Origin of the sequence: Nonomuraea sp. NPDC003804 (assembly GCF_040610675.1) — a bacterium.
Lineage (GTDB): Bacteria > Actinomycetota > Actinomycetes > Streptosporangiales > Streptosporangiaceae > Nonomuraea.
The window spans coordinates 1-57671 of record NZ_JBEXMT010000026.1 but is presented as its reverse complement, the minus strand read 5'-3'; the positions used below and the strand labels follow the sequence as shown (position 1 = coordinate 57671).

Here is a 57671-nt window from a genome sequence, read left to right as displayed (position 1 = left end):
CGTTCTTCTGGGAGCTCAGCGGTGACACCACCAACGGCGAGCTGATCACCGCGATGAAGAACGGCCTGGGGTGACCTCGGGCTGACCTGTGAGGGCCGGTCCCCGCTCAGGGGACCGGCCCTCCCTCCGTCTCTCCGGACACCACGGGCCTCTCCGGATGCCCGAGGCGCGGGTGTGAGGGGCGGGGCATCAGGGGCGGGCCGCGACGGCGTCGATCTCGAAGAGCATGCCGGGCAGCGCGAGCGCCGCCACCCCGATCAGCGTCTGGGCGGGCGGCCGGTCGCCCCAGATCTCGCCGATCGCCCCGGCGATCACGGCCAGCTTGTCGAGGTCGTGGTCCACGACGAACGTGCGGATCTGCGCCACGTCCTGGACCGACAGTCCGGCCGCCGCCAGCGCCGCGCGCAGGTTGTCGAGCGACTGCGCGACCTGCTCGGCGAAGTCGGGAGAGGTGACGTGTCCTTCGTGGTCGGAGGCGTACTGCCCGGCGATGATGACCAGCTCGCCGGTGACCTGGGCGACATGGCTGTAGCCGAAGGAGACCGGGTCGTGCAGGGTGGCCGGATTGACGATGGTGACGGACATGCGGGGTTCCTTTACTTGTCGCGGGTGGTGACGGCGAAGGCGGACAGCAGGACGGCGGCGGCGAGCCACAGGGCGGCGACCGTGCCGAGCCGGTCGACGGCCAGCCCGCCGAGCAGCGCGCCGAGGGCGATGGACAGGTTGAAGGTGGCGACGAGGAGCGACGAGGCCGCCTCGGTCGCCTGGGGCGCGGCCTTCAGCATCCAGCTCTGCAGGCTCACCGACACGCCTCCGTAGGCCAGGCCCCAGACGACCAGCAGGGCGATGCCGGCGGCGGGCGTCCCGCCGTACGCGGCAAGCAGGGCCGTGGTGGCGGTCAACGCGAGCGTGATCACCAGGAGCGTGCCCCGGGGACGGCGGGCGGCCCTGGCGCCGGCGAGGAAGTTGCCGGCGATGCCCGCCACGCCGTAGCCGAGAAGCAGCAGGCTGATGAGGTCGGGGTCGATCCCGGAGATCTCCTGCAGGACCGGGCGGACGAAGGTGTAGGCGGCGAAGTGGCCGGTGATCAGCAGGAGTGTCAGGGCCACGCCGACCCGTACGGCACGCACGCGCAGCAGCCGGGGCAGCTCGCCGAAGGTGATCGTCCGGGTGGCGGGCAGCGCGGGCACCAGCAGGACCAGGCACGCCAGCGCGACCAGCCCCAGGATCCCCACCGCGCCGAAGGCGAGGCGCCAGCCGCCGAGCTCCCCGGCGAGCGTTCCCGCGGGGACGCCGGCGACGGAGGCGGTGGACACCCCACCGAAGATCACCGCGGTGGCGCGGGCGACGTGCCGCTCGGGTACCAGCCGGAGGGCGAGCCCGCCCGCGATGGCCCAGAACCCGCCGACGCTCACGCCGACGGCCAGCCGGGCGGCGAGCACGACGGCGAAGTCCGGTGCCACGGCGCCGGCGAGGTTGGCCAGGCCCATGAGTCCGATGAGCGTGACCAGCATGGCGCGTCGGTCGATCCGCCCGGCCGCGACGGTGAGCAGCGGCGCGGCGATCGCGGCCACCAGGCCGGGGACGGTCACCATCAGGCCCGCAGCGCCGTCGGAGACGCGCAGGTCGGCACTGATGGGGGTGAGCAGGCCGACCGGCAGCAGCTCGGAGGTCATCAGGGAGAAGATCCCCAACGCCACGGCGGCGACGGCGAGCCATCCTCTGGTCGCCGATCGGCTCGGCGCTTCATTCAAGACATCAGACATCCAGAATAACCTTCCACGACAACCCAGGAGAAGGGGTGCCGATATTTCTGGATATTAGATGTCTAGAATGCTCGTCGCAACTCTGAGCGGGTAGGGCGGAGGACATGGTTCGCCACGGATCGCTGGACGAGGACACACCCGCCACACCGCACGCCGCCGGTAGGAACCCGGTCACGGCCTGGCTGCTGGACGGCCTGAGACCGGAGGACCGCCACTCGACCGGGATGCACGAGGAACATCCCGACAAGCAGTACCCGTGGTGGCAGACGATGTGCCTGACCGGCGTGGACTACTTCTCCACGCTGGGCTACCAGCCGGGCATCGCGGCCCTGGCGGCCGGAGCCCTCTCCCCCGTCGCGACCTCGTTCCTGGTGCTCCTGACGCTGTTCGGCGCGCTGCCCACCTACCGGGCGGTGGCCGCGGAGAGCCCCAGAGGCCTCGGCTCGATCGCGATGCTGGAGAACCTGCTGCCCAGCTGGTGGGGCAAGCTCCTGGTGCTGGTCCTGCTGGGCTTCGTGGCGACGGCGTTCATCTTCACGATCACGCTGTCCGCCTCCGACGCGACCGCGCACGTCGTGGAGAACCCGTTCTTCCCCGCCGCCCTGCACGGCCAGGAGGTCCTCGTCACGATCCTGCTGATCCTCGCGCTGGGCGCGATCTTCCTGCGCGGCTTCAGCGAGGCGATCGGCCTCGCGGTGGTCCTCGTGGCCGTCTACCTGTCGCTCAACCTCGTGGTCGTGGGCATGGGCCTGCTCCAGGTGATCGAGCACCCGGCCCTGGTGGACGGCTGGCAGGAGGCGCTGACGACGGGCTACTCGGGCCCGCTCGCGATGATAGGCGTCTCCCTCCTCGTCCTGCCCAGGCTCGCCCTGGGCCTGTCGGGCTTCGAGACGGGCGTCGCCGTGATGCCGCAGATCCGGGGCGACCTGGAGGAACGCATCAGAGGCGCCCGCCGGCTGCTCACCACCGCCGCGCTGATCATGAGCGGATTCCTGATCGCCAGCAGCTTCGCCACGGCCATCCTCATCCCGCACGAGGAGTTCGAGGAGGGCGGCAAGGCGAGCGGGCGGGCGCTGGCCTTCCTCGCCCACGAGTACCTCGGCGACTGGTTCGGCACGGTCTACGACCTCAGCACCATCGCCATCCTGTGGTTCGCGGGCGCCTCCGCCATGACCGGCCTGCTCAACATCGTCCCCCGCTACCTGCCCAGGTACGGCATGGCACCGGACTGGGCCCGCGCCATCAGGCCGCTGGTGCTGGTGTTCACCGCGATCGCCGTCGTGATCACCATCGCGTTCGACGCCGAGGTCGAGTCCCAGGGCGGCGCGTACGCCACGGGCGTCCTGGCGCTGATCCTGTCGGCGGCCGTGGCCGTCACGATCTCCCGCTACCGCCAGGGCAGGCGCGCGGCCGCCTACAGGTTCGGGGTGATCGCCCTCGTCCTCGGCTACGCGACCGTGGTCAACATCGTCGAACGCCCCGACGGCCTGAAGATCGCGCTGCTGTTCGTCCTGGCCATCGTCGTCACCTCGATCGTCTCCCGCGCCACCCGCTCGACCGAGCTGCGGGTCGGCCACATCGAGTTCGACCCCGCCGCGCTGCGCCTGGTCCGGGAGATCGACGGCCCGCTGCGCGTGATCGCCAACGAACCCGACGAGCGCGACCCTCTGGAGTACGCCGAGAAGGAGCGGGAGGCCAGGGAGCACCACCACCTCCCGCCGGATGAGCCGGTGCTCTTCCTCGAGGTGACCGTCGGTGACGCGTCCGAGTTCTCGTCGGACCTGAAGGTGGTCGGCGAGGAGCGTCACGGCTACCGCGTTCTGCGGGTGTGCGGTTCCAACGTGCCCAACACGATCGCGGCGATCCTGCTCCACCTGCGGGACGTCACGGGCAAGAAGCCGCACGTCTACTTCCACTGGATGGAGGGCGATCCGGTCAAGGCGATGCTGCGCTACCTGCTGTTCGGCGGCGGTGACGTGCCGCCGCTGACGCGTGAGGTGCTCCGCCAGGCCGAGCCCGACCCGGCCAAGCGACCGCAGGTGCACGTCGGCTGATCACCTCGAGCCGCAGATGCACGTCGGCTGATCAGGCCGAACCGCCGGTGCCCGCCCGGCCGACCAGCCGCAACCGGTCACGTCGAGCCGCAGATGCCCGGCCGATCAGCCGATCGGTCAGGTTCGCGGAACCGCGCGGTAGTCGCGGACGCGGATGGCGAGCCCGTGCCCCAGCGACGCCCGGACGTCGCCGCGTGCCAGCCCGGCCACGGCGGCCACGCCGTACCCGGCCAACGCCACGCCGTACCCGGCGAGCGCCACGCCGCCGAACATCCCGAGCCTGAGCAGGTCCGGCGCGGCGAGGCTCAGCTCGCCCAGGCCGTTCACCAGGAAGCCGGTCGTGAAGAGCCACCCCATGAGCGCCGTGGCCGACGCCGCGAGCAGGCTCCGCGACCATGCCGCGTACGCTCCCACCGCGAGCGCCATGGCGGCGACACGTGGCGTGCCCGGAGGGAGCAGTGCCGCGACGGCGGCGCACGCGGCGACGCTGACCACGAATCCTCCGCTGATCATGAACTCCAGCGGCGACCTTTCCCGACTGAATGTCATGAATTCATCACATCGCATTTCCAGCCGCGCGGGGAGTGTCCATACGCCATTCCTTCGCGTTCATGACGCGTTATTGATGCCGGTCGAGCCGCCAGGGAGGCCGACGTCAAGCGGGCGTCAGGGTTTCGGCGGCCGCCGTTCGGATCCCCTCTGGAATACGCCCGGACCGAATATCCGGCCATAGCATCATTTTCTATAAATTTCTGCGGTGCGTACCGAGGAGGAATGTGATGCACTCAGGTGGCCCGCCCTTCCTGCCCACCCGTATCGGAAGGAGCACGATGAAAGCCCCGAAAATACGGCCGGAAGCCTTCGGGCTGCTCGTGCTCATCGCCGTCGTGGCCGTGGTCACGCTGGCGATCGAGCTGCTCCCCTGACCGGCGTCCGGCACGGGGCCGGGCCGGCGTGACGGATCACGCCGGCCCGGCTTCGTCGTGAGCGGCGAGGCGGGTGAGCGAGGAGCGTTCGCCGAGCGGGCTCATGAGCGGGTGAAGTGGTGGCGGGCAGGAGCTCAGGGGGTGAAGCGGTAGCCCATGCCCGGCTCGGTGATCAGGTGGACGGGTCGTGCGGGGTCGCGTTCCAGCTTGCGGCGCAGCTGGGCCATGTACTGCCGCAGGTAGTGCGACTCCTTCAGGTACTTCTCCCCCCACACCTCGCTCAGCAGGTACCGCTGGCTGACCAGCTTGCCCGGGTTGCGCAGCAGGATCTCGAGGATGTGCCACTCGGTGGGCGTCAGCCGTACACCGTCGGAGACCGTCTTGTCGGTCAGGTCGATCACCCGGTCCCCGATCTGGACGCGGGCCAGCTCCGCCTCCTGCAGGCCGGTCCTGCGGGTGACGGCCCGCATGCGTGCCAGCAGCTCCTCGATGTTGAACGGCTTGGTGACGTAGTCGTCCGCGCCCGCGTCCAGCGCCTCGATCTTGTCCTGGTTGCCGGTCCTGCCGGACAGCACGAGGATCGGCACCGACGTCCACCCGCGCAGACCGTGGATGACGTCGACCCCGTCGAGGTCGGGCAGCCCGAGATCGAGCAGGACGAGGTCGGGCTGCCGTTCGGCGGCCTCCCTGAGCGCCGACCCCCCGTCGGCGGCCACCGTGACCTCGTAGTGTCGCGCGACCAGGTTGATGCGCAGCGCCCGCAGGAGCTGCGGTTCGTCGTCGACGACGAGGACGCGGGTCATGCGACCACCGCCCGCGAGGAGATGGGAAACGTGAGGATCATCGTGAGACCTCCCCCTGGTGTCTCGTCAGGGACCAGCGTGCCGCCCATCGCCTCGGTCAGCCCGCGCGAGAGCGCGAGGCCGAGGCCGACGCCTGTGTCGTTGTCACGGTCGCCGAGGCGCTGGAACGGCAGGAAGATGCGGTCGTGGGCGTCGGCGGGGACGCCCGGCCCCCTGTCGATCACCCGGATCTCGACGTGGGCGCCGTGCCCGCTCGCGGTGATGAGCACCTTGGCGTCCTGCGGGCTGTAGCGCACCGCGTTGGTCATCAGGTTGACCAGCACCCGTTCGAGCAGCGTCGGGTCGGCGACGATCTCGGGCAGCTCGACGGAGATGTCGCCCTCCACCCTGTCCCGCACCGGGCCCAGGTCGTCGATCGCGCGGGGCACGACCTCCTCCAGAGCCACCGGCTGGTGGTCGACCCCCAGGACGCCCGCCTGGAGGCGGCTCATGTCGAGCAGGTTCGCGACCAGGCGGTCCAGTTTGGCCAGCGACTCGTCGGCCGTGGCCAGCAGCTCCTGGCGGTCCTCCTCGGTCCAGGCGATCGCGGTGTTGCTCAGGCTCTCCACGGCGGCCTTGGCGGAGGCGAGCGGGGTGCGCAGGTCGTGGCTGACGGCGGCCAGCAGCGCGGTGCGCATCCTGTCGGCCTCGGCCAGCGGCTTGGCCTGGTCCGCCGCCTCCTCGAGGCGCTGCTGGCGCAGCGCCACGGCCGACTCGGCGGCGAACGCCTCGAGCACCCTGCGGTCGGCGGCGTCGAGGAGCCGTCCGCGGGCGGTGAGGACCAGGTTCTCGTCGATGACCACGTCGGTGTCGGCGGCCGACGGGGACGTGCACGGCGTGCCGCCGGTGGTGGCGATGATCCGCCAGGCGTCCGGATCCGTCTGGTCGTCCGGCATGCTGCCGGTGTCGGGCCGCCGCTCCAGCAGCGTGACCGAGGTCAGCCCGAACGTCTCCCGCAGCCGCGCGAGCAGCGAGGGCACCGCCGCCTCGCCGCGCAGCACGTGCCCCGCCAGGGTGGCGAGGATCTCGGCGTCCGCGCCGGCTCTGGCGGCCTCCCTGGTACGGCGGGCCGCGACGTCGACGATCGTGCTCACCATGGCGGCGACCACGACGAACACGATGAGCGCGAACAGGTTCTCGGGATCGGCGATCGTGAACTCGCCGACCGGCGGGGTGAAGAAGTAGTTCAGCAGCAGTGAGCCCACGACGGCCGCGGTGATGGCCGGCCACATGCCGCCGATCAGCGCGACGCCCACCACCGTCACCAGGTAGAAGAGGATCTCGGTCGGCAGCGACAGGTCGTCCCTGAACGGGATCAGCGCCGCCGTCAGCGCGAGCATGCCCGCGAGGGCGACCGCCCATCCGGCCAGCCGCCGCTTCCTGGTCAGCGCCGCGCGGCTGTGTTCGGGGCGCCGGCGGCCCTTCTTCGCCTCGTCGTGCGTGATCATGTGCACGTCGATGCTGCCGGACAGCGCGGTGGTCTCCACGCCGACGCCGCGGGAGAGGATCTGCGCGAACCGGCCGCGCCGGGAGGCGCCGAGCACCAGCTGGGTGGCGTTGACGCCGCGGGCGAAGTCGAGCAGGGCGCGGGGGATGTCGTCGCCGACCACCTGGTGGTAGGTGCCGCCGAGGCTCTCCACCAGCGTGCGCTGCCTGGCCAGGTTGGCGGGGTCGCCGCCGGCCAGGCCGTCGGCGCTGGTGACGTGGACGGCCAGCAGGTCGGCGCCCTTGGTCCTGGCCGCGACGCGGGCGGCCCGCCGTATCAGGGTGTCGCCTTCGGGTCCGCCGGTGAGGGCCACGACGACGCGCTCGCGCGTCTCCCAGGTGCCTTCGATGCCGTGGTCGGCGCGGTAGCGGTCGAGCTGCTCGTCGACCTTGCCCGCGACCCACAGCAGGGCCAGCTCGCGCAGTGCGGTCAGGTTGCCGACCCTGAAGTAGTTGGACAAGGCGGCGTCCACCTTCTCCGGAGCGTAGACGTTGCCGTGCGCCATCCGCCGTCTGAGGGCCTCGGGCGACATGTCGACCAGCTCGATCTGGTCGGCCCTGCGCACCACCTCGTCCGGCACGGTCTCCCGCTGGGGGATGCCGGTGATCTGCTGGACGACGTCGTTGAGCGACTCCAGGTGCTGGATGTTCACCGTCGAGACGACGTCGATGCCGGCGTCGAGGATCTCCTCGATGTCCTGCCAGCGCTTGACGTTCCTCGACCCGGGCACGTTCGTGTGGGCCAGCTCGTCGATCAGCGCGATCTTCGGCGCGCGCTCGATGACGGCGTCCACGTCGAGCTCGGTGAAGGTCGACCCGCGGTAGCGGAGCTGCCTGCGCGGGATGATCTCCATGCCCTCGAGGAGGGCGGCGGTGCGGGGACGCCCGTGGGTCTCGACGAAACCCACGACGACGTCCCTGCCCCGCTCCATCCCCCTGCGGCCCTCGCCGAGCATCGCGAAGGTCTTGCCCACCCCGGGCGCCGCGCCCAGGTAGACCCTCAGCCGACCGCGTGGCATCGCCCTATCCCTTGTCGAGTGCCAGGTTGAGCTCGAGCACGTTGACCGCGGGCTCACCCATGAACCCGAGCGCCCTGCCGGTGGTGTGCTCCTTGACGAGCGCGGTCACCCTCTCCAGGGGCAGGCCGCGCTCCTTGGCGACGCGGGGCGCCTGCAGCTCGGCGTAGGCGACCGAGATGTGCGGGTCCAGGCCCGAGCCGCTGGCGGTGACCGCGTCCGCGGGGACCTTCACGTCGGTGACGGTCCCGCGCACCGGCACGGTACGGCCGGCCGCGTAGTCCTCGCCGGGCTTGCCGCACTCGACCTTGACGCCCTCGTAGGTGGCGGCGAACGGCTGGGCGGGGCAGGCCTGGTTGACGCTGACCGCCCTGGTCGGGGTGCCGACGGCGGGGAACACCTTCAGCACCGCGCCCACGCCGTCCGGCGTGCAGTACGGCCGGGCGCCGCTGACGCCCTCCAGCTCGCCGACCGCCTTGGAGCGGGCGCAGACCTGGGTGAGCAGCGACTGCCTGCCCTCGTCGGGGTTGCCCTCGTCGTCCTTGGCGCCCGGCACGGGCAGGGTGTCGACGACGTCCTCGGGGCCGAGATTGCTCGCTGCGGTGGACAGCATGTCGTACCCGTCCCCGGCGGCCGACGGCCGGCTCTGGAAGTACTTCCTGATGGGGTTGCCGTCCTTGTCGGTGAAGAGCTGGCCCACGACCGCGCTGCCGACGGTCTTGCCGTCGCGCTCGACCGGGGAGCCGTTGGCCTTGTTGCGGAAGGCGGCCTGGGCGATGCCGGTGACCGCCAGCGGGTAGATCCCGCCGAGGATCAGGGTCAGGACGATGACCGCGCGGACGGCGGCGAGGTGCTGGCGGATCCAGCTGGGCAGGCGTTCCATTACGACATCCCCGGAAGGAACTGGATGAGAAGATCGATCAGCTTGATGCCGACGAAGGGCGCGACGATGCCGCCCAGACCGTAGACGGACAGGTTCCGGTTGAGCAGCTTGGAGGCGCTGGACGGCCGGTAGCGCACGCCGCGGAGGGCGAGCGGGATGAGCGCGACGATGATGATCGCGTTGAAGACGACCGCGGACAGGATCGCCGACTGCGGGCTGGCCAGGCGCATGATGTTGAGCGCGTCCAGGCCCGGGTAGACCGCCGCGAACATCGCCGGGATGATCGCGAAGTACTTGGCGATGTCGTTGGCGATCGAGAACGTGGTCAGGGCGCCGCGCGTGATCAGCAGCTGCTTGCCGATCTCCACGATCTCGATGAGCTTGGTCGGGTTGGAGTCGAGGTCCACCATGTTGCCCGCCTCTTTGGCGGCGCTGGTGCCGGTGTTCATCGCCACGCCGACGTCCGACTGCGCGAGCGCGGGGGCGTCGTTGGTGCCGTCACCGGTCATGGCGACCAGTCGGCCGCCCTCCTGCTCCTTCTTGATGAGGGCGAGCTTGTCCTCGGGGGTGGCCTCGGCGAGGAAGTCGTCCACGCCGGCCTCGTCGGCGATGGCCCTGGCGGTCAGCGGGTTGTCACCGGTGATCATGACGGTGCGGATGCCCATGCGGCGCATCTCGTCGAACCGCTCGCGCATGCCCTGCTTGACGACGTCCTTCAGGTGGATGACGCCGAGCACGCGGCCCTTCTCGGCCACGACCAGCGGGGTGCCGCCCGTGCCGGAGATCCCGTCCACGATGTGGCCGACCTCGTCGGTCGGGTGACCGCCGTGGTCCCTGACCCACTTCATGACGGCCGTCGCCGCGCCCTTGCGGACCTCCTTGCCGTCGAGGTTCACGCCCGACATGCGGGTCTGCGCGGTGAACTGCACCCACTCGGCGTGGGCCAGCTCGCCGGGCTCCCGCTCGCGCAGGCCGTACGCGGTCTTGGCGTACACCACGATCGAGCGGCCCTCTGGCGTCTCGTCGGCGAGGCTGGACAGCTGCGCCGCCCGCGCCAGCTCCATCTCGGGCACGCCGGCCACCGGCACGAACTCGGACGCCTGGCGGTTGCCCAGCGTGATGGTGCCGGTCTTGTCCAGCAGCAGCGTGCTGACGTCGCCGGCGGCCTCGACCGCGCGGCCCGACATGGCCAGGACGTTGCGCTGCACGAGCCGGTCCATGCCGGCGATGCCGATGGCCGACAGCAGCGCGCCGATCGTCGTCGGGATGAGGCAGACCAGCAGCGAGACGAGCACGATGCCCGTGACGCCGTTGCCTGTCAGGGCGAGCGAGTCGGGGATGCCGGGGTTGGTGTCCTTGGCGTAGATGGCCAGCGGCTGCATGGTCACGGTGGCGACCAGGAAGATGACGGTCAGCGCGGCCAGCAGGATGTTGAGGGCGATCTCGTTGGGGGTCTTCTGCCGGTCGGCGCCCTCGACCAGGGAGATCATCCGGTCGATGAAGCTCTCGCCCGGCTTCTGGGTGATCTGCACGATGATCTTGTCGGACAGCACCTTGGTGCCGCCCGTCACCGCGGACCTGTCACCGCCGGACTCCCGGATGACCGGCGCGGACTCGCCGGTGATCGCGGACTCGTCGACGCTCGCGATGCCCTCGATCACGTCGCCGTCACCGGGGATGATCTCTCCGGCCTCGACGACCACGAAGTCGCCCTGCCTGAGCTCGGCAGCGCCCACGGTGTCCCACTCCGTGGAGGTGCGGCTCCTGAGCCTGCGGGCCATGGTGTCGCGCTTGGTCGCGCGCAGCGTGGCCGCCTGCGCCTTGCCCCTGCCCTCTGCGACCGCCTCCGCCAGGTTGGCGAAGATGACCGTCAGCCAGAGCCAGACCACGATCGCCCAGGCGAAGAACGACGGGTCGAGGACGGCCAGGACCGTGGTGAACACCGCGCCGATCTCCACGATCAGCATCACGGGGTTGCGCCAGAGCGTGACGGGGTTCAGCTTGACCAGCGCGTCGGGCAGCGACCTGACGAGCTGTTTCGGGTCGAGCAGGCCGCCGCCGATCCTGCCGTTCTTCTTGGGCGCCGGTTCCTTCCCCGGCGCCTCGACCAGGTGGGTCGTCATCACATGAGTCCTTCTGCGAGCGGGCCGAGCGCCAGGGCGGGGAGGAAGGTCAGCGCGACCAGGACGATCGTCACGCCGACGACCATGCCGACGAACTGCGGCCGGTGGGTCGGCAGCGTGCCCGCGGATTCGGGCACCGGCGTCTGCCTGGCCAGGGAGCCCGCCAGGGCGAGCACGAAGATGATCGGCAGGAACCGGCCGAAGACCATGCACAGGCCGAGCGCCACGTCGTACCAGGGGGTGTTCACGGTGACGCCGGCGAAGGCCGAGCCGTTGTTGTTCGACGCGCTGGTGAAGGCGTAGAGGATCTCGGAGAAGCCGTGCGGGCCGCTGTTGAGCATGGCCGCCAGGCCCGCCTTGTTGCCCATGGCCACGGCCGTGCCGACCAGCACCAGGACCGGGGTGACCAGGAAGTAGAGCGAGGCCAGCTTGATCTCGCGGGAGCCGATCTTCTTGCCGAGGTACTCGGGCGTCCTGCCGACCATGAGCCCCGCGACGAACACGGTGATCACGGCCAGGACGAGCATGCCGTACAGGCCGGCGCCGACACCGCCGGGAGCGACCTCGCCCAGCATCATGTTGAACAGCGTCATCATGCCGCCGAACGGGGTGTAGGAGTCGTGGAAGGAGTTCACCGCGCCGGTGCTGGTGAGCGTGGTGGCGGCGGCGAACGTCGCGGAGTTGGCGACGCCGAACCGCACTTCCTTGCCCTCCATGGCCGCGCCGACCGCCTGCGGGACAGTCGCGTTGCCGCTCAGCTCGAAGACGTTCGTCAGGACGACGCTGGCCAGCGCGATCGTGGCCATCACGGCGAGGATGGCGTAGCCCTGCCGGACCTGGCCGACCATCCGGCCGAAGGTGCGGGTCAGGCTGAAGGGGATGACGAGGATCAGGAAGATCTCGAACCAGTTCGTCCAGGAGGCGGCGTTCTCGAACGGGTGGGCCGCGTTGGCGTTGTAGAAGCCGCCGCCGTTGGTGCCGAGCTCCTTGATGACCTCCTGGCTGGCCACGGGGCCGCCGGTCATGTTCTGCGTGTTGCCGGCGAGGGTGGTGATCTCGTGCGGGCCGACGAAGTTCTGCACCAGGCCGCCCGCCACCAGGACGAGCGCGCCGACGAAGGCGATCGGCAGCAGGATGCGGAGCGTGCCGCGCACCAGGTCCACCCAGAAGTTGCCGATGGTGTCGGCGTTCTTGCGGGCGAAGCCGCGCACCAGCGCGATCGCCACGGCCATGCCGACGGCGGCCGACACGAAGTTCTGCACGGCGAGCGCGGCCATCTGGACCAGGTGGCCCATGGTGCTCTCACCGGAGTAGGCCTGCCAGTTGGTGTTGGTGACGAAGCTGATCGCGGTGTTCCACGCGACGTGGTCGGTGACGGGCGGGAAGCCGAGCGAGAGCCACAGCTTGTCCTGGAGGCGCTGCATGCCGTACACGACCAGGATGGAGATGATCGAGAAGGCCAGCAGGCTGCGCGCGTAGACGGGCCAGCGCTGCTCCGCGTCGGCGCGGACGCCGAGCAGGCGGTAGACGACCCGCTCGACGGCGGTGTCCTTGGTGCCGCTGTAGACCCGGTACATGTAGTCGCCGAACGGCTTGTGCACCACGGCCAGCGCGATGACCAGGGAGGCGAGGAAGATCCAGCCCATCAGAACCGCTCCGGGAAGAGCAGGGCCGCGACCATGAAGATCACCAGGCCGATGGCCACGACGAGGCCGGCGGCGTTGACGGCGCTCACAGGCGCTCCACCGCCTTGACGACAAGCCCGAAGATCACGAAGATCGCGATCGTCAGGGCGACGAAGATGACGTCAGCCATCCCCACTCCTCAGTTTTCGGACATAGCTTTCATGACCAGCAAACTTGGAGATTCAGGGAGCTTTGCCGTTCTTGACGGGTTCCCTACGGCTCAATGCGGACTATTGACGCGATCCGTACGTCATGCGCGCCGCCACCCGGCGGGCGACGCCGTCGATCGCCCGTCCTTCACAGACGCAGAAGCCGGGGCCCGGTCATGGTGCTGACCGGGCCCCGGCTCCTGGCGTGAGTATCCGTCAGATGACGGGAACGATGTTCTCCGCCTGCGGGCCCTTCTGACCCTGCGTGACGTCGAAGCTCACCTTCTGGCCCTCGTGGAGCTCACGGTAGCCCTGGGTGGCGATGTTGGAGTAGTGGGCGAAGACGTCAGCGCCGCCGCCGTCCTGGGCGATGAAGCCGAAGCCCTTCTCCGCGTTGAACCACTTGACAACGCCAGTCGCCATGTCGATCTCCTTCGATAGGCGCAGTAATGGGACACGCACCTTGCGTGGCCCATGTCGCCGCAATGACCCATCCGGACATGACCGGCAAAAACAAAATGCGCCTGGGGGGTTACATCCCGTCAGGCGCACACAACGTTCATGGGTACCAGAACTGCAACACCCTCAAAGCTAGCACGCGTCGCGGCCACTGTGACCCGTACGGGCGACTTGGTTCTCGCTGCCACCAGGACCGATCCAGCCCCCACCGGTATGTCCATACCGAAATGATCCTCACATATGAGTCTATAGTCAGCCATCTGCGACATTTCGCATGTCGACAGGCGCGTCGGCGTCGCCCAGAGATGACATCGGCCCTGCGGGCCAGAGACAGGCGGCACAGCTGATGCCGAACCACGACACGCATCTCGCGGCACCTGACGGGCGGGTCACGCGTACCCGACGGGGTTCCTCTTGCGGGCGTCGCCCAGCGCGCTCACCACGGCCTCGACGTCCTCCACCCGGGTGCGGTGGCTGGTCAGGCACAGCCGGATGGCGGGCCGTCCGGCCAGGCGAACGGTGCTGATCCACGCCTGCCCGCCACGGACCACCTCGTCGGCGACCGCGTCGTGCCACGCCGCGCTGCTCTCGGCACCGCCCGCCTCCGCCTCGGGGGCGGCCACGCAGACGACGGGCAGCACCGTGTCGTTGACCCGCCGCCACCCCTCCTCCTGGAGGCGGCGCGCGAGCAGCTCGCCGAGCCGCACGTCCCGCTCGATCTGGGCGGCGTAGGCGGGCCTGCCCGCCATCGCCAGCGCGAGGAACACCTTCAGCCCCGCGAAACGGCGCGACCACTGCACGCTGGTGGCGTAGGGGTCGGGGGCGCCGTCGGTCTCCGCCGGCATGTAGGAGGTGGTCGCGCGGAAGCTCTCGGCCAGCGCGGTCCCGTGCGGGGTGAGCAGCATGCCCGCGCCCATGGGCGCCGACATCCACTTGTGCGCGTCCACCGTGACGCTGTCGGCCCGCTCCACCCCGGCCAGCAGCGGGCGCAGGGAGTCGGACAGCGCGATCGCGCCCGCCCACGCGGCGTCGACGTGGAAGTGCAGCCCCCACTCCGCGGCCAGGCCGGCCAGCTCGGGCAACGGGTCCACCGCGCCTCCCGCCGTCGTGCCGGCGGTCGCGGCCAGCAGGAACGGGTCGCGGTCCGCGGCCCGGTCGGCCTCGACCATCTCGCGCAGCCTGCCGGTGTCCATGCGGTGCGCCGCGTCGACCGGCACCAGGCGGACGGCCTCGCGCCCGATGCCCGTCATGTGGGCGATCTTGAGCCACGCCAGATGGCTCTCGGCTGAGGCGTAGAACACCGGCCGCCGCGGCAGGCCGTACGTGCCGGTGCCGGGATAGGAGGGGAACCGGCGGGTCAGGGCGACGATCACCGCGGTCAGGTTGGCCTCGGCACCGCCCACCGTGAAACTGCCCTCCGTGGTGGCGGGCAGGCCGAGGCGGGCCGCCATGAAGCGCAGCACGTGCCGTTCCATCTCGACGGCCGCGGGGGCGTGGCTGTAGGCGGCCAGCTGCGGGTTGACCCCTGCCGCGAGCAGCTCGCCGGCCACGCCCCACCAGGTGGGGGTGGGGTTGAACAGCCCGAAGTAGCGGGGGTGCGTCGTGTGCACGCCCCAGCGGCGCAGGGCCGCCATCACCTCCCGCAGCGTGTGCTCGGGCCGCCCCGCCGTCTCGAAGTCCTGGCCGGCCAGCCAGTCGCGCAGCCACGCGGTGCCCGTCTCCGGTGGCGCGACGGGGCCGCCTGCCACGTCCTTCGCGTGCCGTACGACCAGGTCCACGGCGGCGGTCAGCAGCCGGGCGCCTTCGTCCTCACCGATGTCCAGCGGTCCCTTTTCGTCCATGGACACCACTGTCGCGAGTGCCGAATCCGGTCACTAGTGGCAAAGATGTCGTGTTCCACTATATTTGCGCCATGGGCCGGATCAGAGTCGTCATCCCGGTGCTGGACAACTGCCCGCTCTTCGAGCTCGCCGTCCCCTGCGAGGTCTTCGGCAGGGACCGGCTCGACCTCAGCCCCGACTGGTACGACCTGCGCCTGTGCCGGACCGCGGACGGCGAGCAGGAGTCGCTCAGCGGCCTGTGGCTGCGCGCCCCGCACGGGCTGGAGGCGATGCGCACGGCCGACCTCGTCGTGGTGCCCGCCTGCGCCGACGGCTCCTACCGGCCGCCGGACACGCTGCTCGAAGCGCTCGTCGCGGCGCACGAGAGAGGCGCGCGGGTCGCCGCCCTGTGCTCGGGGGCGTTTGTGCTCGCCGCGGCGGGCCTGCTCGACGGCCGCGAGGCCGCCACCCACTGGATGCACGCCGCGGACCTGCGGCGCCGCCACCCACGGGTGCGCGTCAACGAGCGCGCCCTCTACCTCGACGACGGCGACATCCTCACCAGCGCCGGCACCGCGGCGGGCATCGACCTGTGCCTGCACATCGTCAGGCGCGACTTCGGCGCCGCCGTGGCGGCGGAGGTGGGGCGCCGCATGGTGATCGCGCCCCAGCGGGAGGGCGACCAGACGCAGTACGTCTCGCCGGCCGTGCCCGTCCCCGCTCCCGACAAGGGCCTGGCGCCGGTGCTGACGTGGGCGCTGGAACGGCTGCACGAGCCGCTCACCGTCCCGCGCATGGCCGAGCGGGGCGCGATGAGCACCAGGACCTTCATCCGCCGCTTCCACCAGGAGACCGGCCTCACCCCGATCAGGTGGCTCACCCAGCAGCGCGTCGTCAGGGCCAGGGAACTGCTGGAGACCACGCGGCTGCCCGTCGACGTGGTGGCCGAGCGCTCCGGCTTCAGCACCGGCAACGGCCTGCGCCAGCACTTCACCAAGCTGCTCGGCACCACGCCCTCCGCCTACCGGCGCACCTTCCAGGGGGCGGGCGGCGCTCAGGCGGCCGGCAGGAGGGCGCGAGCCACCTCGGCCGCCGATGAGGAGGTCTCGATCGAGGTGTAGCCGCCGCGCAGGGAGGCGTCCAGGTCCTTGAGGCCGTTGCCGCTGAGCGTGATCACGATCCGCTGCCCCGGGTCGAGCCTGCCCCTGGCGTGCTGGTCGAGCAGGCCGGCGATCCCCGCCGCCGAGGCGGGCTCGGCGAAGACGCCGTCGCGGCGGGCCACCTCCCGGTAGGCCGCGAAGATCTGCTCGTCGGTCACGGCGGCGATCAGACCGCCGGACTCGTCGCGGGCGGTGACGGCACCGTCCCAGGTCGCCGGGCTGCCGACGCGGATGGCGCTCGCCTCGGTCACGGGCTCCTCGACGGGCGCGCCGCGCACGAGCGGCGCGACCCCCGCCGCCTGGAAACCCCACATGCGCGGCAGCCGGGTGGCCAGGCCCGCGTCCCGGTAGGTCCGGTAGCCGCCCCAGGTGGCGGTGATGTTGCCGCCGTTGCCCACCGGCAGGCAGTGGATGTCGGGCGCGTCACCCAGGGCGTCGACGATCTCGTAGGCGACGGTCCGCTGCCCCGCCAGGCGCCACTCGTTGCCCACGGAGTTGACCAGCGCGACCGGGTGGTCGGCGGCCAGCTCGCGGGCGACGCGGAGGCAGTCGTCGAACCCGCCGGCGATCTCGACGATCCGCGCGCCGTGCCGTACGGCCTGGCCGAGCTTGCCGAGCGCGATCCGCCCGCGGGGCACCAGCACGGCCGCCGCCATCCCCGCGCGAGCGGCGTAGGCGGCCGCGGAGGCGCTGGTGTTGCCGGTGGAGGCGCAGATGACCAGCTCGGCGCCGGCTTCGGCGGCCCTGCTGATCGCCACGGTCATGCCGCGGTCCTTGAACGAGCCCGTGGGGTTGGCGCCCTCGACCTTCAGCCAGACGTCGCAGCCCGTGACGGCTGACAGGTGCGCCGAGCGCAGCAGCGGGGTGTTGCCCTCGTTCAGGGTGACGGACGGGGTGTCGCCGCCGGTGACGGGCAGCCAGCGCCGGTAGCCGCTGTCCAGCAGCCCATGCCAGGTACTCATGGCGCCTACCGTAACATCCGTTTCATTCTTCTACGGCAGGCGGGATTGATGTAACATTCGTCAATGTGGATCCCATCGTGACCCGGCTGAGCGAGGTCTACTCCGAGCTGCCGCGCGGCGAGCGGGCGATCGTCAGGGTGCTGCTCGACGACTACCCCTTCGCCGCGCTCGGATCGCTGCGCGCGCTGGCCGACCGCGCCGGCGTCAGCCCGCCGACGGCCTCGCGCCTGTTCGACCGGCTCGGCTACGCCGGCTTCGCCGCCTTCCAGTCCGCCGTCAGGGCCGGCGCCCGCGAGCACGACAGGTCACGCCTGCAGGAGTTCGTGGCCCGCTCGCCCGGCACCCGCGGGGCCGCCGAAGACCTTCGCGCCGGCCTCGACGGCACCCTCGCCGCCGTGAGCGAATCCCAGCTCGCCGCCGTCGCCGCCCTCCTCGCCGAGGCGGGCGGCGTGTGGGCCGTCGGCGGGCCGCTGAGCGAGCTGGCCGCCGAATACCTCGTCCGCCAGCTCGCCGGCCTGCGCCCGGGAGCGCACCGCGTGCCCGGCTCCCCCGCCGCCAGAGCGCGCGTCCTGCTCGACCTCGGGCCCTCCGACGTCGTCGTGGCCTACGACTTCCGCCGCTACTCCCCCGACACCGCGGCGTTCGTGCGGGCCGCCCGGTCCCGGCAGGCCCGCCTGGTGCTCGTCACCGACGCGTGGGAGTCACCGCTGGCGCCGCACGCCGAGGTGCTGATCCGGCTGCCGCGCGAGGCGGCCGGGCCGATCGCGCCGCTGACCCACGAGATCGCCGTCACCGAGCTCGTGCTGGTGGCCACCGCCTCCCGCCTCGCCCCCGCCGTACGGCTGGCCGAACTCGACGAGCTCACCCAGTCGCTGCAGTGACCACGACGAGCCCGTCCATCCCGCTCCGCCGCCGGCTTCGACCAGCCCGCCCGGCCATCCCGCACGGCCATCCCGCCCCGCCGTCGCCCTCGACCGGCCCGCACGGCCGCCCCGGCACCCGACGAGCAGCACCACAGGGGCCGCGGTGACCTCACAACCCCATGGTGTCGGCCAGCGTCTCCATCTCGACGGTCAGCAGCGTGGCCGAGCGGTGCCCCATCCCGGCGAACTGGCCCTGCACCTCCAGGCTCGTCAGCCCGTGCAGCCGCGACCAGACCATGATCGTCCCGGTGAGGGCGGTGGCGGGATCGCCGTCGGGCGCGAAGGCCCTGACCCATTCGGCCACCGCGGGCACCTCCTCGACCCATCGCCGCATCTCCTCGCGCAGCGTCTCGGCGGCCGGACCGCACCGGCCCCCCGCGAACACCGGCAGGAAAGGCCCGAGCACCTCGCGGGCCCGCTGGACGCTCTCCGGCGGAGCCTGGTAACCGGGTGACGGCGTGCCCGCCAGCAGCTGGTAGACGTGCGGGTGCGCCAGCGCCCACCCGTGGAAGGCCCCGGCCAGCGCGTGCAGGCGCGCCCGCGGCGTCCCCTCGCCGACCGCGGCCCGTACGGCCGCCGCGACGTGGTCGAAACCGTCAAGGATGAGCTCGGTCAGCAGGTCGTCGCGACTGCCGAAGTACTTGTAGATCGCCGGCCCCGTGACACCGAGCTGCTTGGCCACGGCGTTCAGGCTCAGCGCCGCGGCCCCACCCTGGCCGATCTGGGCCAGCGCGGCCTCCTTGATCTCGGCACGGACCTGGTCCCGGTAGCGCTGTCGCGGCGATGACACCCTCTCATCGTAGTGAGCGCGTCTCATCACGACGTCCGCCCCTTCGTGAAGGCGATGACCGCCGCCAGCAGGGAGATGACCGCCGCCGCCGCGAAGGCGCGGTGATAGCCGGACAGCTCGCCGGGCGCGAGACCCGCGACCGAGGCGAGCGCGGCAAGACCCAGCGCGCCGCCAACCTGCCGGGTGGTGTTGATGAGGCCGCCCGCCACCCCGGACCGCTCGCCGGGCACCCCGGCCACGCCGAGCGCGGTCAGCGGCACGAACGCGAGCCCCAGCCCGGCGCCGACCAGCAGGGACGGGCCGAGCAGGTCCGCCAGGAAGGTGCCGTTCCCAGGCGCCCTCGCCAGCCAGGCCAGCCCCGCCGCCAACGTCAGCAGCCCCGGCACGAGAGGGGCGCGCAACCGGCCGGCCGCCAGCGGGGCCAGCATGAGCGCCAGCGCGAGCGGCAGCTGGGTGAGGCCGGCCGCCAGCGGCGAGTAGCCGAGCACGCGCTGCTGGTAGAGCGGCAGGAAGAAGAACGTGCCGACCCACACCATGCCCAGCAGGAGCATGACCAGGTTGCCGACCCCGACGGAGGCGGTACGCAGCAGCCCCGCCGGGACCAGCGGATCGGCCGCCCGCCGTTCGACCAGCACGAACCCCGCCAGCAGCAGCACCCCGACCCCGACCGTCACCGCACCGCCGCCGCCCAGCCCGTGGACGACGCCGGTCAGGCCCGCGGTCACCGTGACCGCGCCGGCGAGGTCGAGCCGGCCGCCGGCCGTCCGCGCGTCGCCCGCCACCAGCCGCGCCACGGCGGCCAGCGCGAACAGGCCGACGGGGACGCTCACCGCGAAGATCGACCACCAGCCGAACGCGTCGGTCAGCAGACCGCTCAGCAGCACGCCCGCCGCGCCGCCCGCCGCCGACACCGATCCCCAGACCCCGAGCGCCCTGGCCCGTTCCGCGCCCGGCGCGTAGAGAGCCAGCAGGACGGCCAGCGCGGCCGGCGACAGGACGGCGGCGCCGACGCCCTGGACCGCGCGCGCCGCGATCAGCCACCCCGCCCCGGCGGGTACGGCGGCGGCGAGCGAGCCCGCGGTGAACAGCGCGAGACCGGCGAGGAGGACGCGCCGCCTGCCGTACAGGTCGGCCAGCCTGCCGCCCACCAGGAGGAGGGCGCCGAAGGCGATCAGGTAGGCGTTGACGACCCACGACAGGCCAGCGGGCGTCAGCCCCAGGTCGTCGCCGATCACGGGGAGGGCGACGTTGACGATCGAGGTGTTGAGCACCACGAGGAACTGGGAGGCGGCCAGCAGCGCCAGGACGGCACCCCTGGCCCCGGTCGACGTCGACATGACAGTCTCTTTCTTTGGTTAAAGTCTATAACCAAAGCATGTAGCTGTCACCCAGCGGCGTCAAGACGGCAACACGAAAGGACGCCCGCGACACGCGGGCGTCCTTTCATGGGAAGAGGTCGACTGCTCGCCATCCCGGCCGAGCCACGGTCTGCGTCACCGATCGGACTCTCAACCGGGGCGCCATCGCCCCTGTGCGGCACAGGCTCCATTCGACCGCGCGGGAGTCAACCCGTACGGCGAAAGCGGGCCACGCGGGGAGCTGCCGGAAGTCAACCCCTACGACAGAAGCGGGCCACGCACGGCACGGCCGGAAGTCAACCCCTACGGCGGAAGCGAGCCACGCGCGGCACGACGGCCAGGACAGCGGTGCGGAGGTCAACCTGTACGGCGAAAGCGGGCCACGCGCGGGGCGGCGGCCAGGATGGCGAGGATGGCCGCACCGGCCACCAGGGCGAGGGCGGGGACCGGCTGACCGGCCACGCCCAGCAGCGCGGCCGACGCCGCGGCGGGGGCGTGGAAGGTGCCGGTGACCAGCATCGCCACGACCCCCGCCCCCACCGCCAGCATCGCGGCCGTTGTGCCGGGCCCGGCGACGAACGCCGCGCCGAGCCCTGCCGCCGCCGCCATGAGGTGGGCGAGCAGCACGGTGAGCGGGCGGGCCGCCGGGGTGCCGGGGGCGACGGCGACGAGCGCGGCCGAGGCGGTGAGCGGAGGTGCGAGCGTGGGCTCCCCGGCCACCGCCTGCACCACCGCGAGCGGCGCGAGCAGCACCAGCGTCACCGCCACAGGCCGCATCCGCCCGACCCTGGCCGCCCACCCAGCGCCCTCCTCCCGACCGGCACCCTCCACCTGGCCCGCACCCTCCACCGGACCGGCGCCCTCCGTCCGGCCGGCGCCTCCTTTCCGGTCGGCACCACTGGCGTGACCAGCAGCCTCTGCCCGATCGGCGCCCCCGGCCCGACCGAGACCCTCCCCACGACCGGCACCCCTGACACGACCAGCAGCCTCTGCCCGATCGGCGCCCCCGGCCCGACCGGGACCCTCGGCACGGCCGGCGCCCAGGCGCGCGATCGTCATGCCGTCGGCCAGTCGTTCTCGGTCTCCGCCACCTTGTTGACGTAGTTCGTCATCGTCTGCAGGGCCACCAGCGCGATGATCTCCAGGATCTGCTCGTCGTTCCACCCCGCGGCGCGCGCCTGGGACGGGTCGGCGTTACCGCGCGTCTCCGTCAGCGCCCGGGCGAACTCGACGGCCGCGGCCTCCTTGGCGTCCTCAGCGGTGCCCTGCTTGGCCAGCTCGACGTCGGCGTCACTGAGTCCGGCCGCCGTCTTGCCGCTGTAGGTGTGCGCGGCGACGCAGTACGAGCAGGCGTTGGCCGCGCCCACGGTCAGCGCGATGCGCTCGAAGGTGGTCTGCGGCAGCGTGCTCTTCTTCAGCGCCCGCGCCAGCCCCTGGTAGCCCTCCAGTACGGCAGGCGAGTTCGCCATAACGCGCACCATGTTCGGCACCTTGTCCAGCTTGGGATCCCCCTGCACCGGCTTGATCATCTTCAGCACTCCTTATAACGGGATAGCCCCGACAAGTCCGTTACATTATCACGGACTTTGAGGGAAATCTCCGTTAGAATGAAGGGCATGGACAACCCGTTGGCGCTCCGGCTGGCCGGCACCATCCGAGCCCGCCGCAGCGGCCTCACCGACGCCTTCGCGACCGTCGACGGCCTGACCGCCTGGGTGCGCGACCAGGACCTGTCCCCCTACCTCGACACCGCGACCTTCACCGCCGACGAGCGGATCAGGGTCGGCACGGTCGCTCTCCGCCAGGCCGTACGCGCGCTCTTCGCCAAGGCCGTCTCCCCTCACCCGCCCAGCGCGGCGGATGCCGGAGCCCTGCCCCCGCTCCCCGAGGCGCTCGCGCTGGTCAACAGCGCCGCCGCCCCCATGCGCCGCCGCCTCGAGTGGTCGCACGCGCCGGAGGAGCATCTCGAGGTGCACGGCGACCACCTGTCGGCCGCCCTGGCCAACGCCGCGATCGACTTCTTCGCCGGCCCCGATCTTGCGCGGGTCAAGGTGTGTCCCGCCCCGAGGTGCGTGCTGTATTTCGTCAAGCGCCATCCCCGCCAGGAGTGGTGCTCGGTGGCGTGCGGCAACCGCGCCCGCGCCGCACGCCACTACCACCGCGACCGATAGACGGGTGGTTCCGATGGCGGCTCAGCGGTCGTAAGGCGATCAGGAAACGGATGACGAGCGCGCCGGTCGCGCGGTCCATGAAGGTCGACGCCACACATCCGCCAGGAAAACGGGTGAATGGGTGCCCCGGTCGCGCGGTCGCACCAGACCGTGCAGGTCGATGCCAGGACCGGACAAGCCATGCGCCGACGCCTCGTCGACGCCCGGCGACCCAGGGCAGGTCAGGCGTGGACGCCCGGCGGGCCGGGGCCGGCGTGTGGCGATCCGGGACAGGCCAGGGGGACGCCCGGCGGCCCGGGGCCGGCCAGGCGGCGACGGACGCCTGGCCGCCCGGGGTCGGCTGGTCAGGCGTTGACGCCCTGCGCCGCCTTGACGGCCTCGCGCAGATGGTCCTCCTGGTCCTGGCTGAGCGAGGTCTGCAGGATGTCGCCGCCGTACTGGGCGATCTCCGGGATGACCTTGTCCGGCGTGCTCTTCACGACCAGGACGAACAGCGCGGCCTTGCCCGGTTCCATCTTGGCGCCGAGGTCCTTCATGAACTTGTCGTTGACGCCTACGTCGGTGAGCGCCCCGCCGGCCGCGCCGGCCGCCGCGCCGATCGCCATGCCGAACAGCGGCATGAAGAACAGCAGCCCGATCAGGCCACCCCACAGGGCGCCGCTGGTGGCGCCCAGCCCGGTCATGCTGGTGGACTGGTGCAGCTTGATCTTCCCGTCCAGCCGGCGCTCCACGACGGCCACGTCGGCCAGCGTGATGAGGTTCTGCTTCTGCATCTCGAACAGCCGGTCGCGGACCATGGCGGCGGTGTTGACGTCCGGGTAGGAGATGACGATGAGGTTGCTCATGGATGGTCCTGCTTCCTGTCGCGTTGTGGGACGGCCTTCTTCCCGGCACGAGCGACCGCGCCCGGCCCTCGCGAGGTCGGCCATATGCGTTCTTTCCCGATGCGGGTTATAACGAAGTCCGCAAAACCCCCAAAAGCGCATGTATCCGACAGATGCGGAGCCTCACTCCGCGAGCGTCTTGGCCTCCCGGCCGTGCACGATGAGCGCGTACAGCACCAGCACGTCGATGGCGATGACCGCCAGCGACCACCAGGGGTTGACCGCGATCCAGGTAAGCTGCGTGATCGCGTTGATCATCAGCAGAACGACCGCCGCGATGCGGGCCCAGCCCTTGCCGAAGCTCACCGCGACGCCGGTGACGGTGAGCAGAACACCCCAGATCAGATGGAGCCAGCCCCACCCGGTCAGGTCGAACAGCAGGAGTTTGGTGAAGGTCTGGACGTAGACCTGGTCGTTGATGATGGCGGACAGGCCGCTGACGATGTTGAAGATCCCCGACATGATCATCAGCATGCCGCCGAACCAGATCCAGCCGACCCAACCGGTTACCCGTTCCGTATGGATGGCCATTGGTCGAACCTCCCCCGACGTTTCGAGCCCCTATTGGCGTGTGTTCCCAGGTAAGGCCTGGGGCATGCGAGTTCGGAGCACGCCTTGGCTAGGGTGATCGTCGTGCGGAACCCGTCCAGTCCTTTCGAGGAAGCGCTCTGGGCCGCGTTCGAGGCAGGTGCGACGGCCCTGTGCCTGAGCCTGCTGAAGGACGCCGACCTGGCGCTGCCCATCTCCGTGGCCGCCTTCGAGGGAACCGAACCGGTCGCCTGGCCGACCGCCCGCGACGGTGACCGTACCTGGATGCTGGCCTACACCTCGGTCGAGGCGATGGTCGCCGCCAGCGCCACCTTCACCGAGCACCACCGGGTGGTCTCGATGCTCGAGCTGGCGGCGGGCTGGCCCGACTCCCGCTGGGGCCTGGCCGTCAATCCCGGCCTGCCCGTGAGCTTCCTCCTGGAGTCGGGTACGGTCGCCAGGCTCGCCGTCCCCACCCTTGTCCAGGACCTCGCGCTCGCCCCCCGGTCGGGCGTGCCGGTGATGCAGAAGCTGTTGCGCCCCTCCGACATCCACGACCTGCTGTCCGGCGGCGAGCCGAGGGTCTCCGGGTACTGCCACCACGCGCTCGACGTCTCGCACATCGCCACGCCCGCCGTGCTCGCCGAGGCGCTCGGACAGCCCGACCTCGTCACCCCCGAGGGCGCGCTCAACCTGCTGCGCTGGCGTCCCGTGGGGCTCGACCTCTACCGCACGCCGTACGGCGGGGTCGACGAGGAGCGCCGCGACGCGGTCGCCGGATGGGTGGTGGAGGAGCCGCCCTTCGTGGGGCTCGGTCTGGTACCCAACCCCGACCAGGTCATCCGCGAGTACAAGGTGTACGGCGTCGGCCTCACCCACGGCGCGGAGATCTGGGAGCTGAAGCACGACGGGATCGAGCGCAGGCGCGCCGTCTACCACGGCGACCTGCGGCGCTGGTTCCTGGTCGGGCGGCGCGCATGACGCCGTCCCCCTACCGCGCCAGATGGCGGGGCGCCGACTACCCGGCCAGCCCGGAGGCGTCCGCCCTGGAGGTCTGGCTACGGCTGCGCCGCGAGGATCCGGCCGAAGGCTTCACCGAGGTCGAGCAGGGCTGCCATGTCATGACGGTTCCCGCCGCCGAGTGCGAGGCCGTCTGGTTCGTCACCACGGTCTGCACGTGGCGCGGCACGGAGTTCATGGTGCTCGCCGAGCGTGACGGCGAGGTGCTGCTGGAGTACCTGGGCGGCTCGGCGCCGGAGGCGGTGGCGCTCGGCATGGAGCGGGTCGAGCGCGGGGTCTACCGGCGCTGGGTCACCCGTGATGACGTGGGAGAACTCCAGGAGCGTGCGGTCCCCCTCCAGCTGTGAGGCGGTGTGACACATGAGCAATTTGCGGGACATCTTGTCGAATGATGTTCATGTGCCGGAAACTAGCGTGTAACACGTACGCTGCTGGCGCGCGTGGTGGGGCGAGGGGGGTGACATGGAGTCCTTCGGCGAACGAGACCCCGCGGGCCTGCAGGCCTACGCGGACGAACTGCGCGCGACCTTCATGCGGCTCCAGGAGGACGGCGCGGAGCTGCACGCCAAGGCCAAAGCCGTCCAGGTGAGCGCGAAGTCACGCGACGGTCTGGTGTCGGTCACGGTCGGCTCGCGGGGCGAGCTGATCCGGCTCGACATCGACCCGCGCATCTACCGGCATCCCGACGCCAGAGGGCTGGCCGACACGATCACCGAGACGGTGCACCAGGCGGCCGCCAAGGCGCGCGAGCAGATCATCGAGGTGTTCTCCCCGCTGATCCCGGCCGATCAGATGGAGGCGCATCTCGAGGGCGACCTCGAGAGCGTGCTGGCCCAGCTGGCCGACCAGATGGGCGGGAGACGATGAGCTCCCCGTACGGCGTGGACCTCGTCAGGCCCATCACCTACGAGGGGATCACGCAGTGGTCCGACATGGCCGGCGAGATGGAGAAGGACCTGCCGCGCCTGGTGGACGAGCTGCGGCAGACCCTGGCCACCGAGCCATGGGGGTCCGGCGCCGAGGGCAAGGCCTTCTACGCCAACCACTACCAGGGTGACGGGCCGACCAAGCTGATGGATCGGTGCTCGAACTTCCCCCAGCAGTTCGCCGACGCCGGCGACCGGGTGCGCGAGGGCGTCGAGAACCTGTTCACCACGGACACGACGATCGCCTATGACATCGGGACGGGCGAACGGGTCCGGGAGGTCTGAGACGAGAAAGAGCGCGACGGCGAGGGGCCTGACGCGCGGTGACGAACAGTCGGACGGCTGACGGGGGACGGTGTGGCAAGCGGCGGCGTGGAGGTTCAGGGTCCAGGGGGTCGGGCCACCAAGCAGGACGTGGTCGTCGTCATCGACAGGGACGTCCGCCCGGCCTGGGAGACGGAGTCGCTGCCCGACTGGGTCAACTACTGGCTGATCCCCATGCTGTCGGCGGGCCAGAAATGGCCTGAGGCAAGCGAGACCGGATTGTCGAAGCTGTCCCAGGCCTACTACAACCTCGCCACGGGAACGAGCCGGTATCCCGAAGCGGCGGGCCGCGCCGCCAGGGCCATCGTGGCCGGCTGTGACGCGCCGTCCACGGCGGAGTTCGTCGGCAGGGCGCGCGAGCTGTGCGGCAACCCGGCAGGCACGACGGCCGTGACGAACGAGTCGATGAGCCGCGCGGCCGAGGCCAGCAACTTCGCCGTCGAGACGCAGTACTCCAAGCTGTCCATCAACGTGGCCTTCTGGGTCACCGTCGTGGCGATCGCCATCGGCCTTCTCGTCGCCTTCTTCACCGCGGGCTCGACCGCCCCGTTCATCGGCCCGTACGCGGCGGCGGCGCGAGCGGCGATCACCCGCATCCTCGTCAGGCTCACGGCGATCGCGAGTCGCGCGATCGGCCCCAGAGGCGTGGCCATGCTGGCCGCGCTGAGCGGACCCACCGGCCGTGCCGCCGTGCTCAGATTCCTCGCCTCCCCCATCGGCAAGGAGCTGGTCGAGGAGATCGGCGAGGAGTTCTTCATCGACGCCTACGCCCAGTGGGAACAGATGCAGATGGGCACGCGGACCGAGTGGGACTGGCAGAAGTCGGGTGCCGCGGTCGTGGGCGCGGGCGGCGGCGCCGTGATCGGCATGAGGCTTGCCGGTCCGGTGTCCCACATCACCGACCACGTGCCGGGCTTCGCGGGGCGCGCGTTGAACACCGGTCTCACCAACGCCATCGCCTCGCCGTTCGGCAGCATGATCGCCAACACCCTCGTCTACCACCAGTGGCCGCCGCAGAACCCGTTCACTCTCGACGCCGTGGTGGGCGGATTCATGGGCGGCGCCGGCCGTGCGGGAGTGCCGTTCCTCCCCGACGTCCGCCCCCTCAGCCCCTTCAGCACCGACGTCTTAACCGCGTTGGCCCACCCGCTGTCGACCCTCGCCAGCGCGAGCGACCTGGCCGCCGCCGCCGACCTGGCCCGCTCCGGCCAGAACCCCTCCGGCCCCGCAGGCAACGGTCCGACGGGCAACGGCCCCGACCCGTCCGGCGACCCGTCGACGGGCGGGCCGAACACGACGGGACCGGGCGGGACCTCCACGACCGGCTCGGGCGGTACGGCGGGCAGGACCGGCCAGACTGGCACGCAGCAGGGCGGATCGTCGTCCACCGCGGCCGGCGGGGAGGGCACTCGGAGGGGGTCGAGCACGACCTCGACCGACCCCGACAACCAGGTCGTGGTCACCCCGGAGGAGGAAGAAGAGCAGACGCAGCCGGCCGGTGACCCGACCACGCAGGCGACGCGCCCCTCGGCGCAGCAGCCTGACCCCCAGGGCCGGTCCCAGCAGCCCTCCACGGGCGAGCAGAACCAGGCGTCCGAGCCGCTCACCCAGGGAGACCCGGACACCGCCCAGAACCCCACGGCCCAGAACCCCGACACCGGCCAGACCTCGCCCAGCACCCAGAACCCGGACACCGGCCAGAACCCCACCACGGCGCAGAACCCCGACACCGGAGAGAATCCCGCCGCGTCGCAGAACCCGGACACCGGCGAGAACTCCGGCACGTCCCAGAACCCGGACACCGGCGAGACCGGCGAGAACTCCGGCACGGCCCAGAACCCCGACGCGGCCCAGCACCCGGACACCGGCCAGGACCCCGCCGTCCAGCCCACCGCGGCGACCGGCGAGCAGGCCGGCACCGGCCAGGCCCAGACGTCGGAGTCCGGCACCACCACGACCGCCGCCACGCCGTCCGCTCCCACGGCGCAGCAGCTGGCGGCCGCGGCCGCCGCGCGCGAGGCCGCCGCGCCCGCCGCCGCCCGGAAGGCGATCGACGAGGCGCTGTTCCACGTCGCCCCGGACGCCCTGTGGCTCCAGAACGGCGACGTGCGCCTCACCGATGTCACCGGCCGAACCGTCACGATCTCCGCAGAAAAGATCAACAGCGCCAGGAGGGGGCTCCGGGCCAACGCCAAGGACGGCATGCCCGAGGAGGTGCTGCGCGTGAACGCGGCGGCCTGGCTGGGCGCCGAGATCGCCGGGCTCGCCGGCCGGTCGCGGTCGAACGGCGCGGTCGACGCGCTCGAACAGCTCGCCGAGCTGTCCGAGCCCAGCCGCGCCGCCGCGACGAAGGCGATCTCGGATGTGCTCGCCGGCAATCCCGACGCACGGCTGAGCGCGCTGATCGCCGAGGATCCGGCGGCCGGGGACGGCTTCATGCGACCCGGCTTCCACGACGACTCCGCCGCCGACGTGGCCACGAAGGTGCGGGCGCTCGACCCGGAGACGGCCAACGCGCCTCAGACTCCGCCCGCCGCGCCCACCACCCGTCCGGGCCCCAGGACGTCCAGGACCGTCGTCGACACGACGTTGACGGCCGATACCCGGCCGCCCTCGCAGGCCGACCTGGACGACGCCGAAGTCAAGGCCCTCGTCGACGGTGAGGCGGTGAAACCGTCCGATCTCGGCAGGGGCGTGCGCTCCATCGTCTGGTCGGCCGGCGGTCCCCAGCTGCGCGTCGAGATGGACGGCCGGCCCACGATGCACTTCCGGATCGTGTACCCGTCGTCGGCCTCGGGCGGTCATCCCGCTGTCGTGCTGAACTCGGGCACCGAGAGCGACCCTCACGTCCTGCGGCTGTCGGGACGGCTCGGCTCCGAGCTGGTCTCCGTCACGCTGGTGCAGTACCTCACTCATGCGGCGCAGGAGCTCAACGCCGTCACCGTGGAGCCCGGCCAGGGCCCCATCAGGGGTGTGCTGAACCGGCTGACCCGCCGGGGCGACGCCGAGACCAGCCAGGCCGCGTACGTGGAAGCCCGGTACAACGAGCACCGCCACCTCGCCAGGCGTTGGCTGGACGCGTCGAGCCAGAGCGAGCAGGAGGCGCTGAAGAAGCTGATGGACGCGGTGGCCGCCGACCTGGCCCAGCGCGGCGAGACGGCGCCCACGCCACCATGGATCGCCGGAGAGCAGGGTGTGCTCCCCCCGGCCGCCCCCGTGGCGGAGACACCGCTCGCCGAGGCGACCAGGCTGGCGCGCGGACAGGCCGACTCGCTGTCACGCGCGGTGGCGGGCCTCGAGGCCCGGATCAAGGCACACGCGGAAACGGCGAAGAAGGCGAAGAAGGCGAAGAAGGACGCTCTCGACAACGCGGAGAAGGCGGACGGGCAGCGGGACCAGTTCGCGAAGGAACGCGCCCGCAAGGCTCGCGCCGAGGCGGACAAGCAGCAGGAGATCCAGCGTCGCCACGAGCGGATCATCAGGGCCTACAAGAAGGCGCTGACAGCGGCCCGGACCGTCCAGGGCGACTACGCGCGGCTCGCGGAGAGCCTGCACCAGCTGACCGGCGCCGACCCGGCCGCGGTGACGGCCGCCAAGAGCGAGCTGGCCCAGGCGGCCGAGGACGCGAAGAGGCGCGTCGAGGCCTACAAGGAGGCCCTGCTGGCGGCTCTGCCCGCTCCCGACGCCGTCGCGAACTCGATGGCCGAGCAGCTGCCGCACATGACCAGACTGACCCAGCGGATCAACGCGGGCATGCTGGCTCAGGGGATCGACGAGCAGTTCACCGTGGATGATCTGCACCGGGCACTGCTCGGGCAGTGGAAGCAGCTGATCTCGAAGGAGGGCGTGGTCCTGCGGGTCGGCGTGCTCTCGCAGGGCGAGGTGAACGTCAAGCTGACGGTCGCCGAGCTGATCGAGGTGATAGGCCACTGGGCCAGATCCGGCCAGATGATGTTCGGCCGCCTCCCCCAGGGCGGTCTGGCGATCGCGGCGGAGATGGTCCGCACGGTGACCTACAAGATCGGCGGCAAGCTCGCGGGCCTGGTGAAGGTGATACCGGGCGTGGGCTCCCTCGTGAAGCTCTTCAGCCCCGGTGGGGAGCTGAACTACGGCCGGAGCCGCTCGACGAGCGGGAACGCCCTCGACAACGTGGTCGGCGGCGCCGTCGAGGACAACAGAGGCGAGGCGACCCCGTTCAAGGGGCGTGGCACGTACACGGTGCGCATCCGTACCTCGCCTCAGGAGGGCTGGGTCACGCTCGACCCGGTCGACAGCGGCACGAGTAACGATCTGTCCGAGCTGCACGTGTGGATCGGGGCCTCGCACACCGACCGCCCGGTACGCAAGCCTGTCACGCTGGCCGAACTCGAGGCCCGGCACCCGGCGCCGGCGAAGGCCAACGGCGCGCCCGCCGGGCAGACCGGGGACACGCGCACGTTCCCCCCGAGCGTCACTCTCAACGCGACCGGGGCGGAGGAGCTCATCGACGGCGCGATGGAGAGGCTGGGCAAGAACGCCGGCTCGGACACCCTGCGGCAGCTCCGCAACTTCGTGTCCGAGCAGTGGCCCAGCGAGATGGCCGACGCCGTCAACACCGGCATCCAGGGCAAGCTCTCGCACAACGGGCGCGAGGTCGCACGGGTCGAACTGCGGACCGAGCCCGACTACGAGTCGGCGCGGTTGGCGGGAGTCCCCAGTAACGAGCGCTGGAAGGAGGACCTGGGTGTCGCGGTCACCAACTCGAACGGCGGCCAGACGTCCGGGTTCTCCAGCGGCGGCTCGGTCGGCATCGGCCGCGCGTTCGGATGGCTCGCCGGCCTGCTGCAGAAGCTGAACCCGAAGGCCAAGTCCTCGTGGGGCGTCAACGCCAACTACGGCCGGTCGCGGTCCGAGAGCGTGAGCGCCGGAGGAACGGCCTACAAGCCGGTCGTCGACCGCAGCATGGCCCACCACCAGGACGTCGTGGTCAAGCACAAGACCGTGCTGGTGATCACGATGATCGAGGGCGACGACCGCCTCGATCCGGTCGAGACGACGGGCGAGCTGCACATCGTGGCCACCGAGTCGGAGGCGGCCCGCGCGGGCATGCCGTTCGACCCCGCCGCGGTGGTGCTGGGCGACGACAAGCAGCCGCTCAGGAACGCCGACGGAGAGATCGTCCTGCGCGACGACCCGCAACAGATCGGACCGAAGACCGGCCAGGAGGCCCGGCCGATCTGGCAGGGCGACCAGGAGCACCAGTTCGCCGACGCGGGCTTCGCGCTCGTCAAGGGAGTCACCAACCTCGACCGGACCCTGTCGGACGCGATCACCGCGCTGCGCAGCCTCGGCCTCCTGCCCACCCCGGTGGACGGCGAGCTGATCTACTCCGAGGACGAGTACGAGGCGGCCGCCCAGCACACCAACCAGATGGAAATGGAACAGCAGGTCCGCGACCTGAACGTCAAGACCCGGCTCAACCAGGCCATCCACCAGGGCATCCTCATCCCGCTCGTGCGCAACCACGCGGGGGAGAGCACCCAGATCTTCACCCTCGAGCTGAAGATCGGCCTGGACGTCACGACGACCACCCTGGTCGCGCAGGATTTCAACCAGGCCATGGCGCTGCTGTACATCGGGTCCGACACCAACGTCGTGTCGGCCGGGCACGGGCATTCAGGGGGTCTGAGCGGCGAGGTGAGCGCCGCGCACGACCCCGGCGAGAACTCGGCGGGGTTCAGTTTCAAGGCCCGCCTCGGCGCTGCCCTCGGCGGCGGCACGAGCTCCGGGTCCGCCAAGGGCGACACCGGCAACGACGTGTTGCTCCACGAGCTGCTGACCGACGGGAGGACGGAGACGGAGGGCACGGTCACCGCCACCCTCCGCAGCGGCGACAGCGAGCCGGTGGTGCTGTCCGAGCACGAGACGACGGTCAGCATGGCGGTCCCGACGGCCATGCTGGCCGACCCCAGCAGACCTCCCGGACAGTGGCAGGCCGCCCCCGCCGAGCTGATCGACAACGCGACGATGCACCACGTCGACACGACCGGCCTCCTCCCGGCGGCCAGGAGACTGTTCTCGCGGTTCCTGCGCTGGGGCACGAGCGCGCTGCATCACGTGGCGAACTTCCTCGGCCACCACAACGTCCTGTCTCACGCCGTGAAGGGCGGCTCGCCGTACACCACGGGCTTCGCCGTGAACTCGCGCAGCTTCAACCAGGGGCGGCGCTGGTTCCGCCTGCCGGGCCCGTCCCGGGCTCGGCTCAGCCTCGACTGGAAGCCGGGAAAGGTCCGCGCCCTGGGGGCCCACGAGGGCGTCATCGCGGACATCTTCCTTCAGTTGGAGAGTCTGAACACCAGCTTCTCCGCTTCCGCCAACGGGGGGATCAACACCGGGGCCGGCGCCGGCTACCAGAACGGAAAGGGCGCGAACGGCAGCGCCAACGCCGGCTGGGGCAAGACCTGGTCGATCGCGCGCTCGATGTACCAGCTGCTGATCTGGGGCAGGGAGCGGCTGGCCATCGACATCGGCGTCCAGCACTACTTCCAGGCCGACGGGCAGTTCTCGATGAACGCGTTCCCTCCCGGCTCGGTCACCCCCGTCGGGGAGACCGTGGACGGCTCGGCCATCTTCTCCGTCCCCGAAGAGGTGAGCCTGCGCCTGTACGCCGAGGGCAAGCTGCAACTGCCGCCTTGGATGACGGCCGACTCGGTGGAGCGCTGGCTCGACGACAATCTGGAGCTGGACCGGACGGTCGCGGTTCCGCTCGTGCAGCGCTACCTCATGGAGTTGCGGACGCTCCCGGCCGACCAGCGGCCCGAGCTGGCCGACAGGCACACGCGCGAGGCGCTGGAGAACAAGCTCTCCACCCTGCCCGGTCTCGCGGACATGATGGCGGCGCCGGACGGGCACCGCCTGTCCGCGGCGGCGGCACTGGCCGCCAAGCCCCGACGTGTCAGGTTGGTCAACCATCTCGCCACGAAGATCGGCGACTCTCTGATCGAGAACGTCGTGTTCTCCCTCGGCGGCAAGCGCGTCAACCTCCTCGAGCAGACCATGGCCCACCTGGCGCGGCTGGCGCCCGGTGTCCTCGATGCCGACGCCCCCGCTCCCGACAAGCTGTACGGCTCGCTGAACGGCAGGCGCTGGCGCGGCAAGGTCGACAACATGACCGGCCGGTTCGGTTACCACACCGCGTTCACCATGAGGACGGGCCGCCTGGGCAGGACCGAGCGGTTCAGGGTGCGGATGCATCTGAACCTCGACCCCGACTCCGTCCAGGATCTCGGCCACACCAAGACGAAGGTGCCCCTCGGACAGGACTACTCCTACATGCAGACGGGGTACACGCTCTCCAGCGGCCGCAACCGCGGGGGATCGGTCGACGGCGGCGGCGCGAACGCGGCCGGTGGCGGGAACGGCTCGGTGTCGACCGACAAGAACCGGTCCACGTCGAGTTCCTCCCACAAGCAGCAGACCACGGTCGAGCGTGTCGGCGGCCCGCCCGACATGCACAGGCTCCTGCAGAACGGCCAGCTGACCGTGACGATGGAGCGCTTGCCCTCCCGGTTCCGCTGGTTCGGCCTCAGGCGCGCGGGGCGCAGGGCGGCCGACGCGGTGCTGCATCCCGAACGCGCCACGGAAACCGCCTTCACCGTCGACCTCGAGATGGTCCGCCTGGTCGAGACCACCCACATCCGCCCCTACGAGGAGGGCGCGGTGCCCGAGCTGGACGGCGCCAGGGATCCGCGCTCGTTCCCGCTGCCGAACGCGACCAAGACCGAGACGATCGAGCAGGACGGCTCCCTGTACGACAGCCTGCGGGCCGCCGTGGCGTTCCGTCACGGAGAGGCCGCCGCGCGCGAGGTCGAGGACCAGCTGCAGACGATGACCGACGACCTGACGCTGATCGCGCTGCTGAAGCGGATGACCGCCGGGGAAGGGCTGCTGATCGGCGAGGTGAACCCGCGCAGCGCGAGCGGCCTGGGCCAGGAGGTCACCCTCCAGGCCAGGACGTTCAAGAAGGGGGTCGTGGTCGGCGTCCTCGAGGACAGGGAAGGCGGAGACGTCCAGCGGTTCCAGCACGAGTGGTCGACGACGGTGAGCACGGGCACGATGCTCCCGCTCGGCAGGGGCGCAGGCGGCAGCCACGGCCCCTCAAGCGTGTCGGCGGGCGTCTCCAGTGGTGAGCAGGCCACCGACCGCTACACGGTGGGCAGGGGAAGCCGCGTCGAGCACACCACGTACACGCGGGGCAGGCGGCTCAAGGTCGCCTTCGAGGTGGCGTTCGACGCCACGCTGACGGAAGTCGGGCGAACGGTGACCGGCCGCCGGGTTCGCGGCCCTTCCGAGTTCCTCCCCGAGGCGGGGACCGCCACCGTGGTCGTCGAGATGTTCGAGGGCCAGTTCAACGCCATCAACGAGGCCATCGAGGCGGGCGTGCCTCTCGGCGCGGGATGGGTGTTCGCCGTGCCCACCTTCGAGAACGACCCGATCGTGTGGCAGGGGCAGGTCACGGAGGAGGCGCCGTGGCGCCTGCTGAACGAGGCGCGCACGGTCGCCTCGCGCGGCAGGCCCGTCGTCCTCGACCAGGTGGAGCCGGACGGCACCCTGCGCAGGTACCTGCTCGACAACAACGGGGTGCACAGCCTGCCGACGGATCCGAACGATCCCGAGGCGCTGCTCGTCGCGGCGGACAACGGCTTCGCCGAGGCGTTCGGCACGCTGCCGCAACCGCTGCTCGACCTCGCCATCGAACACAATCTCCCGCTGCGTCAGATCTTCTTCGCCTCGACGGTGGAGGGCACCCTGACCGACAAGGTGCAGGCGGAGCTGGAGGACCGCGGCGTGCCGTACGCGGAACCCAACCCGGCCTTCCCCGCGCAGTCGGCGGAGGAGACGCCCGCCGTGGATCCGGCGATGGTAGGCAGCGACGTGGGCCAGGGCGGCGTCAGCGTCCAGTCCGCGGTCTCCGCCACGTCCCCTGCCATCCCCGGCACGCCGTACGATCCCTCGGCTCGCGCCGGGAGCGCCCCCCTCACCATGGACGACCTCAGGCAGCGGATACCCACGGCCGAAGAGCTGGGCGACGGCTTCGTCGCGGTGCGCCTGATGGCCGACGGCCGGACGTTGGAGGTGGCCACCGCGAAGCACGGGATCCTCTACACCCAGCTGAACGTCGGCGAGGTCGTCTCCGGCGACAACGCCGTCACGTCCAGGGGGACCGCGCCCGACGACCCGGCCACCACGGTGATCAACGAACACGCCGACCCCGTCATCGTCAAGGCGACGGTGGCCCACGAGATCGTCCACCTGCTCCAGTGGGCGGCGGCCGAGCAGAACGGCGCGGGCCAGGGTGTGGTCAGGGGCTCCCTGCCCTCCGCCGAGCAGCAGGAGGGGCGTGACCACTGCCTGGAGCCGCGGCTCAGGGAGCACGCGGTCCTGTCCAGCGACTGGCGGCAGGCGAGCGACCCTGCGGTCCAGCTGCGGATAGCCCAGGCGATCGACGCGGTCGCCGCCGACATCGTCGCTCGCGGGCACCTGGCCCCCGAACCGCCGTGGGGCTCGGGCCCGCCGGTGACCTCGACGCCGGCCAGGGGCTCGATCGCCGCTCTCCTCAACACGGGGGCCGGTCCCGTGCTGGGCTCGGCCGCCACGATCGGCGCGTTCGACACGACGCCGACGGCCGCGGACGCCCTCAGCAGGATCGCCAACGTCGACTCCGTCACGGCCACCGGTCCTGGCCGCTTCGAGGTGAAGTGGCCGGGCGGCCAGTTCACGCTGGTGGTGTCCGAGGCCGACCTCGCGCCCGGCGAGGTGCGCTCCTACCCGCAGCTCGGCCGGCCTGGCGAGCTCGTGATCGAGGTGTCGCAGAGCGGCGGCAGGACCGTCACCACCGGTGTCGCGGCGCGGATCGCCGAGCGGATCGCCGAGCTGGAGGGGCTGCCGCCGGGCAGGACGATGGCTCGCGGCGCCGCTGACCCTCGCCTGGAGGAGAGCGCACCCGTTCTCGGCCGCGAGGACCTGGCGGTGCTGGCCAGGCTCAGAGCGAGGATCGAGGACCTGGCCGACGCCCCGCGGCTCGCCCGCCGCCAGCGCGAGGACGCCTTGCGCGCGCAGGCGGCGCGGGCGGGCCTGGAACCCGGCACTCCCGGAGCCAGGACGCGGCTGATCGCGGCGGCCCGGGCCGGCCAGCTCAGCCCTGCCCAGGTCGACGCCATCCTCTCCCTCGTCGGCCACCAGCCGACCGCGGCGGTGAACGCGGCCGTGGCGGCCGTCGAGCGCGCCGCGCGGCAGGCCGGGGCCAGTGTGCGGAGGTACGGCAACGGCCTGCTCGACATCGTCATCCCGGGACACGCCCCCGTCGCGGTGGAGCTGACGGCCCACCGGGGGCTGCGCTCGGAGCCGTTCAGGGCGGCCGTCGAGGAGCACGTCGCGATGTTCCAGGTGGCGACGTTCGGCTCGATCGGCGCCATCGAACGGGAAGCCGCCGCGGCGGCGGTCGGCGCCATCGCCGCGCGACTGAACCTGCCGTCCGGTCCCGCCCTCCTGACGCGGGAGCCGGTGACCGGCGGGCAGGCCGTGCTGACCACGGCGGATCACCAGAACATCGCCAGGCTGCGGGAAGCCGTCCGGCAGGTCGAGGCCGCGACGCCGCAACAGCGGCGCAGCAGGCTGCTGGTCCTGATCACCATGGCCGACTCGATGGGCGTCGGACAGGACGGCCCCAACCGGTCGCTGCTGCCGCCGTCCCTGGTCGACTCCCTCGTCACGAGGGTGGACAACCGTCTGGCGACGCGGCAGGCCCAGCGGGAGGAGCGGATGGAGCAGGCCCGCAGGCGCAGCAACACCACCGGCTGGTACCCGCCGGAGGACGAGGAGGAGTGCCTCTGCCCGCCGGACGAGGCCTGTGTCTGCGGGCGGCGTCGCGACGGATCGGGAGGCGGGCCTGCGCCCGCACCGTCGGCGACGCCGGCCTCGGCTCCCACGCCGGCATCCACCCCGTCAGCCACCCCGGCCCCGGCTCCCACGCCGACCCCGACGCCGACCCCCACGCCGACGCCCGTGTGGCGGGTCGTCGGCAGCGGCGACTCGCTCGCGGACATCTCCGAGGACGTCTACGGTGACGAGCGCTACTGGCCGGAGATCTGGAAGCGCAACCGCGATCTGATCGGGCCCGATCCCGGCGCGCTGGAAGAGGGTATGGAGCTCGTCATGCCGGAGAAGGTAGGAGGTCCATGACGGCGGTGCATGATGGGACGAAGGAAAGGACGGCCATGCCATTCGCGGTAGCGCGCACGAGAGACGAGGCGCATCTCTACCTCGACCTGCACCCGTGCCAAAAGTGCGGTTCGGTCGAGACGACGTGGGCCACCAGCGTGGTGACCGTCGAGGGTGAGCTGGCCAGCCGCTACACGGGCACCTGCGAGGAGTGCGGCGCCGAACGGGAGTTCCTGTTCGGCCTGCCGCCACAGCCCGTGATGCCCGAGGGCTATCCCACCTTCGGCGGCCCCGAGCCCTCTCAGCTCCTCGACGCCGGCGAGTGGATGTGGGTGGCCGATCTGACGGCCGGCAACGTGCCCGTGGACGACCGGGCCGAGGCGCGCAGGACCCTGTCGATCGCCGCCGCGTCCGTCGCCGAGGTGCTGAAGTTCGTCGAGCCGGGTGCCGAGGAGGTGCCCGACTCGGCGTTCTGGTCCGAACGCGGCCTGAAGGTGCGCGCGGCCGAGCCCGGCAGGTTCACCGTCGACAGGTTGCAGGTCGTCAGGGACACCTACAGAGACCTGGTGACCGACTATGCCTGAGCTCGGCCTGGCCCGCTCGCTGGTGGAGGGCTACCTCTACCTCGATCTGGCGGCCCGGGAGGTCGGAGGGAACGCGGCGGAGCGGGCGACGCTGACCGAGGGCGAGGAGAGCTGGACCCTACGGCTCGACGGCGTCGAGGTGGAGGTGCCGTACCAAGGCGAGGCCACGGCCAGGCTCGACGAGCTGACCTTCGGCGAAGGGCGCTCCGAGCTGATCGACCCGGGTCAGTGGGTGTTCGTCGCCGGCACCTACGCGCGCCGTACCCTCAGCGAGAGTCTGTCGTTCACCGCGAACCCCGACGACGACGAGCAGTTCGAGAACGTCGCCGCCGGTTGGCAGTTCGCGGCCGACGCGATCGCCGAGGCGCTGAAGTTCCTGCCGCCCGGGGCCGACGCCGTACCCGCCGAGGCGTGCTGGACCCCCATGGGCAGGGCGCTGCACGAGGCGAACCCGGAGCGGTTCACCAGGCAGCAGCTGGAGAGCGACCTGCTCTTCTACCGGCAGAACCTGGAGGACTTCTGGCAGCTCCACCGGCCGGACGATGACGCCGAGTTCTAGGCGAAGCGGCTGACGACCTTGTCGAACACCGCGCGCTCCTCGGGCTTGGGCGCGTAGCAGACGATCTCGTCGAAGCCGATCGCCTGGTAGCGCTCCACCATCCTGGCGAAGGCGTCGGCGGAGGCCCACGGCGTGAGCGAGCCGTACGCGAGCAGGATCCTGCGCACCTCCCCCGGCTGCCGGCCGCGCTCGCCGCAGAGCCGGTCAAGGGTGCGGGACCGCTTGACCGACGCCTCATGGAACTGCTCCTCGGCGGAGGCTCCGGTGAAGGTCACCCACGCGTCGGCGTGGTCGGCCACCACGGCGAGCCCCTTCGGGCCGTTGGCGGCGACGATGAGCGGGATGCGCGGCTGGACCGGCGCGGGCGACATCGCCGCGCCGGAGTAGGGGTAGTGCGGGCCCTCGTGGTCGCGGGTGTCGCCCGACAGCAGCCGGTCGACCACGCCGACGAACTCCCGTAGGCGCTCGGCCCGCTCCCCCGGGTTCCAGAACGGCACCCCGGCCATGGCGTGGTCGGCGGGCCACAGGCCGGAGCCGATGCCGAGCTCGAAGCGCCCGGCCGCCACGTGGTCGATGCTCACCGCCTGCTTGGCCAGCACGGTCGGCCGCCGGTAGGCCATGTTGGCGATCAGCAGGCCGACCCTGATCCGCGTCGTGGTGGCCGCCCACGCGGCGATGATCGTAGGCCCGTCGTGGACGGGTGTGGCGGCGTCGCGCGAGTTGAGCAGGTTGTCGCCCGTCCACAGGCTGTGGAAACCCGACTCCTCGGCGATCCGCGCCCATAGGCCGGCTTCCTGCCAGGTGCCCGGGTTGACCTTGAGACCGAAACGCATGGGCCCACTCCATCTCTTAGGGTGTCGTCGTCCGGATCATCGGGTTTCCACCGAACGAAGGATAGTAAGCGTGCGTTACCGAACCCTGGGCGGCACCGGCATGCAGGTGAGCGTCCACTGCCTCGGGACCACGGCGCCTCCCTGGCCGACGCCGCACGGCGCCGCCGGCCGCTCAGGGAGCGGGCAGCGGCCGAGTAGCGCCGGCCGTGTCCGCCTTCGGCACGCCGACGAACAACGCCGCGGCCACGACGGCCGGCAGGACGTCAGCCAGGAAGACCCACCTGCACGAGAACATCTCGGCGACGTAGCCGCCCCACACGGGCCCGCCGACGTAGCCCACGATGATCGCCGCCGACACAGCCACGACCAGGGGCCACACCCTGGCGCCCTGGAAGGCGGCGACGAGGAGCACGAACCCGGCCCTGATCGCCACCGCGGCGGCCAGCCCCTGGACGGCTCGCCCGCCCACCAGCGCGGTGGCCTCGGTCGCGAAGGACGCCACGATCGAGGCCACGCCGAACACCGCGACCGCGGAGAGGAACACGCTCCTGCGCGCCTTCAGCGGGATCAGCACCCCCACGAGAGCGAAAAGATAGGCATCCGCCGCCCATCCGGCGGCGGACGGGGTGATGCCGTAGGCGAAGGCGATCGGTTCATCGATCGCGTCCATGACGGTCGCATTCAGCGCGAAAAGGAGCACGGCAAGCGTGAAGGCGCCAAGCGTTAACCAACGTCTGATCATGGACAGACGGTAGAAAAGGTAACTTGACGATCACTTGCATCCCTGGTCAAGGCGCCGTGGCCCGCCACGGCACGGGGCTGGACAGCACCATCGAGCTGGACGGCGTGCCGTAGGCGGCGAGCCGGTCGATCAGCGACTCGAAGTCCTCCATCGTGGGCACCGCCACCCTCAGCACGCAGCACGCCCCGCCGGTCACCCGGTGCACCTCGAAGATGTCGGCCGAGTCGAGCGCCTCCGGGTGGCGGAGCACGCAGCCGGGCCCGTAGCAGGACATGGTGACCAGCGCGACCACGCTGCGCCCCGTCCGCCGGGGGTCGACGTAGGCGCGGTAGCCGCCGATGACGCCCGACTCCTCCAGCTTGCGCACGCGCTCGGCGACCGCGGGCGGCGACAGGTGCACGCGGCGGGACAGCTCGCTGAAGGACAGCCGCGCGTCGGCCTGCAGTTCACGCAGCAACAACCAGTCCAGGTCGTCCACTTTCACTTCCGAAGGTGAGAAGGGCGAATCCGCCATGGATGTGTGGGCAAACAGCCTAAGGACCGTTCGATCGGCATTCCAACCTCACGGTCGGCCGGGCAGGATGAGCCGCATGGAAGTCATGCCGATGACCGCTGTCCAACGGGACGAGAGAGCCGAGGCCAACGGCGGCGCTCCCACACTCGAGTTCGACCGTGGCGTGCCGTACGACCGGTATGTACGCGCCAGCACACTGCACACGCTGCAGCGGACGCTGAGCGACGACCCGGGCGAGATGTCCTTCCTGATGATCAGCCAGATCATGGAGCTCTACTTCGGGCTGATCCGCTACGAGCTGCGCGACGCGCAACGCCTGCTGCGCGACGACGACGTGTGGAACGCGCTCGCGCCGCTGCGCAGGGCCGCGCTGCACCTCGACGGGCTCAACGCGGCGTGGCGAGGGCTGCGCTGGATGACCCCCTCGGAGTTCAACCAGTTCCGCGATCTGCTGGGCGAGGGGTCGGGTTTCCAGTCGGCGATGTACCGGCACCTGGAGTTCGCGCTGGGGCTCAAGACCGAGTCGGTGATCCGGCCGTTCCGGCGCCAGCCCGAGGTCCACGCCGAGCTGGTGGAAAGCCTGGAGGCGCCGTCGCTGTGGGACGAGGTGACCGCGCTGCTGGAGCGCCGCGGCCTGGTCACCGGCGGCGAGGGCGTGGTCGACGCCTGGGTGTCGATCTACGGCGACACCACGCCGGGCAACCACCTGCGCATGCTCGGCGAGGCGCTGGCGGACGTGGCCGAGGGCTTCGGCGACTGGCGGTACCAGCATCTGCAGGCCGTACGGCGCTCGATGGGGGCCAAGGCGGGAAGCGGCGGGTCGGCCGGACTGGTCTGGCTGGAGCGGAGCATGGCGCGCACGGTCTTCCCCGAGCTCTGGACCGCCCGCACCTTCATCTAGGCATCCAGACGCACGCCGCGCAAGGGGACGGCCACCGCATGATCTCGGGTGATCATGCGGTGGCCGGCTCTCATGTGCCCTGGCCGGGCGAGAGCGTGACGGTTAGTTCGGCGGCGTCAGGTCCCAGAACGCCTCGCAGTTGTCCGGCCACGCCGGGGTGTCGTCGTCATCGTCACCGGGCTCGGGCCACACCGTGCAGACGGCGTGCGCGATCCTGCCGTCGGCGTTCCGCACGACGACGTCGAGGTCGGGACCGGTGTTCGCCAGGGAGACGCCGACGACGTTGCCGGGGTAGTTCTCCACCGTTGACAGGTCGTGCCAGGCGGGCGTGGTGCGCGGGTCGCGGACGAGTGTCCGGCCGTCCGGGGTCACCGTCGCGACGAACTTGGCGCGCTTGACGAAGGCGGCAGCCACGCTGCTGCCTGGCCCGGCAGGACCCCTGTCGCCCTTGTCGCCCTTCGGGCCCCTGAGGCCCTGCGGCCCCCTGTCGCCCTTCGGACCCCTGGGCCCCTGCGGACCGCGGGCCCCGGCAGGGCATTTGCAGTGGCGATGACCGCGGTGACGGGAGCAGCAACGCCCGAACGTCTCCCAGGAGACGGTCGCCTGCACGGCTGCGGTCTGGGTTCCGGCGAGAACAGCGCTCGACGCACCCCACGCCTGAGCGGAGGGCAGGAGGAGGGCACCCATGGTGAGGGTGGCCAGCGTCAGCTTGCGAACACTTCCGCGCCATTGCGGAAGGCCGGTCTGTATCGTCATTTTTGTCCGTTTCGTGTCATCCAGGGCCTGCGAAGCAGCGAACTTCGTGACAGACCTGAGTAGCGGCGATCTACCCGGCACATGGACGGCTCAGCCGTGCCCGCTCCCCATATGACGTCCAAGACTCGATACTCAAAAAGAAAGACCGACATACCCCCGAAAACATGCTATTAGTCCCGCAGTCTCACTTTCTGGACTTATCCCTGCGACGGCTTGGGGTACTTCGGGGGTTTCGCGTGGAGGATTCGCGCGGGAGCCCCCGGGGAAGCGGAGTTCTATCCACTCGAACGACTCCTTTGCCAAGGGAGATGGCGGAGTGTCCGTCCTGGCGACTAACGCCCGGTTCCCGGCAGGATTCCGCCGATTCCCTGCGCGCACAGGGTTTTTGCGAGACTCGCGCAGTCAACGCGACACCAGAAGGAGGTCAGCAGGCCGGCGACGCTCTCCTCTGTGACCCGCTTTCCGCTGCCCAAGAGAGGCCAAACAAACAACTGCCTTTTCTCGAAAGAAGGCAAGGAATGTTCCAGCCAAGTGCCCCTGAGGCTACCGAAAGAATACTGACCCTTGGTCCGCGGAGGACGAGACTCTGCTTGAAAGCCAGCATCGAATAGCCCATTATGATTGCCGAGCGCTTTGGTGCTCTGCCAGAAACAACTGACGGCAGCGGTAATCCGCAGGCCATCTCAACGGAGGACACAAACATGCTTCGTCGCATTCTCATTGGTGCCGCGATCGCCAGCACCGTCTTCGCCGGCTCGAGCGTCGCGCACGCCGACTACACCAAGCCGGAGAAGGACAAGGAGCTTGAGTGCTCGCAGGTCAACAACGCCACCGGCGGTCTCATCGGCGGCATCCTGGGCAACGTCCTGAACCTGAACAACACCCAGGTCGCCATCCTCGCGATCGCCGAGCAGGAGAACTGCGAGGACTAGTCCGGCGCTCGTTGGACGCGAGATTGTTCTGACACTATCCGTCCCATTGAAACGAATTGCACTCCCCCCTCATGACGCAGTTCTTTCGAGTGTCAGCTGTGCGGTCCGCTTCTCGGAGCGGGCCGCCCATCGCGCCCAGCAGGGCACGAGGCTGGTCCCGCCGTTTCCCGACGGCACACTCCTGGGCGGGCCCCAGGCAGTCCAGGAAGTCCAGGAATGGTGGACAACGCTCCGCAGCGATTCGCCATCACCTGAAAAGGTTGTCAGCGAGTCCGTCCCGCGTGGGTTCTCCGGTTATCTGGTCGCGACCTCAGACGTCGCCGGAGACCCCTCTGCGGGGCGGACCGCTCCCATGTTTCCGCGCCTGACCAGCGGCGCGTAGGTCACGAACCCCGCCCGGTCGCCGGCGCGGGCACGATCCTCTCCCCGTCGACGGCGATACCCGCGTGCGCGTGGCCGGAATCCGCATGTCGCCGCGCCTTTTTCCGATCCGGGCCCGTCCGTTCCGCCACCGCCCCGCGAATACGGCATGCCCGGCATGAGCGGCACCGCATTCGTCGCCCGGTCGCCGGCTTCCCGGTGGCCGGATTTCCGCTCACCGGCTTCCCGCTCGCCGTATCCGCGGCCCAGGCACCGGAAAGCAGCAGGCCCGCGCCGCCACCCAGGTCCTGACCATTCGATCCACCTCGCGACGATCGCTCTCCCCGGCCATCCACGCGACACTCGGTGCGTTTGTCGCCGGCCGGTGGAGAATTGCCGAAAGAATGCGGGTTCCTGTGCCGCCTTGACACTTCCGCGAGGCGTGCTCGATCTTCCGTTGGGCACGGGAAAGCGAATGGTTGACGCTTTCAGAGATACTTGTGGCGCGCCACGAATGACCGTGGAATCGAGCAGTGAGATAGGTTATTTTTTTCCTGTCCACCGAAGGGACGGCAGCCTTGCCCGTTCGGTTCTCAACGGGCAAGGCTCTGTCCGCTCCACGACCGTCCGGCGGACCGCTCTCCCTCCGGCGTCCCGGTCCTTGACCCTCCCCGCGGTCAGTCGATCGAGGTGTCGCCCATCGACTCGAGCACCACGCGCAGCAGCCCGCAGAGTTGCTCGCGCTGCTCGGGGGCGAGGGCGGCCAGCATCCGGGCCTCGTTGGCGACGTGCAGCCCGATCAGCTCGTCGACGAGCGCGTACCCGCGAGGGGTCAGTCTGATCCGCACCGACCTGCGGTCGTCGCTGTCGCGGATGCGCTCGACGAGCCCCTTGGCCTCCATCTTGTCGATCCTGTTGGTGATCGCTCCCGAGGTGACCATCGCCGCCTTGAGCAGCGCTCCCGCCGTCAGCTCGTACGGCGGGCCGGAGCGCCGCAGTGTGGCCAGCACGTCGAACTCGAAGTTCTCGAGCCCGTGCTCGGCGAAGAACTCCTTGAGCCCGTGACCGAGGAGCCTGGACAGCCGCGAGATCCTTCCGACGACGCCCATGGGCCAGACGTCGAGGTCAGGCCGTTCCCTGCCCCACTGCGCGATCACCGCGTCCACTGCGTCACTCATGCCCTGTCCTCTCAACGGAAATAATCTCAACGTTCACAGACTTGACGTTCACACACGCAGATGATGTTATCTCAACGTTGAGATTATCAATGAGAGGTGATGGACGTGTCCACGATCCAAGCAGTCCCGATCGCACGGCGCGGGTTGTCGAGCGATCTGGCGCTGGCCGCCCTGGCCCCGGTGAGCTGGGGCACCACGTACGTCGTCACCGCGACGCTGCTGCCGCCTGACCGGCCGATGCTCGCGGCGACGCTGCGGGCGCTGCCCGCGGGGCTGGTTCTGCTGGCCGCCACCCGCCGCCTGCCGAGCGGATCGTGGTGGTGGAAGGCCGCGGTGCTCGGCATGCTCAACTTCGGCGCGTTCTTCCCGCTGTTGTTCTTCGCCGCCTACCGGCTGCCGGGCGGGGTGGCGGCCACGATCGGGTCGGTCCAGCCGCTGGTCGTGGCGCTGTTGTCGGTGGTGATCCTGCGGGCGCGGCCGGCCCGCGCCGTGCTGTACGCCGCTCTGGCGGGCACCGGCGGCGTGGCCCTGCTGACCCTGACCGCCGAGGCCCGCCTCGACCCGCTCGGCATCGGCGCGATGCTGGTGGCCACCTCCCTCATGGGTGCCGCCATCGTCCTGACCAAGAAGTGGGGTCAGCCGGAGTCGCCCCTGGTCATGAGCGGCTGGCAGCTCAGCATCGGCGGGCTGGTCCTGGCCCCCCTGACGCTGGCGACCGAGGGCCTGCCCCCTGCCATCACCGGCCAGAACCTGCTCGGCTTCGCCTACCTGGGCATCATCGGCACCGCCGTCGCCTACGCCCTGTGGTTCCGCGGCATCGACCGCCTCGCGCCCACGTCCGTCTCCCTGCTCGGTCTCACCAACCCGCTGGTCGCCACGCTCGCGGGCCTGCTGGTGCTCGGGCAGACCCTCACCGGCTGGCAGATCGCCGGCTTCGGCATCGCGCTCGGCGCGCTCGTGGCCGGCCAGACCTTGAACAGGAAGGCGTCATGACCGCGACCCGTGACGGGGTGGCCCCCGAACCCGAAAGCCCCGTGATCGCCACCGGTCCCTCCGCCGACCGCGTATCGCTGAAGACCTGGCTCGCCGTCGCGGCCGTCGCGCTGGGGACCTTCTCCGTCGTCACCATCGAGCAGCTCCCGGTGGGCCTGCTCACCTCCATCGGCGGCGACCTCGGCGTCTCCGAGGGTACGGCCGGCCTCATGGTCACCGTTCCCGGCCTGGTCGCCTCGGCCACCGCACCCCTGCTCCCGGTGGCGATCCGCCGGCTCGACCGCCGCGTGGTGCTCATCGGCCTGCTCGGCCTCATGGTCCTGGCCAACGCGCTGTCCGCGCTGGCCCCGGACTTCGCCGTCCTGCTCGCCTCGCGCTTCCTCGTCGGGATCAGCATCGGCGGCTTCTGGGCGCTGGCCGCTGGCATCGCCGTACGCCTGGTGCCCGACCGCTTCGTGCCGCGCGCGACCTCGCTCGCCTTCGGCGGGGCGACGGCCGCCAACGTGCTCGGCGTGCCCGCCGGCACCCTGATCGGCGGCCTCACCGACTGGCGCGTGGCGTTCGCGGCCGTGGGCGCGCTGGGGCTGGTCGTGGTGACAGGCCTCTGGCTGCTTGTGCCCCGGCTGCCCGCCACCGAGCCCGTACGGCTGCGCGCGCTCCCCCAGCAGTTCCGCAACCCCGTGGTCAGGACCGCGGTCGTCTCGACCTTCCTCCTGGTGAGCGGGCACTTCGCCGCCTTCACCTTCGTGAGCCCCATCCTGCGCGACATCGCAGGCGTCAGCGAGAGCCTGGTCAGCCCGCTGCTGCTCGCCTTCGGCGTGGCCGGGGTGCTCGGCACGTTCGTCGTGGGCGCCGGCGCCACCCGCGACGTCAGGAAGACCGTCATCGCGCTCGGCGCCGCGCTCGCGGCGATCCTGGCGCTCTTCCCCCTCCTCGGGAGCAGCCCGCTGAGCGGGTCGGCCCTGCTCGTCCTGTGGGGCCTCGTCTACGGCGGGGTGCCCGTGGCCGTCCAGACGTGGATCTTCAAGGGCGCGCCCGACGCCGCGGAGGCGGCCACCGCGCTGAACACCTCGGTGTTCAACCTGGCCATCGCGCTGGGCGCGCTGCTCGGCGGCGTGGTCGTGGACGCGGTCGCCGTCACCGGCGTCCTGTGGTTCGGCGCGCTCCTCATGCTCGTCACGTCATTGGCGGTGTGGCGGACCAGGAGCGGGGAAGGGCGAAGGAATGGCTGACCGAGAGATCGTGGTGCTGGGGGCGACGGGTTCCACCGGACGCAGGGTCGCGGCGTTGCTCCGCGACGCGGGCCACCCCGTGCGGGCGGCCTCCCGGCACGGCGAGGTTCGCTTCGACTGGTCCGACGAACGTACGTGGCGGCCCGCCGTGGCCGGCGCCACGGCGATGTACCTCATGGCGCCGCACGAGCTGCCGGTCGACCCCGCTTTCGTGGCGACGGCCGTCGAGGCGGGCGTCGGCCGGATCGTGCTGCTGTCCAGCGGCGGCATCGAGGCGATGGGCGACGAGCGGCTCATGGCCGCCGAGCGGACCGTACGCGGCTCCGGCGCCGAGTGGACGATCCTGCGGCCCTCGTGGTTCGACCAGAACTTCGACGAGGGCGTCATGCGGGAGGCGGTGCTCGCGGGCGAGCTGGCGCTGCCGCTGGGCGACCTGCGGCAGGCCTTCGTCGACGCCGGCGACATCGCGGCCGTCGCGGCCGCCGCCCTGGTCGAGGACGGCCACGCCGGGCGGGCCTACGAGGTGACGGGGCCGCGTGCGCTGTCGTTCCCCAAGGCGTTGCGGATCATCGGGTCGGCCGCCGGACGGCGGATCGGGTACGTCGGCACGGCCGAGGGGTACCTGGCGGCCATGACGGCGGCCGGCCTGCCGCGCGAGCGGGTCGAGGCGGAGATCGAGGCGTTCGCCGGGCTGCGCGCGCTCGGCGACCAGGTGCCGACCGACGTGGTCGAGCGCGTCACGGGCCGCCCGCCGACGTCCTTCGAGAGCTTCGCCGCCAGGGCGTCGTGGAACTGATCCCGGCCTGAGCCGTTCGCCCCCGTTCGCCGGAGACGGCGAAGGGGGCCCGTGGCGTCCCACGGCCCCCTCTTCCCCTCGCTTGATCAGCCGCGCCCGGCGAAGAAGGCCCGGACGTCGGCCGCCAGCACCTCGGGCACCTCGTGCGCGGCGTAGTGGCCGCCCACGTCGTAGGTGTTCCACTGCTCGATGGTCTTGTGGTCGCGCTCGGCGAAGCGGCGAATCGACTGGAAGTCGTTGGCGAACCCCGCCAGGCCGATCGGGACCGTGGTCGGCTCCGTGGGGTGCTCGGCCTTGGCGTCCTCGTAGTAGAAGCGGATGGACGAGCTCGCGGTGCCGTAGAACCAGTGGATCGCGATGTTCGTCAGCGTGAAGTCGCGGTCCAGGTGACCGCCGATCAGCTGGCCCATCCAGCCGAGCAGACCGGCGGGCGAGTCGGCGATCGCGTGCGCGAGGGTCTGCGGCGACTGCGACTGGAGCTGGTTGAAGGCGCCCATGTTCTCCCAGAACCACTGCAGGTGCTGGAGCGCCGCCTGCTCGTCCTCGGTCAGGTCCTGCAGCTCGGCGGGGTCGCCGCTGGGGAAGGAGAAGATCTGCGTGACGTGGACGGCGACCACGCGGTCGGGGGCGAGCCTGCCCACCTCGGGCGAGACGAGCGAGCCGCCGTCGTTGCCGACCACGCCGTAGCGCTCGTAGCCCAGCCTGGCCATCAGCTCGACCCACGCCTTGGCGGTCCGGTACCTGTTCCAGCCCTTCTCGGCGGTCGGCCCCGAGAGGCCGAAGCCCGGCAGCGACGGGATGACCAGGTGGAAGTCACGCGAGAGGTCCTCGATCACGTCGAGGTACTCGACGACCGTGCCGGGCCAGCCGTGCGTGAGGATCAGCGGGAGCGCGTCCTGCTTGGCCGAGCGGACGTGGACGAAGTGGATGTTCTGGCCGTCGATCTCGGTGGTGAACTGCGGGTGGGCGTTCAGCCGCGCCTCCCAGGCACGCCAGTCGTAGCCGCTGCGCCAGTAGTCGACCATGTCCTTGACCCACTCGACGCTCACGCCGTACTCCGAGCCGGATCCGGGGATCTGGTCGGCGAAGCGGGTCAGGGCGAGCCGCGCGTGGAGGTCGTCCAGGTCGGCCTGCGGAACCTCGACGCGGAAGGGGCGGATCTCGGTCATGGCACTCTCCTTCAGAACGGAACGGCTTGTTCTGTTCCAACAATAGCAGAATGAAGTCTTCCGTTCCACACTTTCTCTCATCGGGGAGAACTGACACTCCGGGTCCCTGCCCACCGGGACCACCAGGGGGAAGTACCATCAGCGAATGATCGAAAATACCGAAACCGTGCCTGGCTGGCTTGCTCCGGACGAGCTCGAGCTGATGCGGGGACGGATGCCGATCCTCTACGTCGACGCCGTCCCGGTACGCGTCGACGACACCGGCGTGGTCACCCACGTGGGCCTGCTGCTGCGCATCACCGCCGACGGCGAGGTCACCAGGGCGCTGGTCTCCGGGCGGGTACTGCACCACGAGCGGATCCGCGACGCGCTGCTGCGCCACCTGGAAAAAGACCTCGGGCCCGTGGCGCTGCCGCAGCTCCCGCCGTCGCCGCAGCCGTTCACGGTGGCCGAGTACTTCCCGACGCCGGGCGTCACGCCGTACCACGACCCGCGCCAGCACGCGGTGTCGCTGGCCTACATCGTCCCCGTCGTCGGGGACTGCAGGCCCCGGCAGGACGCGCTCGACCTGGTGTGGTTCACGCCCGAGGAGGCGGCCTCGCCGATGGTCCAGCAGGAGATGATCGGCGGGCACGGCGTACTGCTGAGGCAGGCGCTCGCGTTCGTCGGCCGCCTGCCCTGACCGGAGCGGCCGAGCCCGCACGAGGCGATCGGTAGGGCAGGGCCCACTTCGCGGGCGGGCAAGGACACCGCCCGGTCCGGCACGCCCGGATCACGGGGGCGCCGGAGGCGGAGCTCAGCGCGGCACGTGCGGTGCGCGAGGCCGCGTGACGGCCGCGTAGCGGCGCAACCAGGCCGCGGCCTCCGCCAGGTCGGCGGAGGCCGCGACGCAGGCGGCGAGGTGAGCGGCCACCGAGTGGCGCAGCCACGGTGGCGCGGCTCCCGCCTCCTCCAGTTTCGCCTCGATCTCCCGCAGCCGTTCGGCGCACTCGGCGAGCGCACGGGCGTCGGTCTGCAGGACCATCGCGTGTGCCGCGATCACTTCGGTTGCCGCCGGCATCGAGCTCCTCAAGATCAGCTGGTCAGAACGGGGACGGCCGCGTCCACGACCGTCTGGCGGTCGGCGGACGTCAGGCACAGCAGGGGACGGGCGCCGTCGAGACCGAGCCTGCGGAGCGCGTCGGCCAGCGGATGCGCCCGCGGCGCGACGGCCAGCCGCAGCCGGGGCACGGGATGCGCCCTGCCCCTGCCTCGGGTGCGCGCGCAGGAGCGCAGCACGGTGCCGCCGTCGCGCGCGTAACCGACCAGGTCGCGATCGCCGAGCGGCAGCCAGGGGCCGAGCGCTCCGCGCAGGGAGAGCAGCCCGCCCGCCGAGACGCTCACGGCCCTGCCCGTCAGCCAGAACGCCAGCGGCAGCTCGTACGGCCGGCGGCCCCACACCCGGGTCGCCACGTCGGAGACGTCCGCGCGGTCGACCGCCGAGGCCACCGTGAACCACCCCGAACGCCTGCGGTCCGCGGCGCGCAGCAGGTCGTGCCAGCCGTGCCGCCACGGGTCGGGCACCACGATCCCGAGATGGAGCTCGCGGTAGGCGCCCACGCTGGTCCGCCGGTTCCACGCGACGTGCAGCGCGACGAGCGCCCGCCCGCCGAACCCCGCCGCCGGGCCGAGCCCGCTCCCCCGCAACAGCTCCGCCGCCGCCACCGCGTCGGCGGCGAAGTACGCGGTGCACGCGCTGCCCTCCAGGCACCTGACGGGCAGCTCGGCCGTACCCTCACCGCGGGTCGGCACGGTCAGGAACGGAAAGCCCTCGGGGTACGGCTCGCGGTCGAACAACTGGTAGGCCTGCGAGCGCACCACCCTTCCCCGGTACGGCGTGAGCCGCTCGTCGATCACCTTCCTGGCCTCGGGCAGGTCATCGGCGAGGTTGGCGATGTAGCGCTCGATGCTGTGGCACTGCGGGAACAGGTGGGTGGGGTCGGCGTAGTCGACCACGTACCAGCCGGGATGCAGGTCGAAGCAGGTGCCCGCGCCCTGGCCGTCGAGGGTCGGGATGATGTCGTGCTGGTTGGTGACGCTGGCCACCCAGGTACGCGGGTCGGCCGGACGCTTGAAGTCGACGGGCGCACCGACCGCGATGGCGTGGGTGACGGTGTGGCGGGCGCAGAAGCCGGAGTTCTGGGCGAGGTTCATGATCGCGGCGCCGCCGGCGCTGTGGCCGATCAGCGCCACCTGCGCGCCCTCGGGCAGGCCGTAGTCGGCGACGGCCTTGGCCAGGGCACGGCTGTAGGGGCTGCTGTCCAGCACCGCGCTGCTGAAGGCGCCGAGAAGGTCCTGGGGCGAGTCGTTGTCGGGGACGCCCGCCCGCATGCCCGGCGCGAGGATCACGTGGCGCGTCACTCCGTCGGGGCCCTCGACGCTCTGGATCAGCGCCTTGCCCTTCGTGCCGAGCGCGCTGATGTTGCCGAGGAAGGCGAGCAGCGATCCGTGGTCGTGCAGCGTCACGCCGCCCTCGACGCGGCGGGCGGCGCCCTCCCCCGTGTCGAGCACGGCGACCGCCCGGTTGCTCATACCGGTGACCGGGTCGGCGGTGGCATAGCCCCTGCCGGTCGCGATCAGCCATGCGGCGGCGTCGTTGAGCGGGTTCTCGTCGAGGAGGGCGCGCAGCGCGAGCACCTCGCCGAAGGCGGGGGCCAGCGCGCTGAGCGTGCGGGCGGCGCCCCTGTCCTTGAGCAGGGCGCGCAGCGCGCGGACCGCCTCCAGGTCGCGGTCGTCCGCCGCGGCGGCGATGAGCCTGCCGAGCATGGGGTCGGTGGTCAGTTCGGGATGGTCGAGGGCGACGGCGGCGATCCGCAGGCGCAGGGAGGTGGCCAGCACCCGGACGGCGAGGCTCTCGCCGCCCGCCATCGCTCCGGCCTTCGCGGCGAGGGTGGCCAGGGGGCCTCCGGTGACGGCGCAGCCGAGCCCCGCGGGGTTGGTGACCGTTCTGAGGAGGGCGCGCTGGGTCATGAAGCCCACGACGGGGGCGCGGGGGATCGCGGCGAGGATGCTGCGGTCGGTGAGCGCGGCGGTGGCGTGGGCCGCCGCCTCGCGGATGAGGATCCCCAGGTCGACGAGGCCGCACGCGGCATCCCTGAGCGCACCGGCAGGCAGCTCCTCCACGGAGAGGGCGCCCTCCGACCCTCGGCCTTCTCCCGATGTGGAAGCGGGGATCTCCTCCTCCGACCCTCGGCCTTCTCCCGATGCGGGAAGGGTCTCCCCCTTCGGCCCCCGGCCTACCCCCCGTGCGGGAGCGGGGGTCTCCCCGCCGGGGAGAGAGCCCCGTGCGGGAACAGGCCTGTCTTCCGCGGCGCGCCGCGGGCCTTGGAGCTCCCCCGGAGCCGGGTGGCGGGGGCGGGGCGGGCGGTGCAGCGGGTCCGGGGCGGGCCGGTCGCCGGGAGGCGGGGTGGAGCCGGTCATGGGCGGTCCAGGCGGGTCATGCTGACGTAGCGGGGCCGCGGGTCCTCCGGGGTGTTCCTGCGGACCACGTCCGCCAGGCACCGGGTGCCCGCGATGATCCGCATGCCCTGGGGCGAGAACGTCGCCGGGGTGAACACCCGGGGCGCCAGCAGCGGGTTCGTCAGCGCCTGGGAGAAGGCGTCGATCGCGATGATCTTCGTCAGCAACGGCGGCAATATCGCCTCGGGCGAGCCCGGCTCCTCGGCGAACAGCCCGACGTACAGGTCGAGGTCGTCGACCCCCCGGTACAGCGACCGCAGCGCGTCGGCGACCTTCGGGTCGCCCGTCACCTGCTCGAAGCGCCGCACCCGGGGGAAGCGGCAGTGCTCCCGGTAGCTGTTGTACGGCGCCAGGCCGAGCGAGCGCGAGTCGGCGATGCTGGCGATGTCCACCTCCCGCAGGAGCGGGTCGGTGTTGAACAGGCTGATCCGGCCCGCCCGCTGCCGGGAGGCGTCCTCGAAGAGCCTGCCGAGCCCCATCTGGGGGATCAGCGGTCCGCCGAGCAGGGTTTCGGCCATCGGCAGCTCGCGCCCGCCCACCGACAGCGTGGACGGGATCAGGCTGTGCCAGCGGTAGACCAGGTTGAACTCCACCGAGGCCCAGTTCTCGCGGTGCCACGGGACGCGGGCGAGACGGGCCGACAGCCGCGGGTCGAGGGTGAACCGGAAGTGGTAGGGCGTGATGTGGTTGATGTACTCCTCGACCACCAGCTTGATCAGCATCACGATGAGGATGTTGCGCGTGGTCTGGAACAGCCTCTCGTCGTCCCATCGCGGGTAGTGCTCGGCCAGCAGGGCGGCCACCCGGTTGTGCTCGCGCAGGAACAGCACGGTGAGCATGGTGAAGCCGAGCTGGATGTTGCCGCGGTCGCTGCCGGTGGCGAACAGGGTGTCGCGCTGGGCGTCGGTGAGCTCGTCGAAGCGGATCACGCTGAGCGGCGCGAACTCCGGCTTGATCTTGCCGTTCTCGCAGAGATGGGGCGGGAACTCGCCGCCGTCGGTGAGCCGGCTCTTCAGCCGGCCGCCGGTGAACGTGCGCAGGGCGGCCGTCGCCGCCTCGTGCAGGCCGTAGAGCTGGTTGAGGTCGATGTGGTGGTTGGAGGTGTTCTTGCGGGGGTCGCGGGGCGTGGCGGTGTCGCCGCGCAGGAAGCCGTCGGTGAACCACTGGGCGAAGTAGGCGAACAGCACCGTCGAGCGGGGGCAGGGGATCATCTCGGCGCCCCTGGTGAACAGGTCGGCCGCGCGTTCGGGGGTGGGCCTGCCCTCGGCCCCCTCGACGGGGGGCAGGTGCCGGCCGCTGTAGGAGCGGTCGGTCAGCGAGGCCCACGAGGTGTAGTCGGCCATGGTGCTGAGCGGTTCGGGCCGCGGCGGCATCTCGCGGACGGCGTGGTCGATCAGCGTGGCGTTGACGCGCCGCCGTACGGGCTGGACGGCCTGCACGATGTCCCAGAGCGGCCGCGCGCTGGTCAGGGTGAGGAACCTGAGCCGGTTGACGGCTCCGTCGGTGGCGATGGTCCGGGCGGTCATCAGGACTCCAGGGCGAGGACGAACCGGTCGGGGAAGATCCCGTTCGAGCGGGAGACGCCCTCGATCACCTGCACGCCGGGCCGCCGCAGCAGCCGCCGTACGGCCTCGCAGATGACCACCCTGGCCGGATGCACGCCCAGGCACGCGTGGTGCCCGTGGCCGAAGAAGAGCTGGTGCCGGCCCGGCCGGTCGAGCCGGAAGGACTCGGGCTCGGCCAGCACGTCGCCGTCGAACATCGCGGAGGCGACGGCGGCCAGCACGAAGGTGCCGGCCGGGATCGGTGTCCCGGAAAGTTCGTGGTCGCGCTCGCAGATCCTGGGAAGCAGCTTGAAGAAGGGGTTGAACCGCAACGCCTCCCACACGTAGCGGTCGAAGTCGTCGTCGCACGCGGCCGCGGCCAGCACGTCGGGGCGCAGCAGCAACTGCTCCGTCGCCTCGACCATCGCGCCGGGAGCGCTCTCCAGGAACCCGAGCGCCAGCCCCGCCATGTTGATCACGAGCCGTTCGTCGTCGAAATCGGTGGCCGCGAGCCTGCCGAACACGTCGCCGGACGGCCCCGCCCCCGACCGCCGCACGGCGAGTTGCTCGCGCAGGTAGGCCATCATCTGCCTGCCCGCCTCGACGGAGGCGGCCTGGACGGCGGGATCGCCGAGGTAGTTGGCGAAGCAGTCGGTGATGATGGTCCGCGACCACCGCGACAGGGTCTGCGGGTCGGGGCCGGGGAACCCGAAGTACTCCGCGCACACGCCGAGCGCGACCGGCCTGAACAGGTCGTGCACCACGTCGATCTTCCCGTACGGCGCCGCCGCGTCGAGCGCCTCGTCGGCCAGGCGGCCCGCCAGCGCCCGCACCTCGACGACGTCGTCGGGGTCGAGCACGTACCGCATCAGTCCCTTGTCCCGCCAGTTCATCGCCGTGGCGTCCCTGGCGAGCATGAACGCGCCGCCGAGGGCGGCGTCGAGCCGCGGCCCGAACGAGCGGACGCTGAACACCTCCTCGTCGGAGAGCACCTCGGTGACGTCGGCGAAGCGGGTCACGACCGTGAAGACGGGGGTCACGAAGACCGGGCGCCGGCTCCTCAGCTCGGCGTACAGCTCCCGCCACTCGGTTCGCATCCACTCACGGACCAGGCCGAACGCGGCCATCGGATCGCGAGCCAGCACGTCGTCGTACCTGTCCAGATGGCCCATGACGCTATGTAGCCACATCGTGACGGCCGAGCCCGATGGCTACCCTGTGGAGTGTTTTGGCTCTCCTGGGTAACTGATCCGTCACTCAAAGGCAACTGCCGTGACCTTCGGGCCCGATCCTATGAATGAGGGCGTGAATCCGGAGACCGTCGCGGTCGGCAGCGGCCGCCGCACCGCCTATCTGGTCGTCCTCGTGATCCTTCCCCTGTCGCTCGTGGCGCTCGCCGTGCCGGCGGCGTGGGGCTGGGGCATCGGGCCGCGCGACGTGGTCATCGCGGTGGCGATGTACCTGGTCAGCATCTTCGGGATCGCGATCGGCTACCACCGGCTCTTCACCCACCGGGCCTTCCGGTGCGCCAGGCCGTTGCGGATCGCGCTCATGCTGGCCGGGGGGATGGCCGTCGAGGGTCCTGTCACGCTGTGGTCGGCCGAGCACCGGCGCCACCACAAGTACGCCGACAGGGAGGGCGACCCGCACTCCCCCTGGCGCTACGGCGACAGCGGCCTGGCACTGCTGCGCGGCATGGCGCACGCGCACGTCGGCTGGTTCTACACCGCCCGGCGCCGCTCGAACCGCCGGCACTGGGTGCCCGACCTGCTGGCCGACCCCGACGTGCGGCGGTTCGACGCCTGGTATCCCGCGGTGGCCGCGCTGTCGTTCGCGCTGCCGGCAGTGGTGGGCGGGCTGTGGTCGATGTCGTGGACGGGCGCCTGGACGGCGCTGTTCTGGGGCGGGCTGGTGCGCTACGCGGTCGTCCACCACGTGACCTGGTCGGTCAACTCGATCGCCCACACCTTCGGCTCCCGCCCGTTCGCGACACGGGACCGCTCGTCGAACGTGCCGTGGGTGGCGTGGCTGACGCTCGGCGAGGGCTGGCACAACTGGCACCACATGGAGCCGACGTGCGCCAGGCACGGGGTGCTCCCCGGCCAGCTCGACCCGAGCGCCCGGCTGATCCGCTGGTTCGAGCTGGCGGGCTGGGCCCACGGCGTGCACTGGCCCGACCCCGCCCGGCTGGCGCGCGCCTCCCGCGCCCCCTAGAACCTCCGCAGCAGCGCCGCGGCGGTCGCGAAGTCGGCGACGACGTCGGCGGCGGGGCGCCGCTCCCGCACGAGGCCCACCGCCTCGCTCGCGTAGACGACGGCGACGTCGTAGTCGCCGGCGGCGCGGGCGGCCGCCACCGCGGCGTGGGCCTCCTCGTCGGCCGCCAGCGCCTCCTCCTTGCCCTCCCACTGGTCGAAGAAGGCGTTGCGCAGCCCGCGCCCGCCGTACTCGGGGGGCCAGCCGAGCCGCTGGGCCACGTCGAAGACCCGCCCGTAGACGGTGTCGGTCTCCGCCGCGGCGAGGATCCTGTGCAACGCGGGCGCCGAGACCATGGTCTCGCTGCAGGCCAGGAACGCGGTGCCGACCCAGGCCCCCTCGGCCCCCGCGGCGAGCACGGCCGCCAGCCCGCGCGCGCCGGCGATGCCACCGGCGGCCAGCACGGGGATGCCGACCGCGTCGAGGACGCCCTGCAGCAGGGGCAGCGTGGCGACGTCGTTGCGGCCGTGGCCGCCGCCCTCCCCGCCGCGGGCCACGACCGCGTCGACTCCGGCCGCCTCGGCCTCCCTCGCCTCCCGGGTCGTGCCCGCCTGCGTGACCACGGTGATGCCGGCCTGCCTGAACGGCTCGACGTAGCCGGCGTAGGGCCCGAAGCTGACCGACACCAGCGCGGGCCTGGCGGCCAGGACGGCGTCGATCTGGCCGGGATTGCCGGGCAGCGTCCACGCCATGAGGCCGATGCCGTACGGCCGGCCGCTCTCCGCCGCGACGGCGGCCTCGTCGGCGATCCACTGGGCCGACGCGGTGGCCGGCACGCCGATCATGCCGAGCGCGCCCGCGGCCGAGATCGCCGCGGCGAGGCGGCCCGCGCCCACCCCCGCCATGGGGGCGCCGACCAGAGGAACGGAGAGACCGAAACGGTCAGTGAGCCAGGTACGTGTCATGCCGGCAGTCTTACCCCGTTGACGTGCGGAGATCCGCGATGGTGTCGTCGGCCCACGCGATCGTCGTCCGGATGTGCCGCAGCCCGTGGTCGAGCGCGTAACGTCCGTAACCCCGCTCCGCCCCGGGTCTGGCGCGCAACGCCTCCAGCAGGCGCAGCTTCTCGACGTACCGCTCCCGCAGGCGTTCGAGCGCGGCCACCGCCTCCTCCGGATCTATCACTGGCAGCAGGAAGGCCTGCAGCGCGCCTTCGCTCCTGACGGTCAGGCTCGGCGTCTGCTCCACGACCCACGCGCGCAGGTGCTCGGTGCCCTTGGGGGTGATCGTGTAGGTCTTGCGGCCTCTGGCCCCCTCCGCGTCGACGGTGACGAGCTCGTCGGCCGCCATCTTCACCAGCTCCGGATAGATCTGGCTGTGGCTGGCCTGCCAGACGTAGTTGAGCGAGGCCTCGAACGATTTGGCCAGGTCGTA

At 71.3% G+C, this 57671-nt stretch carries 49 protein-coding genes (1 of these 49 running past the window's edge); 19 read left to right on the top strand and 30 right to left on the bottom strand.

All coding sequences use genetic code 11. The annotated features are described in order from the left end of the window. A protein-coding gene (locus tag ABZX22_RS31145) for a glycosyl hydrolase family 18 protein (protein WP_354915721.1) crosses the window boundary here: on the top strand, positions 1-74 show its end. The gene continues 1897 nt to the left of window position 1, outside the view; 74 of the gene's 1971 nt are visible here — the last part of the coding sequence; the start codon falls outside the window, past its left edge; the stop codon is at positions 72-74. Between the two features lie 115 nt (positions 75-189). Here ABZX22_RS31145 and ABZX22_RS31140 read toward each other — a convergent pair whose 3' ends face one another. Then, complete coding sequence (locus ABZX22_RS31140; RefSeq protein WP_354915718.1) at positions 190-585, bottom strand: RidA family protein; 396 nt, start codon at positions 583-585, stop codon at positions 190-192. A gap of 11 nt (positions 586-596) precedes the next feature. Beyond that, positions 597-1766: an MFS transporter gene (locus ABZX22_RS31135; protein WP_354915715.1), complete on the bottom strand. Its 1170-nt coding sequence runs from the start codon at positions 1764-1766 to the stop codon at positions 597-599. A gap of 104 nt (positions 1767-1870) precedes the next feature. Between ABZX22_RS31135 and ABZX22_RS31130 the strand changes: the two genes are divergently transcribed. Beyond that, a complete protein-coding gene (locus ABZX22_RS31130; RefSeq protein WP_354915712.1) occupies positions 1871-3820 on the top strand; it encodes an amino acid transporter in 1950 nt (649 codons plus the stop codon). A gap of 117 nt (positions 3821-3937) precedes the next feature. On the opposite strand, the gene ABZX22_RS31125 is transcribed toward ABZX22_RS31130, so the two are convergent. The 9 genes from ABZX22_RS31125 to ABZX22_RS31085 all read right to left on the bottom strand — a co-directional run bounded on the left by ABZX22_RS31125 (position 3938) and on the right by ABZX22_RS31085 (position 15229). After that, positions 3938-4369 carry a hypothetical protein gene (locus ABZX22_RS31125; RefSeq protein WP_354915709.1) on the bottom strand — a complete coding sequence of 144 codons (432 nt, stop codon included), beginning with the start codon at positions 4367-4369 and terminating at the stop codon, positions 3938-3940. 511 nt (positions 4370-4880) lie between these two features. Next, a complete protein-coding gene (locus ABZX22_RS31120) occupies positions 4881-5549 on the bottom strand; it encodes a response regulator (protein WP_354915706.1) in 669 nt (222 codons plus the stop codon). Next, positions 5546-8092 carry a sensor histidine kinase KdpD gene (locus ABZX22_RS31115; RefSeq protein ID WP_354915703.1) on the bottom strand — a complete coding sequence of 849 codons (2547 nt, stop codon included), beginning with the start codon at positions 8090-8092 and terminating at the stop codon, positions 5546-5548. The genes ABZX22_RS31120 and ABZX22_RS31115 overlap by 4 nt, the downstream gene beginning before the upstream one ends. Before the next feature lie 4 nt (positions 8093-8096). After that, positions 8097-8972 (bottom strand): potassium-transporting ATPase subunit C, encoded by an 876-nt coding sequence (locus tag ABZX22_RS31110; RefSeq protein ID WP_354915700.1) that lies wholly within the window; start codon positions 8970-8972, stop codon positions 8097-8099. Next, positions 8972-11095 (bottom strand): potassium-transporting ATPase subunit KdpB, encoded by a 2124-nt coding sequence (gene kdpB, locus ABZX22_RS31105; RefSeq protein ID WP_354915697.1) that lies wholly within the window; start codon positions 11093-11095, stop codon positions 8972-8974. The genes ABZX22_RS31110 and kdpB overlap by 1 nt, the downstream gene beginning before the upstream one ends. Continuing rightward, positions 11095-12741, bottom strand: coding sequence for a potassium-transporting ATPase subunit KdpA (gene kdpA / locus ABZX22_RS31100; protein ID WP_354915694.1), 1647 nt, complete (start codon positions 12739-12741; stop codon positions 11095-11097). The genes kdpB and kdpA overlap by 1 nt, the downstream gene beginning before the upstream one ends. Beyond that, on the bottom strand, positions 12741-12830 hold the full coding sequence (kdpF, locus tag ABZX22_RS31095; protein WP_354915691.1) for a K(+)-transporting ATPase subunit F: 90 nt from the start codon (positions 12828-12830) through the stop codon (positions 12741-12743). Before kdpF ends, kdpA begins: the two co-directional genes overlap by 1 nt. 315 nt (positions 12831-13145) lie before the next feature. Then, a complete protein-coding gene (locus ABZX22_RS31090; RefSeq protein WP_354915688.1) occupies positions 13146-13352 on the bottom strand; it encodes a cold-shock protein in 207 nt (68 codons plus the stop codon). A gap of 425 nt (positions 13353-13777) precedes the next feature. Continuing rightward, positions 13778-15229, bottom strand: coding sequence for a pyridoxal-dependent decarboxylase (locus ABZX22_RS31085; protein ID WP_354915685.1), 1452 nt, complete (start codon positions 15227-15229; stop codon positions 13778-13780). Positions 15230-15300: 71 nt separating this feature from the next. Between ABZX22_RS31085 and ABZX22_RS31080 the strand changes: the two genes are divergently transcribed. After that, on the top strand, positions 15301-16329 hold the full coding sequence (locus ABZX22_RS31080) for a helix-turn-helix domain-containing protein (protein ID WP_354915682.1): 1029 nt from the start codon (positions 15301-15303) through the stop codon (positions 16327-16329). On the opposite strand, the gene thrC is transcribed toward ABZX22_RS31080, so the two are convergent. Beyond that, a complete protein-coding gene (gene thrC / locus ABZX22_RS31075; RefSeq protein ID WP_354915679.1) occupies positions 16263-17330 on the bottom strand; it encodes a threonine synthase in 1068 nt (355 codons plus the stop codon). The two genes, ABZX22_RS31080 and thrC, sit on opposite strands and share 67 nt — an antisense overlap. A gap of 65 nt (positions 17331-17395) precedes the next feature. Between thrC and ABZX22_RS31070 the strand changes: the two genes are divergently transcribed. Beyond that, positions 17396-18211: a MurR/RpiR family transcriptional regulator gene (locus ABZX22_RS31070; protein WP_354915676.1), complete on the top strand. Its 816-nt coding sequence runs from the start codon at positions 17396-17398 to the stop codon at positions 18209-18211. Between the two features lie 151 nt (positions 18212-18362). Here ABZX22_RS31070 and ABZX22_RS31065 read toward each other — a convergent pair whose 3' ends face one another. From ABZX22_RS31065 to ABZX22_RS31050, 4 genes are all read right to left on the bottom strand, one after another. After that, complete coding sequence (locus ABZX22_RS31065) at positions 18363-19043, bottom strand: TetR/AcrR family transcriptional regulator (RefSeq protein ID WP_354915673.1); 681 nt, start codon at positions 19041-19043, stop codon at positions 18363-18365. A 26-nt stretch (positions 19044-19069) separates the two neighbouring features. Continuing rightward, complete coding sequence (locus tag ABZX22_RS31060) at positions 19070-20380, bottom strand: MFS transporter (RefSeq protein WP_354915670.1); 1311 nt, start codon at positions 20378-20380, stop codon at positions 19070-19072. A 378-nt stretch (positions 20381-20758) separates the two neighbouring features. Then, complete coding sequence (locus ABZX22_RS31055; RefSeq protein ID WP_354915667.1) at positions 20759-21178, bottom strand: HPP family protein; 420 nt, start codon at positions 21176-21178, stop codon at positions 20759-20761. A gap of 278 nt (positions 21179-21456) precedes the next feature. After that, complete coding sequence (locus tag ABZX22_RS31050; protein WP_354915664.1) at positions 21457-21930, bottom strand: carboxymuconolactone decarboxylase family protein; 474 nt, start codon at positions 21928-21930, stop codon at positions 21457-21459. 87 nt (positions 21931-22017) lie between these two features. Here ABZX22_RS31050 and ABZX22_RS31045 point away from each other — a divergent pair, with 87 nt between their 5' ends. Beyond that, on the top strand, positions 22018-22572 hold the full coding sequence (locus ABZX22_RS31045; protein ID WP_354915661.1) for an ABATE domain-containing protein: 555 nt from the start codon (positions 22018-22020) through the stop codon (positions 22570-22572). 344 nt (positions 22573-22916) lie between these two features. On the opposite strand, the gene ABZX22_RS31040 is transcribed toward ABZX22_RS31045, so the two are convergent. Beyond that, positions 22917-23417 carry a DUF1269 domain-containing protein gene (locus ABZX22_RS31040; RefSeq protein ID WP_354915658.1) on the bottom strand — a complete coding sequence of 167 codons (501 nt, stop codon included), beginning with the start codon at positions 23415-23417 and terminating at the stop codon, positions 22917-22919. A gap of 162 nt (positions 23418-23579) precedes the next feature. Next, positions 23580-23987 (bottom strand): hypothetical protein, encoded by a 408-nt coding sequence (locus ABZX22_RS31035; protein WP_354915655.1) that lies wholly within the window; start codon positions 23985-23987, stop codon positions 23580-23582. A 102-nt stretch (positions 23988-24089) separates the two neighbouring features. Between ABZX22_RS31035 and ABZX22_RS31030 the strand changes: the two genes are divergently transcribed. The 7 genes from ABZX22_RS31030 (at position 24090) to ABZX22_RS31000 (ending at position 38596) form a co-directional block, all read left to right on the top strand. Beyond that, entirely contained in the window at positions 24090-24965 is an 876-nt protein-coding gene (locus ABZX22_RS31030; RefSeq protein ID WP_354915653.1) for an SseB family protein, read from the top strand. Next, positions 24962-25351, top strand: a complete 390-nt coding sequence (locus tag ABZX22_RS31025) for a hypothetical protein (RefSeq protein ID WP_354915650.1) — start codon at positions 24962-24964, stop codon at positions 25349-25351. Before ABZX22_RS31030 ends, ABZX22_RS31025 begins: the two co-directional genes overlap by 4 nt. Positions 25352-25466: 115 nt before the next feature. Beyond that, entirely contained in the window at positions 25467-25871 is a 405-nt protein-coding gene (locus ABZX22_RS31020) for a YbaB/EbfC family nucleoid-associated protein (RefSeq protein ID WP_354915647.1), read from the top strand. Beyond that, a complete protein-coding gene (locus tag ABZX22_RS31015; protein WP_354915644.1) occupies positions 25868-26215 on the top strand; it encodes a hypothetical protein in 348 nt (115 codons plus the stop codon). Before ABZX22_RS31020 ends, ABZX22_RS31015 begins: the two co-directional genes overlap by 4 nt. A 129-nt stretch (positions 26216-26344) precedes the next feature. Further along, the gene (locus ABZX22_RS31010) at positions 26345-37474 is read left to right on the top strand and encodes a hypothetical protein (protein ID WP_354915641.1); all 11130 of its coding nucleotides are present in this window, start codon (positions 26345-26347) and stop codon (positions 37472-37474) included. 35 nt (positions 37475-37509) lie between these two features. Next, entirely contained in the window at positions 37510-38037 is a 528-nt protein-coding gene (locus ABZX22_RS31005) for a hypothetical protein (protein WP_354915638.1), read from the top strand. Continuing rightward, entirely contained in the window at positions 38030-38596 is a 567-nt protein-coding gene (locus ABZX22_RS31000; RefSeq protein ID WP_354915635.1) for a hypothetical protein, read from the top strand. The genes ABZX22_RS31005 and ABZX22_RS31000 overlap by 8 nt, the downstream gene beginning before the upstream one ends. Here ABZX22_RS31000 and ABZX22_RS30995 read toward each other — a convergent pair. The 3 genes from ABZX22_RS30995 to ABZX22_RS30985 form a co-directional block, all read right to left on the bottom strand. Beyond that, positions 38593-39429 carry an LLM class flavin-dependent oxidoreductase gene (locus tag ABZX22_RS30995; protein WP_354915632.1) on the bottom strand — a complete coding sequence of 279 codons (837 nt, stop codon included), beginning with the start codon at positions 39427-39429 and terminating at the stop codon, positions 38593-38595. The two genes, ABZX22_RS31000 and ABZX22_RS30995, sit on opposite strands and share 4 nt — an antisense overlap. Before the next feature lie 172 nt (positions 39430-39601). Continuing rightward, positions 39602-40171 carry an MFS transporter gene (locus ABZX22_RS30990; RefSeq protein WP_354915629.1) on the bottom strand — a complete coding sequence of 190 codons (570 nt, stop codon included), beginning with the start codon at positions 40169-40171 and terminating at the stop codon, positions 39602-39604. Between the two features lie 46 nt (positions 40172-40217). Then, positions 40218-40649, bottom strand: coding sequence for an Lrp/AsnC family transcriptional regulator (locus tag ABZX22_RS30985; RefSeq protein WP_354915941.1), 432 nt, complete (start codon positions 40647-40649; stop codon positions 40218-40220). A gap of 112 nt (positions 40650-40761) precedes the next feature. Between ABZX22_RS30985 and ABZX22_RS30980 the strand changes: the two genes are divergently transcribed. After that, positions 40762-41586 (top strand): tryptophan 2,3-dioxygenase family protein, encoded by an 825-nt coding sequence (locus ABZX22_RS30980; RefSeq protein ID WP_354915626.1) that lies wholly within the window; start codon positions 40762-40764, stop codon positions 41584-41586. 102 nt (positions 41587-41688) lie between these two features. Here the strand turns inward: ABZX22_RS30980 and ABZX22_RS30975 are convergent, their stop codons facing one another. Then, positions 41689-42000: a hypothetical protein gene (locus tag ABZX22_RS30975; protein WP_354915623.1), complete on the bottom strand. Its 312-nt coding sequence runs from the start codon at positions 41998-42000 to the stop codon at positions 41689-41691. A 1043-nt stretch (positions 42001-43043) separates the two neighbouring features. Between ABZX22_RS30975 and ABZX22_RS30970 the strand changes: the two genes are divergently transcribed. Further along, positions 43044-43274: a hypothetical protein gene (locus ABZX22_RS30970; RefSeq protein WP_354915620.1), complete on the top strand. Its 231-nt coding sequence runs from the start codon at positions 43044-43046 to the stop codon at positions 43272-43274. Between the two features lie 1037 nt (positions 43275-44311). Here the strand turns inward: ABZX22_RS30970 and ABZX22_RS30965 are convergent. Next, positions 44312-44812 (bottom strand): MarR family transcriptional regulator, encoded by a 501-nt coding sequence (locus tag ABZX22_RS30965; protein ID WP_354915617.1) that lies wholly within the window; start codon positions 44810-44812, stop codon positions 44312-44314. A 99-nt stretch (positions 44813-44911) separates the two neighbouring features. Here ABZX22_RS30965 and ABZX22_RS30960 point away from each other — a divergent pair, with 99 nt between their 5' ends. From ABZX22_RS30960 to ABZX22_RS30950, 3 genes are read left to right on the top strand one after another with little or no spacing between them, the layout of a single operon-like run. Next, positions 44912-45805, top strand: a complete 894-nt coding sequence (locus ABZX22_RS30960) for an EamA family transporter (protein ID WP_354915614.1) — start codon at positions 44912-44914, stop codon at positions 45803-45805. Beyond that, complete coding sequence (locus ABZX22_RS30955; RefSeq protein WP_354915611.1) at positions 45802-47037, top strand: MFS transporter; 1236 nt, start codon at positions 45802-45804, stop codon at positions 47035-47037. The genes ABZX22_RS30960 and ABZX22_RS30955 overlap by 4 nt, the downstream gene beginning before the upstream one ends. Then, positions 47030-47833, top strand: coding sequence for an NAD(P)H-binding protein (locus ABZX22_RS30950; RefSeq protein WP_354915608.1), 804 nt, complete (start codon positions 47030-47032; stop codon positions 47831-47833). Before ABZX22_RS30955 ends, ABZX22_RS30950 begins: the two co-directional genes overlap by 8 nt. An 86-nt stretch (positions 47834-47919) precedes the next feature. On the opposite strand, the gene ABZX22_RS30945 is transcribed toward ABZX22_RS30950, so the two are convergent. After that, a complete protein-coding gene (locus ABZX22_RS30945; RefSeq protein WP_354915605.1) occupies positions 47920-49002 on the bottom strand; it encodes an epoxide hydrolase family protein in 1083 nt (360 codons plus the stop codon). 145 nt (positions 49003-49147) lie between these two features. Between ABZX22_RS30945 and ABZX22_RS30940 the strand changes: the two genes are divergently transcribed. Then, the gene (locus ABZX22_RS30940; RefSeq protein ID WP_354915602.1) at positions 49148-49684 is read left to right on the top strand and encodes an NUDIX hydrolase family protein; all 537 of its coding nucleotides are present in this window, start codon (positions 49148-49150) and stop codon (positions 49682-49684) included. Positions 49685-49798: 114 nt separating this feature from the next. Here the strand turns inward: ABZX22_RS30940 and ABZX22_RS30935 are convergent, their stop codons facing one another. The 4 genes from ABZX22_RS30935 to ABZX22_RS30920 form a co-directional block, all read right to left on the bottom strand. Then, positions 49799-50062 carry a hypothetical protein gene (locus ABZX22_RS30935; protein WP_354915599.1) on the bottom strand — a complete coding sequence of 88 codons (264 nt, stop codon included), beginning with the start codon at positions 50060-50062 and terminating at the stop codon, positions 49799-49801. A gap of 14 nt (positions 50063-50076) precedes the next feature. Then, positions 50077-52164, bottom strand: a complete 2088-nt coding sequence (locus tag ABZX22_RS30930; protein ID WP_354915596.1) for a hypothetical protein — start codon at positions 52162-52164, stop codon at positions 50077-50079. Between the two features lie 293 nt (positions 52165-52457). Further along, the gene (locus ABZX22_RS30925; RefSeq protein WP_354915593.1) at positions 52458-54026 is read right to left on the bottom strand and encodes a peroxidase family protein; all 1569 of its coding nucleotides are present in this window, start codon (positions 54024-54026) and stop codon (positions 52458-52460) included. Further along, positions 54026-55216, bottom strand: a complete 1191-nt coding sequence (locus ABZX22_RS30920; RefSeq protein ID WP_354915590.1) for a cytochrome P450 — start codon at positions 55214-55216, stop codon at positions 54026-54028. The genes ABZX22_RS30925 and ABZX22_RS30920 overlap by 1 nt, the downstream gene beginning before the upstream one ends. Positions 55217-55349: 133 nt before the next feature. Between ABZX22_RS30920 and ABZX22_RS30915 the strand changes: the two genes are divergently transcribed. Continuing rightward, on the top strand, positions 55350-56258 hold the full coding sequence (locus tag ABZX22_RS30915; protein ID WP_354915587.1) for an acyl-CoA desaturase: 909 nt from the start codon (positions 55350-55352) through the stop codon (positions 56256-56258). On the opposite strand, the gene ABZX22_RS30910 is transcribed toward ABZX22_RS30915, so the two are convergent. Together ABZX22_RS30910 and ABZX22_RS30905 are read right to left on the bottom strand one after the other, a co-directional pair. Continuing rightward, positions 56255-57202, bottom strand: coding sequence for a nitronate monooxygenase (locus tag ABZX22_RS30910; RefSeq protein ID WP_354915584.1), 948 nt, complete (start codon positions 57200-57202; stop codon positions 56255-56257). The genes ABZX22_RS30915 and ABZX22_RS30910 overlap by 4 nt on opposite strands. A 10-nt stretch (positions 57203-57212) precedes the next feature. Beyond that, on the bottom strand, positions 57213-57671 hold a 459-nt coding region (locus tag ABZX22_RS30905; RefSeq protein ID WP_354915581.1), incomplete at its 5' end, for a PadR family transcriptional regulator.

Coding starts and splice junctions, on each gene's coding strand:
- ABZX22_RS31140 (WP_354915718.1), bottom strand. CDS start 585: ATGTCCGTCACCATCGTCAATCCGGCCACCCTGCACGACCCGGTCTCC.
- ABZX22_RS31135 (WP_354915715.1), bottom strand. CDS start 1,766: ATGTCTGATGTCTTGAATGAAGCGCCGAGCCGATCGGCGACCAGAGGA.
- ABZX22_RS31130 (WP_354915712.1), top strand. CDS start 1,871: ATGGTTCGCCACGGATCGCTGGACGAGGACACACCCGCCACACCGCAC.
- ABZX22_RS31125 (WP_354915709.1), bottom strand. CDS start 4,369: ATGACATTCAGTCGGGAAAGGTCGCCGCTGGAGTTCATGATCAGCGGA.
- ABZX22_RS31120 (WP_354915706.1), bottom strand. CDS start 5,549: ATGACCCGCGTCCTCGTCGTCGACGACGAACCGCAGCTCCTGCGGGCG.
- ABZX22_RS31115 (WP_354915703.1), bottom strand. CDS start 8,092: ATGCCACGCGGTCGGCTGAGGGTCTACCTGGGCGCGGCGCCCGGGGTG.
- ABZX22_RS31110 (WP_354915700.1), bottom strand. CDS start 8,972: ATGGAACGCCTGCCCAGCTGGATCCGCCAGCACCTCGCCGCCGTCCGC.
- kdpB (WP_354915697.1), bottom strand. CDS start 11,095: ATGACGACCCACCTGGTCGAGGCGCCGGGGAAGGAACCGGCGCCCAAG.
- kdpA (WP_354915694.1), bottom strand. CDS start 12,741: ATGGGCTGGATCTTCCTCGCCTCCCTGGTCATCGCGCTGGCCGTGGTG.
- ABZX22_RS31090 (WP_354915688.1), bottom strand. CDS start 13,352: ATGGCGACTGGCGTTGTCAAGTGGTTCAACGCGGAGAAGGGCTTCGGC.
- ABZX22_RS31085 (WP_354915685.1), bottom strand. CDS start 15,229: ATGGACGAAAAGGGACCGCTGGACATCGGTGAGGACGAAGGCGCCCGG.
- ABZX22_RS31080 (WP_354915682.1), top strand. CDS start 15,301: ATGGGCCGGATCAGAGTCGTCATCCCGGTGCTGGACAACTGCCCGCTC.
- thrC (WP_354915679.1), bottom strand. CDS start 17,330: ATGAGTACCTGGCATGGGCTGCTGGACAGCGGCTACCGGCGCTGGCTG.
- ABZX22_RS31060 (WP_354915670.1), bottom strand. CDS start 20,380: ATGTCGACGTCGACCGGGGCCAGGGGTGCCGTCCTGGCGCTGCTGGCC.
- ABZX22_RS31055 (WP_354915667.1), bottom strand. CDS start 21,178: ATGCGGCCTGTGGCGGTGACGCTGGTGCTGCTCGCGCCGCTCGCGGTG.
- ABZX22_RS31050 (WP_354915664.1), bottom strand. CDS start 21,930: ATGATCAAGCCGGTGCAGGGGGATCCCAAGCTGGACAAGGTGCCGAAC.
- ABZX22_RS31045 (WP_354915661.1), top strand. CDS start 22,018: ATGGACAACCCGTTGGCGCTCCGGCTGGCCGGCACCATCCGAGCCCGC.
- ABZX22_RS31040 (WP_354915658.1), bottom strand. CDS start 23,417: ATGAGCAACCTCATCGTCATCTCCTACCCGGACGTCAACACCGCCGCC.
- ABZX22_RS31035 (WP_354915655.1), bottom strand. CDS start 23,987: ATGGCCATCCATACGGAACGGGTAACCGGTTGGGTCGGCTGGATCTGG.
- ABZX22_RS31025 (WP_354915650.1), top strand. CDS start 24,962: ATGACGCCGTCCCCCTACCGCGCCAGATGGCGGGGCGCCGACTACCCG.
- ABZX22_RS31020 (WP_354915647.1), top strand. CDS start 25,467: ATGGAGTCCTTCGGCGAACGAGACCCCGCGGGCCTGCAGGCCTACGCG.
- ABZX22_RS31015 (WP_354915644.1), top strand. CDS start 25,868: ATGAGCTCCCCGTACGGCGTGGACCTCGTCAGGCCCATCACCTACGAG.
- ABZX22_RS31005 (WP_354915638.1), top strand. CDS start 37,510: ATGCCATTCGCGGTAGCGCGCACGAGAGACGAGGCGCATCTCTACCTC.
- ABZX22_RS31000 (WP_354915635.1), top strand. CDS start 38,030: ATGCCTGAGCTCGGCCTGGCCCGCTCGCTGGTGGAGGGCTACCTCTAC.
- ABZX22_RS30995 (WP_354915632.1), bottom strand. CDS start 39,429: ATGCGTTTCGGTCTCAAGGTCAACCCGGGCACCTGGCAGGAAGCCGGC.
- ABZX22_RS30990 (WP_354915629.1), bottom strand. CDS start 40,171: ATGATCAGACGTTGGTTAACGCTTGGCGCCTTCACGCTTGCCGTGCTC.
- ABZX22_RS30980 (WP_354915626.1), top strand. CDS start 40,762: ATGGAAGTCATGCCGATGACCGCTGTCCAACGGGACGAGAGAGCCGAG.
- ABZX22_RS30970 (WP_354915620.1), top strand. CDS start 43,044: ATGCTTCGTCGCATTCTCATTGGTGCCGCGATCGCCAGCACCGTCTTC.
- ABZX22_RS30965 (WP_354915617.1), bottom strand. CDS start 44,812: ATGAGTGACGCAGTGGACGCGGTGATCGCGCAGTGGGGCAGGGAACGG.
- ABZX22_RS30960 (WP_354915614.1), top strand. CDS start 44,912: ATGGACGTGTCCACGATCCAAGCAGTCCCGATCGCACGGCGCGGGTTG.
- ABZX22_RS30955 (WP_354915611.1), top strand. CDS start 45,802: ATGACCGCGACCCGTGACGGGGTGGCCCCCGAACCCGAAAGCCCCGTG.
- ABZX22_RS30950 (WP_354915608.1), top strand. CDS start 47,030: ATGGCTGACCGAGAGATCGTGGTGCTGGGGGCGACGGGTTCCACCGGA.
- ABZX22_RS30945 (WP_354915605.1), bottom strand. CDS start 49,002: ATGACCGAGATCCGCCCCTTCCGCGTCGAGGTTCCGCAGGCCGACCTG.
- ABZX22_RS30940 (WP_354915602.1), top strand. CDS start 49,148: ATGATCGAAAATACCGAAACCGTGCCTGGCTGGCTTGCTCCGGACGAG.
- ABZX22_RS30935 (WP_354915599.1), bottom strand. CDS start 50,062: ATGCCGGCGGCAACCGAAGTGATCGCGGCACACGCGATGGTCCTGCAG.
- ABZX22_RS30925 (WP_354915593.1), bottom strand. CDS start 54,026: ATGACCGCCCGGACCATCGCCACCGACGGAGCCGTCAACCGGCTCAGG.
- ABZX22_RS30920 (WP_354915590.1), bottom strand. CDS start 55,216: ATGGGCCATCTGGACAGGTACGACGACGTGCTGGCTCGCGATCCGATG.
- ABZX22_RS30910 (WP_354915584.1), bottom strand. CDS start 57,202: ATGACACGTACCTGGCTCACTGACCGTTTCGGTCTCTCCGTTCCTCTG.